At 61.9% G+C, this 56049-nt stretch carries 60 protein-coding genes (2 of these 60 only partly in view); 18 read left to right on the forward strand and 42 right to left on the reverse strand.

The window, feature by feature from the left end:
• The 4 genes in view from DV707_RS10440 to DV707_RS10455 are tightly spaced (at most 7 nt apart) and all read left to right on the forward strand, a layout consistent with a single transcriptional unit that may run on beyond the window.
• Positions 1-627, forward strand: partial view of an AAA family ATPase gene (locus tag DV707_RS10440; protein ID WP_103991759.1) — the 3' portion only. It extends 363 nt beyond the left edge of the window; only the last 627 of its 990 coding nucleotides appear in the window; the start codon falls outside the window, past its left edge; its stop codon occupies positions 625-627.
• A gap of 3 nt (positions 628-630) precedes the next feature.
• Positions 631-2166, forward strand: a complete 1536-nt coding sequence (locus DV707_RS10445) for a VWA domain-containing protein (protein WP_103991758.1) — start codon at positions 631-633, stop codon at positions 2164-2166.
• Positions 2163-2996, forward strand: coding sequence for a Rossmann-like domain-containing protein (locus DV707_RS10450; RefSeq protein ID WP_103991757.1), 834 nt, complete (start codon positions 2163-2165; stop codon positions 2994-2996). The genes DV707_RS10445 and DV707_RS10450 overlap by 4 nt, the downstream gene beginning before the upstream one ends.
• A gap of 7 nt (positions 2997-3003) precedes the next feature.
• The gene (locus DV707_RS10455) at positions 3004-4176 is read left to right on the forward strand and encodes an XdhC family protein (protein ID WP_103991756.1); all 1173 of its coding nucleotides are present in this window, start codon (positions 3004-3006) and stop codon (positions 4174-4176) included.
• Between the two features lie 57 nt (positions 4177-4233).
• On the opposite strand, the gene DV707_RS10460 is transcribed toward DV707_RS10455, so the two are convergent.
• A complete protein-coding gene (locus DV707_RS10460; protein WP_103991755.1) occupies positions 4234-5205 on the reverse strand; it encodes a phosphoadenosine phosphosulfate reductase family protein in 972 nt (323 codons plus the stop codon).
• 601 nt (positions 5206-5806) lie between these two features.
• Between DV707_RS10460 and DV707_RS10465 the strand changes: the two genes are divergently transcribed.
• Positions 5807-6703: an NAD-dependent epimerase/dehydratase family protein gene (locus DV707_RS10465; RefSeq protein WP_103991754.1), complete on the forward strand. Its 897-nt coding sequence runs from the start codon at positions 5807-5809 to the stop codon at positions 6701-6703.
• A 45-nt stretch (positions 6704-6748) separates the two neighbouring features.
• Here DV707_RS10465 and DV707_RS10470 read toward each other — a convergent pair whose 3' ends face one another.
• Both DV707_RS10470 and DV707_RS10475 read right to left on the reverse strand, forming a co-directional pair.
• A complete protein-coding gene (locus tag DV707_RS10470; protein WP_103991753.1) occupies positions 6749-7525 on the reverse strand; it encodes an IclR family transcriptional regulator in 777 nt (258 codons plus the stop codon).
• Between the two features lie 209 nt (positions 7526-7734).
• On the reverse strand, positions 7735-8424 hold the full coding sequence (locus tag DV707_RS10475) for a 4-carboxy-4-hydroxy-2-oxoadipate aldolase/oxaloacetate decarboxylase (protein ID WP_103991752.1): 690 nt from the start codon (positions 8422-8424) through the stop codon (positions 7735-7737).
• Positions 8425-8736: 312 nt separating this feature from the next.
• Here DV707_RS10475 and DV707_RS10480 point away from each other — a divergent pair, with 312 nt between their 5' ends.
• Entirely contained in the window at positions 8737-9747 is a 1011-nt protein-coding gene (locus tag DV707_RS10480) for a 2-hydroxyacid dehydrogenase (RefSeq protein WP_103991751.1), read from the forward strand.
• Positions 9748-9833: 86 nt separating this feature from the next.
• On the opposite strand, the gene DV707_RS10485 is transcribed toward DV707_RS10480, so the two are convergent.
• On the reverse strand, positions 9834-11153 hold the full coding sequence (locus DV707_RS10485; protein ID WP_103991750.1) for a glycerate kinase type-2 family protein: 1320 nt from the start codon (positions 11151-11153) through the stop codon (positions 9834-9836).
• A gap of 270 nt (positions 11154-11423) precedes the next feature.
• On the opposite strand from DV707_RS10485, the gene DV707_RS10490 reads away from it, so the two are divergent.
• Positions 11424-12542: a TRAP transporter substrate-binding protein gene (locus tag DV707_RS10490; RefSeq protein WP_103991749.1), complete on the forward strand. Its 1119-nt coding sequence runs from the start codon at positions 11424-11426 to the stop codon at positions 12540-12542.
• A 157-nt stretch (positions 12543-12699) separates the two neighbouring features.
• Here DV707_RS10490 and DV707_RS10495 read toward each other — a convergent pair whose 3' ends face one another.
• The gene (locus tag DV707_RS10495) at positions 12700-13143 is read right to left on the reverse strand and encodes a universal stress protein (RefSeq protein ID WP_103991748.1); all 444 of its coding nucleotides are present in this window, start codon (positions 13141-13143) and stop codon (positions 12700-12702) included.
• A gap of 217 nt (positions 13144-13360) precedes the next feature.
• Between DV707_RS10495 and DV707_RS10500 the strand changes: the two genes are divergently transcribed.
• Entirely contained in the window at positions 13361-14320 is a 960-nt protein-coding gene (locus DV707_RS10500) for an AEC family transporter (RefSeq protein ID WP_103991747.1), read from the forward strand.
• Positions 14321-14392: 72 nt separating this feature from the next.
• Here DV707_RS10500 and DV707_RS10505 read toward each other — a convergent pair whose 3' ends face one another.
• The 3 genes from DV707_RS10505 to DV707_RS10515 form a co-directional block, all read right to left on the reverse strand.
• Complete coding sequence (locus DV707_RS10505; RefSeq protein WP_103991746.1) at positions 14393-15691, reverse strand: TRAP transporter large permease; 1299 nt, start codon at positions 15689-15691, stop codon at positions 14393-14395.
• Positions 15684-16163, reverse strand: coding sequence for a TRAP transporter small permease (locus DV707_RS10510; RefSeq protein WP_103991745.1), 480 nt, complete (start codon positions 16161-16163; stop codon positions 15684-15686). Before DV707_RS10510 ends, DV707_RS10505 begins: the two co-directional genes overlap by 8 nt.
• A gap of 150 nt (positions 16164-16313) precedes the next feature.
• Positions 16314-17072 carry an SDR family NAD(P)-dependent oxidoreductase gene (locus DV707_RS10515; RefSeq protein WP_103991744.1) on the reverse strand — a complete coding sequence of 253 codons (759 nt, stop codon included), beginning with the start codon at positions 17070-17072 and terminating at the stop codon, positions 16314-16316.
• Between the two features lie 150 nt (positions 17073-17222).
• Between DV707_RS10515 and DV707_RS10520 the strand changes: the two genes are divergently transcribed.
• Positions 17223-18266, forward strand: coding sequence for a zinc-dependent alcohol dehydrogenase (locus tag DV707_RS10520; protein WP_103991743.1), 1044 nt, complete (start codon positions 17223-17225; stop codon positions 18264-18266).
• A gap of 114 nt (positions 18267-18380) precedes the next feature.
• On the opposite strand, the gene DV707_RS10525 is transcribed toward DV707_RS10520, so the two are convergent.
• Positions 18381-19055, reverse strand: a complete 675-nt coding sequence (locus tag DV707_RS10525; RefSeq protein WP_103991742.1) for an MBL fold metallo-hydrolase — start codon at positions 19053-19055, stop codon at positions 18381-18383.
• Between the two features lie 459 nt (positions 19056-19514).
• Between DV707_RS10525 and DV707_RS10530 the strand changes: the two genes are divergently transcribed.
• Positions 19515-20165: an MBL fold metallo-hydrolase gene (locus tag DV707_RS10530; protein ID WP_170216839.1), complete on the forward strand. Its 651-nt coding sequence runs from the start codon at positions 19515-19517 to the stop codon at positions 20163-20165.
• Positions 20166-20523: 358 nt separating this feature from the next.
• On the forward strand, positions 20524-21174 hold the full coding sequence (locus tag DV707_RS10535; RefSeq protein WP_338072192.1) for a type I 3-dehydroquinate dehydratase: 651 nt from the start codon (positions 20524-20526) through the stop codon (positions 21172-21174).
• Positions 21175-21204: 30 nt separating this feature from the next.
• Here DV707_RS10535 and DV707_RS10540 read toward each other — a convergent pair whose 3' ends face one another.
• Complete coding sequence (locus tag DV707_RS10540) at positions 21205-21738, reverse strand: amino acid-binding protein (protein ID WP_103991740.1); 534 nt, start codon at positions 21736-21738, stop codon at positions 21205-21207.
• 142 nt (positions 21739-21880) lie between these two features.
• On the opposite strand from DV707_RS10540, the gene DV707_RS10545 reads away from it, so the two are divergent.
• Entirely contained in the window at positions 21881-23218 is a 1338-nt protein-coding gene (locus DV707_RS10545; protein WP_200820886.1) for an aminomethyltransferase family protein, read from the forward strand.
• Between the two features lie 33 nt (positions 23219-23251).
• Here DV707_RS10545 and DV707_RS10550 read toward each other — a convergent pair whose 3' ends face one another.
• The 7 genes from DV707_RS10550 to purB all read right to left on the reverse strand — a co-directional run bounded on the left by DV707_RS10550 (position 23252) and on the right by purB (position 30198).
• Entirely contained in the window at positions 23252-24451 is a 1200-nt protein-coding gene (locus tag DV707_RS10550; protein ID WP_103991739.1) for a Mur ligase, read from the reverse strand.
• Positions 24451-25623 carry a poly-gamma-glutamate biosynthesis protein PgsC/CapC gene (locus tag DV707_RS10555; protein WP_160113929.1) on the reverse strand — a complete coding sequence of 391 codons (1173 nt, stop codon included), beginning with the start codon at positions 25621-25623 and terminating at the stop codon, positions 24451-24453. Before DV707_RS10555 ends, DV707_RS10550 begins: the two co-directional genes overlap by 1 nt.
• Positions 25624-25799: 176 nt before the next feature.
• On the reverse strand, positions 25800-26366 hold the full coding sequence (locus DV707_RS10560) for a DUF7110 family protein (RefSeq protein WP_103991737.1): 567 nt from the start codon (positions 26364-26366) through the stop codon (positions 25800-25802).
• 204 nt (positions 26367-26570) lie between these two features.
• Complete coding sequence (locus tag DV707_RS10565) at positions 26571-26912, reverse strand: glutaredoxin family protein (protein WP_103991736.1); 342 nt, start codon at positions 26910-26912, stop codon at positions 26571-26573.
• 119 nt (positions 26913-27031) lie between these two features.
• Positions 27032-27679, reverse strand: a complete 648-nt coding sequence (gene gfcR / locus DV707_RS10570) for a transcriptional regulator GfcR (RefSeq protein ID WP_103991735.1) — start codon at positions 27677-27679, stop codon at positions 27032-27034.
• Positions 27663-28742: a glucose 1-dehydrogenase gene (locus DV707_RS10575; protein ID WP_103991734.1), complete on the reverse strand. Its 1080-nt coding sequence runs from the start codon at positions 28740-28742 to the stop codon at positions 27663-27665. Before DV707_RS10575 ends, gfcR begins: the two co-directional genes overlap by 17 nt.
• Before the next feature lie 64 nt (positions 28743-28806).
• On the reverse strand, positions 28807-30198 hold the full coding sequence (gene purB, locus DV707_RS10580) for an adenylosuccinate lyase (protein WP_103991733.1): 1392 nt from the start codon (positions 30196-30198) through the stop codon (positions 28807-28809).
• 178 nt (positions 30199-30376) lie between these two features.
• On the opposite strand from purB, the gene purH reads away from it, so the two are divergent.
• Entirely contained in the window at positions 30377-31978 is a 1602-nt protein-coding gene (purH, locus tag DV707_RS10585; protein ID WP_103991732.1) for a bifunctional phosphoribosylaminoimidazolecarboxamide formyltransferase/IMP cyclohydrolase, read from the forward strand.
• A 384-nt stretch (positions 31979-32362) separates the two neighbouring features.
• Here purH and DV707_RS10590 read toward each other — a convergent pair whose 3' ends face one another.
• Positions 32363-32800, reverse strand: coding sequence for a universal stress protein (locus tag DV707_RS10590; protein WP_103991731.1), 438 nt, complete (start codon positions 32798-32800; stop codon positions 32363-32365).
• A gap of 129 nt (positions 32801-32929) precedes the next feature.
• On the opposite strand from DV707_RS10590, the gene DV707_RS10595 reads away from it, so the two are divergent.
• A complete protein-coding gene (locus DV707_RS10595; RefSeq protein WP_103991730.1) occupies positions 32930-33697 on the forward strand; it encodes an NRDE family protein in 768 nt (255 codons plus the stop codon).
• Between the two features lie 25 nt (positions 33698-33722).
• Entirely contained in the window at positions 33723-34076 is a 354-nt protein-coding gene (locus DV707_RS10600) for a helix-turn-helix transcriptional regulator (RefSeq protein ID WP_103991729.1), read from the forward strand.
• Between the two features lie 216 nt (positions 34077-34292).
• Here DV707_RS10600 and psmA read toward each other — a convergent pair whose 3' ends face one another.
• The 3 genes from psmA to DV707_RS10620 form a co-directional block, all read right to left on the reverse strand.
• Entirely contained in the window at positions 34293-35057 is a 765-nt protein-coding gene (psmA, locus tag DV707_RS10605) for an archaeal proteasome endopeptidase complex subunit alpha (protein ID WP_103991728.1), read from the reverse strand.
• 402 nt (positions 35058-35459) lie between these two features.
• A complete protein-coding gene (locus DV707_RS10615) occupies positions 35460-35870 on the reverse strand; it encodes a DUF5518 domain-containing protein (RefSeq protein WP_136361852.1) in 411 nt (136 codons plus the stop codon).
• A gap of 57 nt (positions 35871-35927) precedes the next feature.
• A complete protein-coding gene (locus DV707_RS10620; protein WP_136361853.1) occupies positions 35928-36122 on the reverse strand; it encodes a hypothetical protein in 195 nt (64 codons plus the stop codon).
• Between the two features lie 106 nt (positions 36123-36228).
• Here DV707_RS10620 and DV707_RS10625 point away from each other — a divergent pair, with 106 nt between their 5' ends.
• The 3 genes from DV707_RS10625 (at position 36229) to DV707_RS10635 (ending at position 40540) form a co-directional block, all read left to right on the forward strand.
• Positions 36229-36471, forward strand: coding sequence for a hypothetical protein (locus DV707_RS10625; RefSeq protein WP_136361854.1), 243 nt, complete (start codon positions 36229-36231; stop codon positions 36469-36471).
• The gene (locus DV707_RS10630) at positions 36471-36950 is read left to right on the forward strand and encodes a hypothetical protein (protein WP_136361855.1); all 480 of its coding nucleotides are present in this window, start codon (positions 36471-36473) and stop codon (positions 36948-36950) included. Before DV707_RS10625 ends, DV707_RS10630 begins: the two co-directional genes overlap by 1 nt.
• 146 nt (positions 36951-37096) lie before the next feature.
• Entirely contained in the window at positions 37097-40540 is a 3444-nt protein-coding gene (locus tag DV707_RS10635; RefSeq protein WP_103991726.1) for an Eco57I restriction-modification methylase domain-containing protein, read from the forward strand.
• A gap of 577 nt (positions 40541-41117) precedes the next feature.
• Here the strand turns inward: DV707_RS10635 and DV707_RS18460 are convergent.
• From DV707_RS18460 to DV707_RS10745, 21 genes are all read right to left on the reverse strand, one after another.
• Positions 41118-42098 (reverse strand): hypothetical protein, encoded by a 981-nt coding sequence (locus tag DV707_RS18460; RefSeq protein ID WP_160113928.1) that lies wholly within the window; start codon positions 42096-42098, stop codon positions 41118-41120.
• On the reverse strand, positions 42098-42817 hold the full coding sequence (locus DV707_RS10650) for a hypothetical protein (protein WP_103991723.1): 720 nt from the start codon (positions 42815-42817) through the stop codon (positions 42098-42100). Before DV707_RS10650 ends, DV707_RS18460 begins: the two co-directional genes overlap by 1 nt.
• A complete protein-coding gene (locus tag DV707_RS10655) occupies positions 42817-43443 on the reverse strand; it encodes a hypothetical protein (protein WP_103991722.1) in 627 nt (208 codons plus the stop codon). Before DV707_RS10655 ends, DV707_RS10650 begins: the two co-directional genes overlap by 1 nt.
• Entirely contained in the window at positions 43440-44693 is a 1254-nt protein-coding gene (locus DV707_RS10660) for a baseplate J/gp47 family protein (RefSeq protein ID WP_103991721.1), read from the reverse strand. Before DV707_RS10660 ends, DV707_RS10655 begins: the two co-directional genes overlap by 4 nt.
• The gene (locus tag DV707_RS10665; RefSeq protein ID WP_103991720.1) at positions 44694-45020 is read right to left on the reverse strand and encodes a hypothetical protein; all 327 of its coding nucleotides are present in this window, start codon (positions 45018-45020) and stop codon (positions 44694-44696) included.
• Positions 45021-45023: 3 nt separating this feature from the next.
• The gene (locus tag DV707_RS10670) at positions 45024-45482 is read right to left on the reverse strand and encodes a hypothetical protein (RefSeq protein WP_103991719.1); all 459 of its coding nucleotides are present in this window, start codon (positions 45480-45482) and stop codon (positions 45024-45026) included.
• A complete protein-coding gene (locus tag DV707_RS10675) occupies positions 45483-46868 on the reverse strand; it encodes a hypothetical protein (protein ID WP_103991718.1) in 1386 nt (461 codons plus the stop codon).
• A gap of 2 nt (positions 46869-46870) precedes the next feature.
• Positions 46871-47332: a hypothetical protein gene (locus DV707_RS10680; protein ID WP_103991717.1), complete on the reverse strand. Its 462-nt coding sequence runs from the start codon at positions 47330-47332 to the stop codon at positions 46871-46873.
• A complete protein-coding gene (locus DV707_RS10685; protein WP_136361856.1) occupies positions 47332-48840 on the reverse strand; it encodes a hypothetical protein in 1509 nt (502 codons plus the stop codon). Before DV707_RS10685 ends, DV707_RS10680 begins: the two co-directional genes overlap by 1 nt.
• On the reverse strand, positions 48833-49054 hold the full coding sequence (locus DV707_RS10690) for a hypothetical protein (protein WP_136361857.1): 222 nt from the start codon (positions 49052-49054) through the stop codon (positions 48833-48835). The genes DV707_RS10685 and DV707_RS10690 overlap by 8 nt, the downstream gene beginning before the upstream one ends.
• 76 nt (positions 49055-49130) lie before the next feature.
• A complete protein-coding gene (locus DV707_RS10695) occupies positions 49131-49613 on the reverse strand; it encodes a hypothetical protein (RefSeq protein WP_103991714.1) in 483 nt (160 codons plus the stop codon).
• Positions 49614-49694: 81 nt separating this feature from the next.
• A complete protein-coding gene (locus DV707_RS10700) occupies positions 49695-50120 on the reverse strand; it encodes a hypothetical protein (RefSeq protein WP_103991713.1) in 426 nt (141 codons plus the stop codon).
• Positions 50121-50147: 27 nt separating this feature from the next.
• Entirely contained in the window at positions 50148-51446 is a 1299-nt protein-coding gene (locus DV707_RS10705; RefSeq protein ID WP_103991712.1) for a hypothetical protein, read from the reverse strand.
• 25 nt (positions 51447-51471) lie between these two features.
• The gene (locus DV707_RS10710; protein WP_103991711.1) at positions 51472-51996 is read right to left on the reverse strand and encodes a hypothetical protein; all 525 of its coding nucleotides are present in this window, start codon (positions 51994-51996) and stop codon (positions 51472-51474) included.
• 154 nt (positions 51997-52150) lie between these two features.
• A complete protein-coding gene (locus DV707_RS10715; RefSeq protein ID WP_103991710.1) occupies positions 52151-52570 on the reverse strand; it encodes an HK97 gp10 family phage protein in 420 nt (139 codons plus the stop codon).
• Between the two features lie 4 nt (positions 52571-52574).
• Positions 52575-52901: a hypothetical protein gene (locus DV707_RS10720; RefSeq protein ID WP_136361858.1), complete on the reverse strand. Its 327-nt coding sequence runs from the start codon at positions 52899-52901 to the stop codon at positions 52575-52577.
• 26 nt (positions 52902-52927) lie between these two features.
• The gene (locus DV707_RS10725; protein WP_103991708.1) at positions 52928-53350 is read right to left on the reverse strand and encodes a hypothetical protein; all 423 of its coding nucleotides are present in this window, start codon (positions 53348-53350) and stop codon (positions 52928-52930) included.
• 27 nt (positions 53351-53377) lie between these two features.
• A complete protein-coding gene (locus DV707_RS10730; RefSeq protein ID WP_200820885.1) occupies positions 53378-54301 on the reverse strand; it encodes a phage major capsid protein in 924 nt (307 codons plus the stop codon).
• Positions 54302-54390: 89 nt separating this feature from the next.
• Positions 54391-54864, reverse strand: coding sequence for a hypothetical protein (locus DV707_RS10735; protein ID WP_103991706.1), 474 nt, complete (start codon positions 54862-54864; stop codon positions 54391-54393).
• A gap of 21 nt (positions 54865-54885) precedes the next feature.
• The gene (locus DV707_RS10740; RefSeq protein WP_103991705.1) at positions 54886-55392 is read right to left on the reverse strand and encodes a hypothetical protein; all 507 of its coding nucleotides are present in this window, start codon (positions 55390-55392) and stop codon (positions 54886-54888) included.
• Between the two features lie 3 nt (positions 55393-55395).
• Positions 55396-56049 carry the 3' portion of a hypothetical protein gene (locus tag DV707_RS10745; protein ID WP_103991704.1) on the reverse strand. It continues 15 nt past the right edge of the window, so only the last 654 of its 669 coding nucleotides appear in the window; its start codon lies beyond the right edge, outside the window; the stop codon is at positions 55396-55398.

Below are 56049 nucleotides of genomic sequence, written 5' to 3' on the forward strand. Positions count from 1 at the left end.
GACGGGACGACGCGGAACCGCTCGGTCTTCGACGAGGAGTACCTCCTCGAACGGCCGCTCCTTCGGGCCCTCACTGCCGGCGGCGACACGCCGCCGGTGCTGCTGGTCGACGAGATCGACCGCGCGGACGAGGAGTTCGAGGCCTTTCTCCTGGAGCTGCTCTCGGACTTTCAGGTGTCGATTCCGGAGTTCGGCACCGTCAGCGCCGACCGGCCCCCGATCGTCGTGCTCACGTCGAACCGCACGCGGGGGCTGTCGGACGCGCTGAAGCGACGGTGTCTGTACCTGCACGTCGAGCCCCCCGACTTCGAGGACGAGTACGAGATCGTCCGCCGGAAGGTGCCGGAGCTCGACGCGGCCGTCGCCGCCGAGGTGTGCGCCGTCGTCGGCCGCCTCCGCGAGGAGGCGTTTCTCAAACAGCCGGGCGTCGCCGAGACGCTCGATTGGGCCCGAGCCGTGGCACAACTGCGACACGACGACGCGGACCGACCGCTCTCCGCCGAGGAGATCGAGCGGACGCTCGGGTGTCTGCTCAAGGAGGCCGAGGACTTCGACCGGATCGACACGGAGCTGCTCGAACAGCTACGAACGGCCGCAGAGAAAGCCGAAGAACGTGTCGAAGCCTGACCGATGAACGCGAACGCGGGGTGTGACACGGAGTCGGACGCGGGGTGTGACACGGAGTCGGACGCGGGGTGTGACACGGAGTCGGACGCGGGGTGTGACACGGAGGCGAGCGCGACGAACGACTCCGTAGCGCCAGACGGGGCAGGCGGCGTCGGCGCCGGTGACTCGATCCCTCCCAGCGACTCGACTCCCGACGGCGTTCCGGACTTCCCGGCGGCGCGGCGGCACGTCCTGATCGAACTGCTCAGGCTCGTCGCGAACCTCCGGAGCGAGAACGTCACCGTCCCCCCCAGCGACACGATGGCGGCCGCGCGGGCGCTCTCGGTGGTCGGCCTCGACGACCGCGACCGCGTCGAGGACGCGCTGCGGGCGACACTGCTCTCCGATCCGGTCGACGCGGACGCCTTCGAGTCCGCGTTCCCGACGTTCTGGCACCGGCTCCGGTCGGGACTGAGCGCCGTCGCGACCGATCACGACGGGCCGACGGCCGGCGAGGACGGAGAGGGGGACGAACGGGCGGCGACGGAGGCAAACGGCTCCGAGACCGACGGCACAGAATCCGGAACGCTGGCGGACGCGGAACCCCCCGACGTCGACGGATCAGCCGACGAGGACGGACGCGTGGACGTCCGGATTCCGACGGAGCGCCGTCACGCGACGGGCGACAGGCCGGAGTCGACAGGCGAGAGCGACGCGCGGCGGTACAGCGCCGTCGGCGGACGCGAACGCGTCGACGTCGACACGGCGCCGTTGACGCGGGGCGAGGTTGCCGCCATCGACCGCTTCGTCGACGCGCTGGCGACGGTTCCCGGTCGTCGCCGGGAGCGATCGGCCGCCGGCGATCAGGTCGAGGCCAGGCGGGCGCTGCGGGCGAGTCTGGCGACCGGCGGCGCGCCGATGGAGCTCCCGCTTTCGCGACCGACGCCGAGCGAGCTGCGGTGCTGTCTGCTCGTCGACGTGAGCGGGTCCGTCCTCGATACGATCGACCGGAGCGTCCTCCTGGCCTTCGCAGACCGGTTGCACGACAGCGCCCGCGACGCCGGCGTGTTCCTCTTCGATACGGACCTCGTCGACGTCACCGAGCAGTTCGATCGGGGCGACGGCGACCCGGCGGCGGCGCTGCGAGAGGCTGAGGTCGAGTGGGGCGGCGGGACGAAGATCGGCGGGGCGTTCGCGACGCTCCGGCGGGAGCACCCCTACGCGGTCGACCGGCGGACGGTCGTCGTGGTCGTCAGCGACGGTCTCGACGTCGGCGACCCGGACGTGCTAGCCGACGGCGTCACGTGGCTGGCCGACCGCGCCGGTGCGGTCGTCTGGCTCAACCCGCTGGCGGTCTCGCCGGCGTTCGAACCGCGGTCCCGCGGGATGTCGACGGCCGTCCCGTACGTCGACGCCCTGTTCGGGTTCGCCGAGCCGGCCGACCTCGCGGAGGCGGCCCGGCAGCTCGAACAGCGCGGACTGGGAGGGACCGTCGGCTACGAGCACGATTCGCGCCGGTCCCCGCGCTCGGCCGACGGGGACGGAGGTGATCGGTCGTGAACGGGCTCCTCGACGCGGTTCGAGAACGTCTGGAACCCCACGTCACCGACGAGACGAGCGTCGAGCGGGTCACCGTGGGCGACGCGGCGATCCTCGTGGAACTGACTGACGGCGAGTCGACGGCGGCCGGCCTGGCACACCGCCCGCCCGGCGATCGACCGGCGGCGACCGACTGGACCGTCGAAACGCTGCTCGACGGCGTGGCAGCGGACGGCACGGGGAGAGACTCGGAGGTCCGGGAGGCCCGAACCGCGCGGGCGATCGGCATCGCGGCGATGAACGCGCTCTCGACCCCGCTCGTCGACTGGCGAGCCGGCGACTCGATGGCGCTTCTGGCGGACGACGTCGGCCGAATCGTGACCGTGGGACTGTTCGGTCCCGCGTTCCGGAAGTTCGACGACGTGGCGGTGAACGTGATCGAACGCGAGGCGATCGAGGACGTTCCCGATCCCGACGGCGTGAAAGTCGAGGCGTTCACCCCCGAGGAAACCGACGCCGCGATGGCCGGCGCGGAGGTCGTCTTCGTGACCGGCTCGGCGTTCGTCTACGGGGGCGTCGAGTCGTACCTCGACGCCGCACCGACGTCTGCGACCGTCGTCGTCATCGGTGCCACGGCGTCGTTCCTCCCCGGTCCCCTGTTCGAGGCGGGCGCGGACGTCGTCGCCGGGGCGACGGTTTCCGACGCTGTAGGGGTCAGAGCGGCGCTGCGGCGGGGCGACTGCGGGACCGACCTGCACGACGCGGGACTGACGAAGGTGTACGTCGCCCGGGCGACGCCTTCTGGGATTCGACTCGACGCGAGCGGCGGGACCGGGAGTTCCAACGGATGACACATCTATGACACAGAGCAACTGGAGCGTGCCCGAGACGGAAGTCGTACAGCAGATACGTGACCGACTCGACGGCGATGGGATCGACGTCCTGGCGACGATCGTCGACGTCGAGGGGAACGCCTACCGCCGACCGGGGGCGAAGATGCTCCTCGACGAGGGCGGGGCCGGCGTCGGCAGCATCACCGCCGGCTGTCTCGAAGACGAACTGCTCTCGGTCGGCGACCGAGTCCGGGAAACGGGCGAGCCGGAACTGGTCACCTACGACCTGATGAACGACGACGGCGAGGACGTCTGGGGCCTCGGCGTCGGCTGCAACGGCGTCATCGAGGTCCTGCTCGAACCCCTGACCGAGACCTACCGCTCCGCGGTCGAGGCGTTCTTCGGCGGGCGCGACGTGGCCGTCGTCACCGTCCTCGATTCGGGCGGACGGTTCGAGCAGGGCGACCGCGTCTACTACTACCCCGACACGGGATCGCTGGTCTCGCCCGACGGCACCGACGCGAGCGGGTGGCCGGTCGAGTCGCTGGCGGACCCCGCGGGCGAACTCGCCGCGCGGGGGAAGGCGGGGACCGTTTCGCTGCCGGACGGGGGCGACGAACTGACGGTCTTCGTCGACGGACTCGCCGCGCCGGACGAGTTGGTGGTCTTCGGAACCGGACACGACGTGCGGCCGGTCACGGAGTTCGCGACGAAGAACGACTTCCGCGTGACCGTCGTGGGCTTCCGCGGCGCGGTCGACCTCGCCGAGCGCTTCCCCGAGGCGGATCGGATCGTCACCACGTCGCCGGCGGCCGTGGGCGAGGACCTCGAACTCGACGACCGGACGTACGCGGTCGTGATGACGCACAACTTCGTCGACGACCAGTTGACCGTCGAGTCGCTGCTGGACGCCGGCGTCCCGTACGTCGGCGTGATGGGTCCCCGCGAACGCTTCGAGCGGATGCTGGAGGCGTTCGAAGCGGACGGACGGAAGTTCGGGGAAGCGGAGCTATCGACGGTGTACACCCCCGTCGGACTCGACCTCGGCGGCGGGTCGCCGTTCCAGATCGCCCACAGCATCGTCGCGGAGGTGCTCGCGGTCTCGAACGGGCGAACGCCGCGTCACCTCAAGAGCCGCGAGGAGCCGATCCACGAGCGCGTCGACGTCGAGTCCGACGCGGACCCACCCGCGCAGTAGCCGCGGGCGTCGCGTCCGCAGAATCAGTGATTCACGGGGCGTCGCGGCCGCGGGCGTTTACATATAGCCGAGGTCGCGCAGGCGCTCCATCAGGTCCTCTTTGTCCTGGGCGCGGCCCGCGCGCTCGGTCGTGTTGGCCATATCCTGCAGCCAGGCGGGTTCCTCGGTCGTCTTGTCCGTCGACACTTCGCTGCCGAGCGAGCGGAAGCCCGCGAAGTACTTCGGCGAGACCGGGATGTCCGCCATCGTGAGGCCGTTCGGCAGGTCTTCGGCGCTCTCGGGGACGTAGCCGTCCTCGGGGTAGCCCTCGACGGTGTCCGGAACCACGAAGTTCCAGAACGCCTCCCAGACGGAGGCCTCGTCGAACTGGAGGATGGGCTGAATGCGGTCGTGCGGCGGGTAGATGTCGGGGTCGTGCCGGGGGGAGAAGAACGTCTCGTCGGCGCGGGCCTCCTGCTCGTCCCAGCGCACGCCCGAGATGACGCCGTCGACGTCGTACGTCTCGAGCGCGTCGTTGAGCGCCACCGTCTTCAGCAGGTGGTTGCCGACGTAGGTGTCCAGCAGGAACGGGAAGGTGTCGTCCTCGTACTCCAGCAGGTCGCGGACGTGGTGCTGGTTGTGCTCGGAGAGCTCCGAGACCGGGATGTCGTCGCCGGGTTCGAGGTCGTGCTCTTCGACGTACGCGCCGACGTCCTCGTTGCGGGCGTAGATAACTTCGAGGTCCCACTCCTCGGCCCAGTGGTCGACGAAGTCGTGGATCTCGTCGAAGTGCTGGTAGTGGTCGATGAAGACCGCGGGCGGAGTTTCGAGGTCGTACTTCTCGGCGACCTCCTTGATGAAATAGAGGGTAAGCGTCGAGTCCTTGCCCCCGGTCCACATCACGGCGGGGTTCTCGTACTGTTCGAGGCCGCGCTTCGTGACCTCGATCGCCTTCTCGATCTTGTCCTGAATCGTCGGATAGTCCTCGGGCGTCTCGCCCTCGCCGTCGGTGTAGTCGACGTCGAGGTAGTCGGGGAACTCGTCTGACATCGTGTAATTACATCTAATTACAAGAGATTAAATGCTTTTTGTCATCGATCGGGGGAGGGGCTGATAGTACACGAGAGATCTTAGTAAAAATGACCTTTATTATATATTTATACACTATATACTAAATTTCTTATATTTCTTTCGTGATTTGGATCACCAGCTATTCGATAAACACTACAAAACGGCATTATATTTCTTCTATTGACTCTACAAGGGAACCAAAATCGAAGAAGTATATTTAAATTATTTTGATAGTTTTAATGAATACTATTTTTATTGAATAGAGTATGACGGGACACTCATCCTGCATCGATCGCGTGAGTGGTCCGCCCGTCACGGCATCGAACGGTTCGGTGCGGTCGGGTACGGCCGGCTTTTCCATCATATTGGATCCGGCCGTTAATACCGGTCAGTCCCGCCGTGGGTACGGATACGGAGAGAGATAACATATGTACGGATGTGATGGTAGAGGAGCAGGGTGGTAGAAGGTTTTCAATGATGCTGAAAACCAATCTACTCATCCCCGCTGTGAGAGATCATTCCCCCGCTGGGCAGATCCGGGAAAAATATAAATAGGAGTATTCTCGATTACCACTCATAGATGGCAGCTCAAAACGTTCTTGTGACGGGTCCGTACGGCGAGGCAGGCGAGGCGATCCTCAACCACCTGGCCGAGAAGGATCGGTACGAGTTCACGTATCTCAACCGAAGCGATCACCCCGACTACGAGACGCACGTCGCGGACATCGCCGATTACGAGGCGATCCGACCGGCGTTCGACGGGCAGGACGCGGTCATCCACCTGGCCGCACAGTCCGACGCGGGCGCGGACTTCGAGGACATCATCGAGCCGAACATCGTCGGGACGTACAACGTCCTGAAGGCGATAGAAGACGCCGGCGTGGAGACGCTGATCTACGCGTCCTCACAGCGCGTGATGGGACTCTACGAGGAGGACCACGCCCCGGAGCTCTACGAGGAGGACTACCCCTCAGAGTACGACCCGCTTCGGCTCACCCACGAGACGCTCCCGAAACCGGACGGCTACTACGGCGCCTCGAAGGTGTTCGGCGAGCACATCTGTCGAACGCACGCCCGTCGCGACGGCGCGCCGGAGCAGGTGTACTCCCTCCGGATTTCGAGCGTCAGAACCGAGGAATACGACCACCCCTACGGCGACGCCGAGCGCGGGGTCGACCGGGGAGAGGAACACCGAGTGGACGAGGACGAGGTGTGGGACCAGTCACAGACCGGCTCCTGGGAACGCGGCAGCGAGGAGTACGAGGAGATGGTCAAGCGCCTGAAGGCGTCGTGGACCTCCCAGCGCGACTTCGCGCACCTGCTCGAGTGCTGTCTGGAAGACGACGACGTCACCTACGACACGTTCTACGCGGTCAGCGGGAACGACGCGCGGTGGTTCGACATCGAGCACGCGCAGGCCGTCCTCGGCTACGAACCGCGTGACAACGCCGCCGAGTGGGACAGCCCGCCGGAGTAGCGTCGGCGGGGCCGGCGGGAACGACCCTCCCGACTCGCTCTCACGCTACTCGAACTGGCGTATCTTCAGCTCGATGATGTTCTTCTTGTTGAGCAGCGCGGGGGCGAGTTCCTCCTCGATGCGCTCTCTGGTGATGCGGCTCCGCGGACCGCTGATGGAGATCGCCCCGATCGCCCCGTCGGGTTCGGAGGCGATGGCGGTCCCGATGGCGCACACCCCCGGGAAGTGCTCGCCGTTGTTGATCGAGTACCCCCGCTCCCGAATCGTCTCCAGTTCGTCGTAGAGGACGTCCTCGTCGGTGATCGTGTCGTCGGTCAGCGCCGGCATCCCGCGCCGATCGAGGAGTTCCGCGACCCGCTCGTCGGACAGCTCCGCGAGGATCGCCTTGCCGGTCGCCGTCAGGTGGAGGTAGAAGTGATCGCCGAGCGAGGCATCGTCGTCGATGGAGTGGGGACTCTCGGATTTGTACAGCTGAACCGAGTACCCCCGCTCCTCGACGGTGACGTTGGTGTGTTCGCCGGTCTCGGCCTGCAGTTCGTCGAGTTCGGGCTTGGCCGCCTGATAGAGCGCCAGGCCGTCGCGACGTTCCCCGCCCGTCCCCAGGAACTCGAAGCTGCAGCGGTAGACATCGTCGTCTTTCACCACGTAGCCCGTCTCGACGAGGGTCGTGAGGTGGATGTGTGCCGTGCTCACCGCCAGTCCCAGGTCGTCGGCCGCCTCCGAGAGCGTCGCGCCGTCCTCCTGTCCTAAATATTCAATAATGTCAAAAGATCTCTCGACGCTCTGCAGCCCGCGTGCGCCCGATTCGTCCGGTTCGGTCATACGTACTGGTTCGGCCGTATCTCCTTAAGCCCTGCGAGGAGTTACAACGATGTTGAATCCGATCCGGGGAACCGTCCAGTCCCGGCCGACTGGCCGGACCCGCCGGATCACCTAGTGAGTGTCGACGAGGCGAGCAGGGCGAACTGGCGCCAAAAAAACGCGATCGGAGCCGGTGCAACCGCGATTTCCGGCGAGCGCTCGTCCGTGTACTACTGAATCGAGTCCTCGGGGCCGACGACCTCCAGGTTCTCGAACAGTTCGTCGTAGCCGTTGAGCTCGAAGAGGTACGTGCCGTCCCGGATCGCCTCGCGGGTCTCGTCCTCGGATTCGAGTTTCTCGTGTGCGAGATCGAGGACTCTCTCAGCACCGTCGCCGGGAATGACAGCGAGACCGTCGTCGTCGCCGACGACGATGTCGCCGGGATCGACGCTCACGCCCCCACAGGAGACGGTGACGTTCACCGATCCGGGGTCCTGCTTGAGCGGGCCCTGGGGGTTCACGCCGCGGCCGTAGACGGGGAACTCCATCTCGGCGATCTCGCGGCTGTCGCGGTACCCGCCGTCGATGACGAGGCCCGCGAGGTCGTTGGCCTTGCAGGACTCACACATCAGCTCTCCGATGTGTCCGGTGTCGGTGTAGCCGTTGCAGTCGACGACGAGCACGTCGCCGGGTTCGGCCATCGTGATCGCCTTGTGGATGATGAGGTTGTCGCCGGGGGCGGCCTTGACCGTGATCGCGGTCCCGGCCATCTCGACGCCCTCGTAGGCGGGTCGCATCCCGGCGTCCATCGTGAGGCCGACGTTCCCGGTCACGTCGGAGACGATGGTGCTCGGAATCCCCTCGAAGGCCTCGACGGTCTCGCGGTCCGGTCGCTCCACGTCGTGCTCGATCGTGTGCATACGTCCGAGGAGACGGATCTACCTCATTAAGCTACTGATCGGCGGACCGGTCGTGTTTAGTTAAGCGATTGCAGCCGTAAAACCGCTCTCGGGTGGGAATGGAAGGGGCCGCGCTCTCGGCGAAGACGGGCGATGCAAGGACCGCAGGCACGAGCCCCGCGAGTGCCGAGGACCACAGCGAGCCCATCGAGTCGAGAGCGCGGGGGCTTCCGAAGTCTTCACCACAGCGATCTCGCCGGTTTCACTTCTAACTAAACAGTACCGGCGGACCGACGCCAAAAGATATGCCGACGCGACGTGCACGTATGGCTAATGACCGACACGCCGACCGTCTACGTGACCCGCGAGATACCCGAAGCGGGGCTGGAACGACTCCGGGAGCGATACGAGGTGGCCGTCTGGGAGGAGAAACTCCCGCCGACGAAAGCGCACGTCGTCTCGCGCCTCGCGGAACTGGACGCGGAGGGGCTCGTCTGTCTGCTCTCCGACACGGTCGACGCGGAGGTGCTGGACGCCTCTCCCGACCTCTCGGTCGTCAGCACCTTCTCGGTCGGATACGACCACGTCGACCTGGAGGCGGCCGCCGAGCGCGACGTCGCCGTCGGCCACACGCCCGGCGTGCTGACCGAGACGACCGCCGACCTCGCCTGGGCGCTGCTGACCGCCTGTGCGCGTCGGACCGTCGAGGGTCACGCGTACGTCGAGGCCGACGAGTGGGAGACCTGGGGACCGACCCTCCTGACGGGGCCGGACATTCACGGCGCGACGCTCGGAATCGTCGGTCTCGGAAACATCGGCACGGCCACCGCCCGACGCGCTGCGGGATTCGAGATGGACGTGCGCTACAGCGGCCGATCGCGAAAGCCCGACCGGGAGGCCGAACTCGCGGCGGCCGGCGTCGAAGCGACGTACGTCGAGCGCGACGAACTGCTCGCCGAGAGCGACTTCCTCTCCCTGCACGTGCCTCTCGTCGAGGCGACCGAGGGCCTCATCGGCGAAGAAGAACTGCGGCGGATGTCCGAGGACGCGGTGCTCGTCAACACGAGTCGGGGCGGCGTCGTCGACACCGACGCGCTCGACACGGCGCTCGAAGAGGGGTGGATCACCCGCGCCGGAGTGGACGTCACCGATCCGGAGCCGCTCCCCGGCGATCATCCGCTCCTCCGACACGCGCCCGAGCGGCTCGTCGTGACGCCGCACATCGGGAGCGCGAGCATCGGGACTCGCGACCGGATGGCCGAGATGGCCGCCGCGTGCATCGAGGCCGGGATCGAGGGCGAACCCCTGCCGCACTCGGCGCTGGAAGACGCCGGAGTGGAGTGACGGCCGACCGAGACGGCGTGTGATCACTCCGTGAGGAGGAGAGATCACTCCGCGACGAGAGGCGGTCGCCCGGCGACGGGGGACGGTCACTCCGCGACGAGCAACACGCGGAGGTCGTTGACGTTGGTGCCGGTCTGACCGGTGCGCACGAGCGCGCCGCGTTCGTCGAGGTAGTCGTAGACGTCGTTGTCGGCCAGGAGCGACCGGGCGCGGCGCGGGTCCTCGACGGTCCGCTCGTCGACCACGGCCCCGGCGGCGTCGGTGGGCCCGTCGAGACCGTCCGTGTCGACGGCGCACAAGACGGCCGGCTCCCCCAGTTCGAGCGCCGCGCTGAGCGCGAACTCCTGGTTCGGCCCGCCGGTCCCGTCGCCCCGGATCGTGACGGTCGTCTCCCCGCCCGAGAGGACGGCCGCGGGCGGTTCGAGCGGATTGCCGCTCCGGCGGATCTCCTCGGCGACGGCGGCGTGCGTCTTCGCCGCCTCGCGCGCCTCGCCCCTGACCGACGAGGAGAGCACGAGCGTCTCGAAGCCCGCCTCCCGACAGACCTCGCGCGCGGCCGAAACCGCGGTGCGGTTGTCGGCGACGACGTGGACCGACGCGGACTCGAACGCGGCGTCGTCGCTCCCGGGGGTCTCGGGCACGTCGCCGTCCGCACCGGCGCGGAGGTGATCGAGGACGGACGCGGGCGCGTCGACGCCGTACTCCGCGAGGACGTCCAGCGCGTCGTCGTAGGTGGTCGGGTCGGGCGAGAGCGGCCCGCTGGCGACGACCGAGGGGTCGTCGGAGGCGACGTCGCTGAAGACGAGTCCGACCGTCGTCGCCGGGGCGGCCGTGCGGGCCAATTGACCGCCCTTCACGGCCGAGACGTGCTTTCTGACCGCGTTGATCCGGTCGATCGGCGCGCCCGAGCGGAGGAGTGCCTCGGTGAGTTCTCGGAGGTCCGCGAGCGACACGCCGTCGACGGGAGCCGCCAGGAGCGCGCTGCCGCCGCCGGTCACCGGGGCCAGGACGAGCGTGTGCTCGTCTGCCGCGGCAGCGCGCTCGACGAGGCGACGCGCCCCCTCGACGTTCGCCTCGCTCGGAACGGGATGGGTCCCGGTTACGGTCTCGACCGGGCCCGCGGGGGACGGGTCGTCGGTGACGACGAGACCGCCGGTGAGGGCGGAACCCAACCGGTCCGCGAGGTGGCTCGCGACCGTCCCGGCGGCGTTGCCGCCGCCGAGCACGAGGACCTCGTCGTAGTCGGCGAGGTCGTAGCGCCGACCGCCGATCCGAAGCCGATTCCCGTCGACGGCGAGCGCCTCCTGCAGCACGGCTTCCGGGTGTGCCGCCTCGATGCCGGCGCGCGCGGCGGCCCGTGCGATGTCGGTGGGGGTCGAACCGGATCGATCGCCTGTTTCGGTCATACCCGTTGATGCGCGGGTACCTAAATTAATTCTGTGGGTGGACGAATCGGGTCCTGTGGACGGACGAATCCGGTTCGTGTCGTGTTCGTGTCCTCGGCCGTCGGTCGCCGCTCTCTCCCGGTGTCGATCCGTTCGCGCCCTGCCGTGCTCGTTCCATCCGGCCGTTCCGTACGGTCAGGGGGAAACACGGCGGGCGCGGACCGAACTCACCCCAGGTAATCCGGGTAATTAACACAATCTTTATTACGTATTAGCGGATCGCATTACAGTATGGCTCGTGATTCGAAGCCAACCACACGGCGGAGTGTACTGAAAAGGGGCGGCCTCGCCCTCGGCGTCGGGACGGGGCTCGCCGGTTGTTCCGGGAACGGCGGTGGCGGCGACAGCGGCGACAGCGGCGACGGCGGTGACAGCGGTGACGGCGGCGACAGCGACGGGGGCGCTACCACGACTTCGGGCAGCGGTGCCGAGGAGTTCGAGATCACCTTCGCGACCACGCAGCCGCCGGAGAACGTCTCCGTGCAGGCGGCCCAGGAGCACTTCATCGACGTGATCGAAGAGGAGACCGACGGCCGCATCACGGTGAACCTGGAGGCCGCGACGCTGGGCGGTACGGAGGACAACCTCGGCGCTCTGGAGGCGGGTACCGTCGACATCCTCCACGAGAGCCCGACGGCTCTGTCACAGCGCTTCGCGTCCGAGTACTCCTTCGCGGGCGATCCGTTCGTCATCGAGGACATGGAGCACTACCGCGCCGTGACCGAGGAGTTCCTCGAGCCCGAGGATGGGCTGAACGGCATCCTCCTGGACAACGGGATTCGGCTCGGCGACGCCTTCTACGTCGGCAACCGCTGTTACACCAGCAACACGACGGTCACGAGCCCCGAAGACGTCCAGGGGATGAAGCTGCGCCTCCCGCAGTACGAGACGTGGACCACGGTGTGGGACGAGATCGGTGCCGACGTCACGCCGGTCGCCTACGACGAACTGTACTCGGCGCTACAGACCGGCGTGGTCGACGCCTCTGAAGGGCCGATCTCGCAGTTCCTGGCCGTGAGCCTCTACGAGGTCCAGTCGCACTTCAACGTCACGAACCACCTGCTGGACACGAAGCACTTCCTGTACAACGAGGAGTTCTATCAGGGCCTCAGCGACGACGACCTCGAACTCATCACGTCGACCGCCGCCGACGCGGTCGAGGGAATGACCGAGGACATCAAGTCCCGCGAGGAGGACCTCTACGACCAGGCGCGCGAGGAGGGAACGACCGTCGTCACCGCCGAGGAGGTCGATCGCCAGGCCTTCGTCGAGGCCGGACAGCCGGCGCTCGAAGAGCTCTCCGAATCCAGCTGGGCGGTCGATATCGGCGACGTCCAGGACCTGGCGTAAGCTCCCCTCTCGTCGCCTCTTTTTTCGTTCCTTCGCCGCCTCCTTTCTCGATCTCTTCGTCTTCCGGGCGCCACCACGGCGCGTTCGATCCGCAAAACCGGGCTCTCGAACGGCGAAGGCGGGACCGAACGGCTACCGAGGTGACGTCGAGCGCGGCCTATTCGAGCGCCCGCGCCCGCAGCGAGACCACGGGACAGTCCGCCTGCAGGAGGACCGACTGTGCGACGCTCCCGAAGAGGATCTTACCGGTCTGGCTCCGCTGCTGCGGGCTAACGACGATGTACCGCGCGTCCTGTTCTCCGGCGTAGGAGACGATCTCGCCCGCCGGGTCGCCGATACGTCCGACGGCGACCGCCTCGGCGTCCGGGGGATGCGCCTCCATCAACTCCGCTGCGACGGCCGCGGCCCGGTCGCGGAGGTCGTCGACGGGAACGGCCTCGTCGGTGTGAGTGAGGCTGTCCTCTTCGACCTGGATCGCCTCGGATCGGTTCATCACGTGGAGCACGTGGATCGGTTCGTCGAACCGCCGTGCCAACGTGTCCGCTTCGTCGAGGACGGCCTGGGCCTGGTCCGATCGGTCCACTGCTGCTACGATAACCATACCCGACGTTCATTCTCATCCATCTTATAATTTTATCGTAGTCTCATCGGGTCGTGTTTAGTTAAGCGATGGCCGGGCAGAGAACCGCCGACGGGCGGGAATGGAAGGGGAGCTTTCGAGGTATTCTCTCTCCCGTTTTCGTCGATCTCATTCCTCACTAAACAGTACCCTCGTCGCAACGACAGCACTTTTGTTTGCGCTTCCGGAAGTCGCCCCTATGGCATCCGCACTGGAGATCATCGTGTCCTCCATCCTCCCGATCTTTCTGATACTCGCCGCCGGGTTCCTGCTGGACCGCGCCCGGGGAGTCGACCCGGGCCCGCTCAACACCCTCTCGCTGTTCGTGTTGACCCCGGCGCTCGTGATCCACAGCATCGCGCTCACCGACCTCGGATCCGGCGCGCTGCTGCGGATCTCCGTCGGCGTCGGCGTGTTCGTCGTCGGCCTGCTCGCGGTGAGCTGGCTCTACGGGAGGTCCACCGGCAAGGAGGACGCGGTGCTGAACACCTTCCTGCTCGTTTCGGTTTTCGGGAACACCGGCGCGCTCGGGATCCCGCTCGCCGACTTCGCATACGGGGACATCGGTCGGCAGACCGCGGTGCTCTTCGCCGCCGTCCACGGCGCGCTGGTGTTTACGCTGGGGCTTTTCATCGCGCTGAACTCGGGCGACGAGGCCGGATCGGTCGTCGCGAAGCGCGTGCTTCGGTACCCGCTGGTCTACGCGGTCGTCCTCGCGGTCCTCGCGCGTACCGCCGGCGCCGTGCCGGCCGCCGAATCGCCGCTGATGGAGACGCTCGGACTCGTCGGGGAGGCGTCGATACCGATCATGCTCTTGATCCTGGGGGTGCAACTCTCCGGGACGGAGTACCGCGGAGCGCTCTCGATGACGGCGACGCCGACGCTGTTCCGGTTCGTCGTCTCTCCCCTCGTCGGAGTCGCTGTCGCGACGGGACTGGGGTTTCAGAACCCCGCAGTCGCGCAGGTGTTCGTCCTGCTCACCGCGATGCCGGTGGCCGTGGCTCCGGTCATCTTCGTGGTCGAGTTCGCGAGCGACACCACGGTCGGCGGCGTGACCCTGCCGGAGTTCGTCTCCACGAACGTTTTCGTGACGACCCTCGTTTCGATCCCGATTCTCACGGTCGTCATCACGGTCCTCAAGTCCGGACTCGTCGTCTGACCGATTCGACCGGAGACGACGCCGTCGACCGAAACGAGCGAGAGCGACGGCGAGGGACGGTCGATCTCCCCCTCAGAGCAGCCCGAACGCCTCGGGGAGCGCCAGGGAGAGCTCGGGGAAAAGGATGATGAGAAGCAGCACCACGAGCAGCGGGAGGTAGTACGGCAGCATCGAGCGCATCACCTGATCGAGCGACTCGTTCGTCACCCGTTCGAGGACGAACAGGATGAGCCCGAACGGCGGCGTGACGAGACCGTACATCAGCGTGACGACCATCACGATGCCGAAGTGGATCGGATCGATGCCCAGTTCCGGATACAGCGGGACCAGCATCGGGACCATGATGAGAAGCACCGCCATTCCCTCCATAAACGTCCCCAGAACCAGCAGCACGAGGGCCAAGAGCAGCATCGTGACCACGGTGCTCGCGCCGAGTCCGGTCACGATGTCGCCGATCAGGTCGGGGATGCCCGCGAGCGTCAGCCAGTACGCGTAGAGGTTCGCGAACCCGAAGATGACCACGATACTGGCGGTGTCCTCGAACGTCTCCTTGCTCACCTCATAGAGGTCTCTCAGGGTGATCGAGCGGTAGTAGAAGAACCCCAGCAGTATCGCGTACACCACCGCGACGAGCGCGGCCTCGGTGGCGGTGAACACGCCGAAGAGGATCCCGCCGATGATGATGAGCGGCGCGACCAGCCCCGGGAGCGCCTTGAGGAACGACTCGAACAGGGCTGAGAGGTCGTAGGAGCCCGAACTCGGCCAGTCGTGCTTTCGAGCCAGGTAGAACACCGTCCCCGCCATCGCGAGCGCCATAAGCAGTCCGGGGACGACCCCGGCGATGAACAGCGTCCCGATGGACTCCTGTGCGAGGACCGCGTAGACGACGATCGGGATGCTGGGCGGGATGATCGGGCCGATGATCGAGGAGGCCCCCGTGATCCCGACCGCGTCTTCGCCCTCGTAGCCGTTCGTCGTCATCGCCTCGTACTCGACGCTCCCGATGCCCGCGGCGTCGGCGACGGCCGACCCGCTCATTCCGGAGAAGATCAGGCTCACGACGACGTTCACCTGCGCCAGTCCGCCCCGGACGGGGCCGACGAGTTCTGTGGCGAAGTTGAACATGTCGTCGGTGATCCCGGTGATGTTCATAATCCGACCCGCCATAAGGAAGAACGGGACCGCCAACAGCACCCAGGAGTTCATCCCCGACCAGAACCGCTGGGTGACGACGATGAAGTTCAACTCGGGCCCGATCGGGAGGAACATGATCACGAGCACCGTCATCGCCAGCGAGTAGGCGGCGGGCACGCCGATCCCGTACAGCAGGAAGAGAATGCCGATGAACGCCGCGAGGAGTATTTCAGACATCGGATCCCCCGCGGATCTGCTCGACGCGGCGCTTCGTGTCGCCGATCACGACGACGAGGAGGATCGCGGCGGCCACGCCGAAGAGGAGGTACCCCCAGCCCACCTTGAACCAACTGATCGTCGGGAGGCCGGTGTCCCCGGCCGTCCCGTACGCGACGTACGCGGACCAGACGAAGATGACGGACAGCAGGGCCATCAGGACGTTTCTGACGAGCAAGAACCGGTCGGTCCGCGAGGTGACCCGCCGGAGCACGGGGAGAAACGAGATGTCCGCGTCGTTCCTGAAGAGATACGGAATGGCGACGATCGTCATCAGTGCGAGGGTCGTTCTCGCGACCTCGTAGGTCCAGTAGAGTTCGAACGGAACCTCGACGTATCGGTTCAGTACCTGGACGACGCCCACCACCAACATAGCGTTCAACATAATCACGCCGATTGCGACGGTGACCTTGTCGAACCAGTCGCTTCCCATACCGAGCAAACTTTCACCAACGAATATAAATCCTTGTGGTATCCTTCCCGAGAGTGCTTAGAGCCCGCGATCAGGGGGGAGCGGGGGACCGCAGCACGACGGCCGCTGACCGTCCGGGAGCGAAGCGTCGGTGAATCGCGGCGGGGCGGGTCACGGTTGTACCAGGAAGCCCCCCTCGACGGGGAGCGTGACGCCCGTGATGCGCGAGGACAGGTCGGACCCCAGAAAGAGGACCGCGTTCGCGAGTTCCTCGGGACTCGCCCGTCCGGGCATCGCCTCCGAGATCTCGTAGCGATCGGTCGAGTCCGGTCGCTGGACGGCGACGCGGTCCTGCATCGACGTGTTCACGATGCCCGGCAGAACCGCGTTCACTCTGATGCCCTCGGCCGCGTACTCCATCGCCGCCGCCCTCGTCATCCCGTTGATGCCCGCCTTCGAGGCGCTGTAGCCCGCTCGTCCCATAATCCCCGTCACGCTCGCGACCGAGGAGGTGTTGACGATCGACCCGCCGCCGTCGGCCAGCATCGCCTGGATGCCGTACTTCATTCCGTAGAACGTCCCACGGAGGTTGACCGCGACGACCCGATCGAAGTCGGCCGAGTCGTAGTCGGCGAAGTCGGCCAGTCCTCCCTCGGTCCCCGCGTTGTTGAACACGACGTCGAGGCCGCCGTACGTGTCGACGGCTGTCTCGACGAGTCGCTTCACGTCGTCCTCCTCGGCGACGTCCGTCGGCACGAACGTCGCCTCTCCGCCGTCGGCAGCGATCGACGCGACGGTCTCTTCGCCGCCCTCCTCGTCGACGTCACCCACGACGACGCTGGCTCCGTGCTCGCAGTACTGTCTGGCCGTCGCCTCGCCGATGCCGGAGGCACCGCCGGTGACGACAGCCACTTTGCCGTTTACGACCATTGCACCTACCGATGCGACGACCGGCGAGTAAAGTGTTCGTGAACGGCAACCGCTCCGTGACGGGGGTGCGAGCGCCCCGGCGACGATACCGACCGCGAAACGGACGGTTACTTCCAAAAGGTTATAATACGATAATCTCCACTGTCACGTATGCGCGGCCTGGCCAAGACCACCCGAGCGTCCGGTGGGATGGAGCTTCTCGACCTCGACCGACCGACGCCCGCGGCCGACGAGGCGCTCGTGGAAGTCGATTACGCCGGACTCTGTGGCAGCGACGCGGGAATCTACGAGTACAAACCGGCGTTCGAACGGATGGATCCGCCGACGGTGATCGGACACGAGTACACCGGTCGAGTCGTCGAACTCGGCGAGGAAGTCACGTCGTTCTCCGTCGGGGAGCGCGTCGTCGAGCGACCCATCCGCGGGTGCGGCGAGTGCTATCAGTGTCAGAGCGGGATGGAGAATATCTGTCAGAGGATCGAACTGACCGGCATCGATCACGACGGCGCGTACGCCGGCTACGTCGCCGTGCCCGCCGATTCGCTCCAGTCCGTACCCGACGGCGTCGATCCGCGCCACGCCGCGCTGGCGGAGCCGACCGCCGTCTGCACCCGCGCCGTCATCGAGAACTCGCGGGTCGGCGCCGGCGACCGCGTGCTCGTCGCCGGACCGGGTCCCATCGGACTGCTGACCGCCCAGGTCGCCGACGCGCAGGGCGCGAACGTCGTCGTCGCCGGCGTCGGCCCCGACACCGCCTATCGGCTCCCGCTCGCGGAGGACCTCGGGTTCCCGGCGATCAACATCGAGGAGACGGACCTGGCGGCCTACCGCGAGGAGTTCACCGACGGGATCGGCTACGACGTGGTCTTCGATACGACGGGCCATCCCTCCGGGCTCCCGATGGCCGCCGAGGAGGTCCGGAAGGGCGGACAGATCGTCCTCGTCGGGCAGGCCGGCGAGACGTCGATGCCCACGACCCCCATCGTCCGCGCGGAGGTCGACATCCAGTGTTCCTACAGCGCGATGTTCCGCGACTTCGACCGGGCGTTCAGGCTGATGGCTACCGGCGACCTCGACCACGAGACGTTCCTCGACGACCGGTTCAGCCTCCTCGACGCCGAGGCGGCCTTCGAGGCGTTCCTGAACGGCGAGACGTGCAAGCCGGTCTTCGACGTCTCCGTCCTGCGGGAGTGACGCGCCGGTCCACTGCCAGACGGAAAGTCGGCCGGCCGCCGCTCCGACTCGCGCGGTGAATCAATGTTGCGTCCGGCGCGCCCACCGAGCGCGAGCCGCGGCCATCCCCGGCGATCAGTCGTTCCGGGGGTCCCACTCGTTCCACTCGCGCTCGACGAGGAAGTCGTCGAGTTTCCCCTTCGGATCCTCGAAGACGTGCGAGCCGTGGAAGACGAGAAGCGTGTCGAAGTCGTACCCCAGGAGGTCGTACAGGTTGAGTTCGGCGTCCTCGTGATCGGCGTTGAAGAGCGCCGGCGGCGGGAGGAGATAGCCCGCCGGCAGCCCGCCCCGGTCGGAGCCGTCCAGCACGTCCCCGGAGATGAGGATGTCCCGGTCCTCTAAGAGGAGCGCGGAGGTCGCCTCGGTGTGGCCCGGAACCTGGATCACGCGGATGTTCCCGTCGAGGACGTCGCCGTCCTCGTAGGCGACGTCGGGTTCGACGTCGAGGCCCGCCTCCTCGAGGTGCTCGTACAGCTTCGATTCGTCGGCCGGCATCGCGAGGTCGGGATCGAACGCCTCGACCACGTGCGCGAGGCCGCCGTGGTGGCCGTGGTCGCCGTGGGTCAGGACGACGCGGTCGACGCGGCCGTACCTCGACCGGAGGACGTCGACGAGCTCCGCCCCGTTCTCGTCGAAGGCGGTGTCGACGAGCGTGATCTCTCCCTCGTTCGGCGTGTCTTCGAGGACGAACACGCGGACGTGCTCGAACTGGATCTGGTCGATACCCTCGACGACGTTGCTGACGCTCATACGTATCGTCGAATCCGTGGTTCTCATACATATTTCTGTTGGTGCCGACGCCGCAGTCGACACAGCGCACCGAGTGGACCGGCCCGCTTCGATGCCGCGAATCGGTTTCGGCCGATTCGATTCGATTTCAACGATGTCGGAATTTCTCTGGTCGTTTGCGACCGTGTCCGATCGAGATAACATACGTACTTCTGTTACGACCTCGAACGAACGGCTGATTCTTTCAATGATAGTGAAACAGATTCAGTCGGGTCGACTGGTTCGCCGACCGACGGGGAACCGCTCGGAAGTCGGGTTCCGGACGGAAGGAGGGATTCGAGAGGCGGTCGGACGGTGACGGAATCGAGGACTTCCGACCGGCGTGAAATCCATACGTCGGGGCGTCGACCAACGTGCGTCCGACAGAACGAGAACCGGGTGGTGGATTTATTCGACGAGGGCGGCGACTTCGCGGTGGCGATGTCAGTCAGCACTCCCGTCGATAGCATCGACACCGTCCAGCTGGACCACGTCCGGGCGTTCGTCCTGGAGGATCGGCCGGCCGGCGAAGTCACCGTCATCGACGCGGGGTTCCCCGACGACGGGGCGGAGTTGGCGTCGCTCCTCGAATCGGAGTACGGCGGCGTCGACCGTCTCGTCGTCTCCCACGGTGACGAGGGGCACTTCGGGGGCGTCCCCGCGCTGATGGAAGCGTTCGATCCGGAGTTACTCGTCCCCGGCGGGTCGCGGGGCTTCTACGACGCGCTCGATTACGACGCGGACGATCACTTCGGCGACGGTGACCGGCTTCCTGGCGGCATTCGCGTCGTCCAGATACCCGGTCACACGGTCGCAAACAGCAGTTTCCTCCTCGAAGAGGAGTCGGTCCTCATCGCCTGCGACAGCCTCGAAGGCTCCGACAGGCGGGGACTCCCGCCGGGTTATCTCGTCCCGCCCGCCGAACAGTTCAACGATTACAGCCACGCCGCGGCCGAGCGGAACCTGGGCAAACTGTTCGACCACGAGATCTCGACCGTGCTGGTGAGCCACGGCAGCCACGTCACCGACGACCCCCTGGCGAAACTCGACGACTGGCTCCTCAATCGAGAGTGGACGCTCACCTACGAGTGACGCAGACGCTGATCCGATCTGCCCAGTAGTATCGAAAACAAATGAATATAAGAAATATTTTGAAAACTAGCATATCTATATTTGAAAGCGTTTATTGACTGTTTTGAAGCTTATTTCGTGTATATCTTCACTCTGTTTTTATTATCTTAAGATCTAAAAGTCATTAATAACGTATTATCGTATCGCTATTAGTTCGACGGGTACCCCGGAGCGGCCGTGGTGCCGATGGGCAAATTTATATGCCAAAGGATGCTACCGAGTGTCAATGAATATCGACGGCTTCACTCTCGCGGCTACGACAAACGATCTCACACGGGAGGAGAAGGCACGGGGGAAAGCGGACGTCATCGAGTTTCGGATGGACAAAGCGGAAGATCCGATCGGACAGCTCGAAGCGTACGACGGCGAACTGCCGATCGTCGCGACGAACCGCAACCAGTGGTTCGGCGGAAAGGCACGCGACACCGGGCGCCTCGACACGCTCTTCGCGGCGTCCCGATTCGACTCGGTCGCGTACGTGGACATCGAACTGGAGACGGCGCGGGCGAAAGAGTGGATCTTAGAGGAGTTCCGCGACAACGACGTGGGGCTCATCATCTCGCATCACGACTTCGATACGACGCCGGAGAAGGAGGTACTCACGGCGATCATCGATCAGTGTGCGGGCTACGGCGACGTCGCGAAGGTCGCGGTCTACCCCGAGGATCTCTCGGACACGCTGACGCTTCTGACGGCCCTGCACGAGGCTACCCAGGCGGGCATCGACGCGGCCGGAATCGCGATGGGCGAAACCGGCAGTCACACGCGCGTGGTCGGTCACATCTACGGTTCCAAACTCGGATACGCGCCGCTTCTCGACGACGATAGCGAGTACGCCCCCGGCCAGATCCCCCTCGGTAAGCTCAGGGCGCTCGTCGAGGCGACCAGGATCGACGGCACGCAACTGGAGCGCATCGAGGCCATCGAGGGCGACGTCGCCGTCCCCTCGGAACTGACGCTGCCGAACTGACTCGCGAAACGAGACCGGCGGTGAGGCCGGTCAGGCCCCCGCTCCACCCGTGAGTGGCTCTACGAGGCGAAGGTCTTTCTCCGCGGCGACGTCTCTGATCTTCCCGAGCACTTTCTCGGTCGCCCCCCGTTCGGCGGCGATGTCGATGCGCGCGCTCGATACGTTCGAGGTCCCCTCCGGTGCCGCGACCGACAGGTCCGTCACGGTCGCGTTCGCGGACTCCTGAATCCGCGAGAGCGTGTCCGAGAGGTCGGTGTCGATGACGTGCCCCGAGAGGATGACCGTCAGCCCCTCGCTGTAGCGTTCGGTGCCGGCCTGGATGACGTTGATCCCGGCGTCCCGGAGGCCGTCGATGATCTTCTCGAAGCGGTCCGGCGTGGCCTCGACGTCGACCTCGACGGGGATGTGCCCGCGGGGCGTGACGTTGCCCCGCTCGTGAAAGATCGATAACAGGTTCCCGCCGTTGTCCGCGATCGGGCGGAGCGACCGGAGGAGTTCGCCCGGTTCGTCGACCAACTCGAGGCGGAGCGTGTACGCGCGGACGTCCGTCTGGACGTCACTCATCGATCGATCGACCTCGGTTCGTCCGGTGCATACCCGACCCATCCCCCGGAAGCGAAGTGAATGTTTCCCCGGCGCGGTGCACGGGGGCGCCGTCCTCATAATAAAAGATTATGTCGTTCTCCGCCGACTACCGGACGTACATATGCCAGATAGAACGCTGCAGGACGCGCTCGATTCGGCGGAGAGCCCCGTGGAACTCCTCCGCGACCTCGGACTCGCGCGGTTCACCGACCTCCCGGACGAGTTCACCCACTGGATCGAGGAACAGCGGGCGTGGGCCGAAAGCGTCGCGTTCGCGGATCAGTCGTATCACATGACCGACCTGCGGATCGACGGCGTCGAGGCGATCGACCTGTACTCGAAATACGCCGTCAACGACTTCCAGCAGTTCGACGTCGGACAGGCGAAACAACTCGTCGTCGCCAACCCCGACGGCTACCTCGTCGGCGACGCCATCCTCTTCCGTGAGGCCGAGGACTCGTTCCTGAGCGTCGGCGCCGCGGCGGCCCACAACTGGCTGCTCTACCAGGCAGAGACGGGAGCGTACGACGTCGAGACCGACTACCAGCCCCGCCCGGTCGGAACGGGGAACGACCCCAACAACTTCCGCTATCAGGTACAGGGCCCCGACGCGGTCGACGTGATGGAGGAGGCGATCGACGGATCGATCCCGGACCTGGGCTTCTTCCGCTTCGAGGAGGTCTCGATCGACGGCAGCGACGCCTACCTCCTCCGACACGGGATGGCCGGCGAGGCCGGCTTCGAGTTCTGGGGCGACTGGGACGACGCCGACGCGGTCAGGGAGTCGATCCTCGACGCCGGCGAGGCGTACGACATCCGTCGGCTCGGCTCGAAGAGCTACCAGAGCGCGAACACCGTCCTCGGGTGGCTTCCGCTGCCCGTCCCGGCGATCTACACCGGCGAGGAGATGAGAGACTTCAGGGAGTGGCTCTCGCTGCGGCGCGGGCTCATCTCCATCGGCGGCAGCTACGACTCCGACGACATCGAGGACTACTACGTCACGCCGATCGAGGTCGGCTACGACCACATCGTCGACTTCGATCACGACTTCGTCGGCAGGGAGGCCCTGGAGGCGGAGATCGACGATCCCGACCGGAAGAAGGTCACGCTCGTCTGGGACGACGAGGACGTCGTCGACGTCTACGCGTCGCTGTTCCGCGAGGGCGAGACGAGCAAATTCATGAATATGCCCGCTCCCCGCTCGTCGGCGTGTCACTACGACGAGGTGAAGAAGGACGGCGAAGTCGTCGGCGTCTCGAAGTGGATGAGCTACGTCTACAACCACCGGGAGATGCTGTCGCTCGCCCTGGTCGACACCGAGTACGCCGAACCCGGAACGGAGGTCACACTCACGTGGGGCGAGGCCGACGGCAGCGAAAACAAGAGCGTCGAGCGCCACGAGAGGACCGAAATCCGAGCGACCGTCGCGCCCGCGCCGTACAAGCGGGACAACCGGTAGCGACGGACTCGACCGCCACCTCGTCCCCGTCGTCTAATACTCCGGCAACGGCGCCGGCCCGCCGCGCTCCCGCTCTGTGACCTCGTCGGCCAGGTCGCGCATGAACGGGTGGACGGTGTTGGCCATAAACATCACCGGCTGTTCCGTTCCGAGGAGTCGATCCAGCACGTCGCCCGCTGCCGCCTCGTCCGTGTCGTGTTCCGTCGCCGGGACGTCGACGCGACGGGCGAACACGCCGGTGTAGGCCCCGCCGAGGTGCACGCGATCGATGAGCCCCCGCTCGGCGAGGATGTCGACGTACTGGACGAAGGAGGCGGTCCGCCCGCGTCGGTCGCGACGGAGGAAGACGAACGGACAGACCGGTTCCGCGTCGTCGCCCGTCCCGACCAGCTGTCGGCGAAAGAGCTCCGTGCTCTCGATCTCGTTGACCTTCGCCGCGTTGAACACGCGGCCGCCGGGGAGTTCCGTCCACTCCGGCTGGATCGCGTCGAGCATCGACTGGAGTTCGGAGTCCGGAAGCGGCGGCTCGTCGAGATATCCGAGCACGTGGTTCAGGGCGTGTATCGTCTCCGAGCCGATGAGGTCGCGGTGGCGATCCGGCACGTCGACCTGTTCGATCGTCCCGCCCCGTGCGGTGATCTCCGATTCGAGGTACTCGTGAATGACTCCGTGTTGTTCGCCGCTGATGACGTGACACCCCTCCGGGACCGATCGAGCGAACGAGCGGGCGATCGTCTGGCGGCGCTTGCCCAAGGTGTCGTTGTGGTCCTGCCGGACGTTGCAGAACACCAGCAGGTCCGGTCTGAGGAACTGCTCGTTGACCATCCGCATCGTGTACTCGGTGATCGCCTGGTTCTCCATCACGACGGCGTCGTCGTGGCTCGTGATCGCCAGTTGCGGGAGGAACTCGCGAACGAGGTTGAGGTTCTCATACAGCGTCACCCGCGGACCGCGACGCTGGATCGGGATCTTCCGCCCGTTGTGATAGGAGGTCGGGTGGTCGCCCGTGATCTTCGTGTACGTGTCGTATCCGCGGTCGGCGAGGATCCCACCCAGTTGCTTCGCCGTCGACGACTTCCCGCGGATGCCCGACACGCCGATCCGGACGTCCGCCTCTTCGAGGAGCTCACGGTGTTCCGATCCACGGCCAAAGAACGATCGCAGGCGGTCTCGAAGCGTCGAGCCGCGAAGCAGCCGTCCGCCGTACGAGAGGGATCGGTCGAACAGCCCCATCAGCCCTCACCCCCGGAGAGGACCGACGCCGAGAGGACGTCTTCGTCGTCCGGTTTCGGGATCCGGAGCCGATAGGCGATCGCGAGACACGCGACGATAGTGAGACCTGCGACCGCGACGTGGATCGCGGTGAACTCCTGAAGCAGCCCCCGTCTGAAGGGGTCGACGACTGCGCGGATGAGGAGCAACATCCCGAGGAACGTCCCGACCGCGAGGAACGGTTGCTGGCGTCGTTCCCGCGGTGGAGTCGTGTGTATTGCGTACGCCATCACGCCGGCGATGACGCCGACGAAGAGCGCGGAGAACCCGCGGATGATCGGCAGTTCCAGCGCGAGGAGCAGCGCCGCGACGGATCCGACCCCACAGCCGAGACTCAACAGCACGCGCCCGTACAGCAGGGTACTGAGGTGTATGAGCCAGACGGCGGCGAGGGAGACGGCGAACGACAGGAGAAACAGGACCAACAGCCAGCGGCTGACCAGCGAGAACAGCGCGAGCAGCGCCATCGAGATGATCCCGATCCGGATCCCGAACTCCCGGCGGACGAGTTCCGAGAGCGCCATCCCGACGAGGAAGAACAGCACGATGGTCGATCGGACGTCGATGTTCGGAGCCAGGTATCCCGCCACGACGGCGTCCCTGAGGGTGGCGACGTCGGACGTCTCCGCAAAGAGGATGAGCGGCGTCAGATCACCGACGGCGCGGGCGGTCGGCGGAGCGATCAGGACGCCGCCCAGTAGCACGAGGCCGACGATGAGCCCCGCCGTGTACAGCAGGTCCTGGCGCCGGTACTCCGGTTTCGTCTGGGCGACGTTGTAAGCGGCCAGCCCCGGGAGGATGCTCCCCACGAAGACGAGCGGATTGACTTCGAGAACGGCGGGCCAGAACGTCACGAGCGCGAAGTACCCGATCATCGGGACGAGGGCCCCGCCGGCGAGCGCGACGAGGAACTCGTCGCGGCCGTAGACGAGGGTCCGCTCTTTCGCCTGCCACAGGATGAAGTACGCGACGGCGGTGCTCAGGACGAATACCGGCAGCGTGGTGAAGTCCTTGAGCGCGTAAACCACGAGGGTCGGAACGAGGATGGCGCCGCCGAGTCGAAGTCCCTTGGTCTGTGTCACCGCGGCGGTCAGAACGAATCCGATGATGGAGAGAATGCTCGCAACGATCACAGATCGGTCTCCCTGTTCCGCCAGGAGAACATAAAAACTGCTGGTGGGACGCGTTCCGGCGGCCCGTCTCGATCACCGACGGTCGGTACGACTGCCCTCGATGCTCGCCGGGCGCTCCGCGTCGTCGACCGAATCCAAGATCCGTCGGACCGTGGGACCACTTCAGGAGGGCGCGATCAGTCCGAGATGAACTTGTTGTCGCGCCAGTTCACGCCGCCGGAGCCGTTGTCGTTCTTCGAGGGGTTCTCGACGACCTCGATGCTCGCGGGGCGCTCTTCGCCCTCGACGATCCGGTGGGCGGTGAGTTCGCCGTCGACCTCGGTGATCGCGGTGAGCGTCCCCTTCTCCGCGAGCAGCGCGATCTCGCGCAGGACCAGGAACATCGGGTACTGCAGCGCGGTGTTCTGTAAGACGGTCTCGCGGTCGCCCTTGAAGCAGGCGAACTCGACGAGTTCGGAGGGGATCTCCTCTTCTTCTTCCTCCCAGCGGGGCGCGCCCGCTCGGGGCGGTTCCTCTTCGTAGACGCGGTTCTCCGTGATGCTGGCTTTCAGCTGCGCCGTCGGGGTGTACTTGCTCAGGTTGTCCTCGGCCGCGACGGCCTTCAGGATGAGCGTGTTGTTCCGACGGGTCACCTCGACGTCCGTGACCTCGGGCGGCAGTTCCGGGTCACCGTTCAGGTACTCTTCGACCTCTTCGAGGGGCAATTCCAGTGTCGAGTGAAGTCGGTATACGCGGCCTGACATAGTTACTTTTGAATGGTACCCGTACGAGACGGACGCGACGCGACGCCGGTACCTGCGTCATGGTAGGCACCGGGGCCTTATAGGGTCTACTCTTTGACTCGTGGAGTCGACCCCACGCGCGGACCGGGCGATCGCACGGCCGGTCGCGACGGGGCCACCGGTCGCGGTCCGCGGCTCGTTCCGGGCGGTCGTCGTTCGCTCCGCTTACGCCCGCAGCGTCTCCTCCAGTTCGTCTCGCTCGTCGAGTTCCGCTAAGATGTCGCTGCCGCCGACGAACTCGCCGTCGACGAACGTCTGCGGGATCGTCTCCCACCCGCTGTGAGATTCGAGCGCGCTCCGGTACCCGTCGAGCGCGGGCAGGACGTCGACCGTCTCGAACTCCTCGACGTACTGGGAGATGAGGTTCACCGCGCGCTGGGAGTAGCCGCACTGGGGCATCAGCCGGTTCCCCTTCATGAACAGGACGACGTCGTTCGACTCGATCGCCTCGTCGACGCGCGCCTGTACCTCCTCTTCGCTCAGATCCGTACCGGGCTGGAACGTCATATCGACTCGTAGGCGGCCGTCGGTGAAAGGGATTGCGTCGAGCCGCGTGGGAGCGCGTCGGCGCGCGCGGCCGCTGGCGCGGTTCGGAGTCCCCCGCCGCTGTTCGGAGTCGGCGCCGGTCAGTCGCTGCCGACGCGGACGACGTCGATGAGCGAGTACACCGGCACGCCCTCGATCTCGTCGACGCCCTGTTTGTCGACGATGACGACGCAGGCGACGGGGTCACCGCCCTCCTCACGAATCGACTCGATCGTCTCCCGCATCGTCGTCCCCGAGGTGATGGTGTCGTCGACGACGTAGCACTCTCGGTCTCTGATCTGCGCGAAGTTCCGCGAGAACGACCCGCCGAGCTCGTCGATGTCGCCCTCCTCCCACTGGTGCTTCGCGGGCGCATAGGAGCCGAGATCCGTGTCCAGTTCCATCGAGACGGTCGTCGCGAGCGGTGCGCCGGCCTTCTCGATGCCGATCGTCAAATCGACCTCCTCGCCCTCTTTCACCAGGAGGTCGGCCATCGCCCGCCCGATGTGCGTGAGACGACTCGAATCGCGACCGACGGCGCTCCAGTCGACGTGGATGTCGTGCGGTCCGCTGCTGTCGCCGGTTGGACTGACCGGTTCGGGCTCGCTCTCGTAACTGGAGCCGCTGCGCTCAACGAGCCAACTCGCGGTCTCTCGGGAGACGTTCAGTTCGTCCGCGATCTCGCCTTTCGACAGGCCGCGTTCGGCGAGTTCGGAGGCGCTCGCGATGAGGTCATCGACGTTCTTCATACGCGCTGAATTGGACGGCGGTTTTTATAGTGGTGTCGTCGTCGTCGAACGCCGCCTCGAATCCGTCGAGATCGTACACGCCGGTGACCAGCGCGTCGAGGAACGGCTCCGGGAGCGAACCGAGCGTCTCCGCGGCCGCCTCGAAGTGCCGCACGTTCGAGTTGACGCTCCCGACGAGCGCCTTGTTGTGCAACACGAACTCCTCGTGGAGCGCGCCGCCGTCGATCTCGAACTCCCAGGGTCCGGGAACGCCGAGGAGCGCCCCGACGCCGTTCGGCGCGAGCGCCTCGATCGTCTCGAAGGCGTGCTTCGCGTAGCCCGTCGCCTCGAAGACGAAGTCCATCGGTTCGTGCTCGTCTGCGACCTCCGAGACCGGCGTCTCTCGGGAGTCGACGTACGTCGCGCCCAGGTCCTCGATGATGTCTATCGTCGGGTCCGGACGGTCGCGGCGGCCGAGACAGTAGAGGCGGTCGAAGTCCGAACGCTCCCGGAGCATCGCGAGCGTCAGGAGGCCGAGGCTCCCGTTTCCGAGGACGATCGCGGATTCGGGCTCCCACGTGAACGACGACCGGGAGGCGGTCGCGAGTTCGAGCGCCTTCTCGGCGACCGAGAGGGGTTCGACGAGGAACCCCCGCTCTGCGACCGAGGGAGAGACCGACACCAGATGCTCCTCGGGACTGGTGAAGTACTCGGCCATGAACCCGTGCTTGCCGACGATGCCCCGCTCGTGGTACTCGCCCTCGGGAGCCATATCGGGCTCGCCGCGCACGAAGTACTCGTTGGGGCCGTTCGGGGGGCGTCGGACCGTCGGAACGACGACGTCGCCTTCGGCGAACCGCGTGTCGCCGGGGTCTTCGACGACGCCGACGGCCTCGTGACCGAGGACGAGGTGGTCGTCGCCCGCCGGCGGGCCGCCGTGGCTCCCGGCGATGACCTCGTGGTCGGTCCCGTCGACGCCCACGCGGAGCGTTCGGACGAGCGCTTCGCCGGGGGCGGGGTCGGGCCGCTCGACTTCGACGACGACCGGCCGGTCGTCCCCGTTCTCGACTGCGATGGCTTGCATACGCTCCCGTAGCCGCCGCGTCGATAAAAGATTTATTTTACTCCGAGTTAATACTGGCTCGCTCTCACTCGCCGATCTCGTCGACGAGTTCGTCGCCGACGCCGACGTACGTCGCGGGCGAGAGCGAGCGGAGTTCCTCTCTCACGGGCTCGTCGACGTCGAGATCGTCGAAGAGGTCGTAGAAATCGTCGAGCGTCACGTCGCGACCGCGCGTGAGCGCCTTGACTCGCTCGTAGGCCTCGGTGTCGCCCTCGCGGCGGAGAATCGTCTGGACGGCCTCGCCGATGAGTTCCGGGCGGGCCTCCAGTTCCTCGCGCATCACGACCTCGTTGGGGACGACCTTCCCCAACCCGGTCTCGGTCTTGCCGTATCCGATCAGGCAGTGAGCGAACGCGGCGCCGACGTTCCGCTTCACCGTCGAGTCCGAGAGGTCCCGCTGGAGCCGCGAGGTGGTGACGTAGTCCGCGAGGAACGTCAGGTCCGAGTTGGCCTTCGAGAGGTTTCCCTCGCTGTTCTCGAAGTCGATCGGGTTCACCTTGTGCGGCATCGTCGAAGAGCCCGTCTCGCCCTCTTCGGCCTCCTGGCCGAGGTAGCGATCGGAGACGTAGAGCCAGACGTCGCGATCGAGGTCGAGGAGAACGTTGTTGACGCCGCGGAGCGCGTCGAACAGCGTCGCGAGGTCGTCGCAGGGGTTCACCTGCGTCGAGAGGGCGGTGTGTTCCAGTCCCAGGTCGGAGACGAACGAGCGGGAGAACGCGCGCCAGTCGACGTCGGGATAGGCCGCGACGTGGGCCGCATACGTCCCGGACGCGCCGGCGAGTTTCCCCGAGAGGCCGTCGGCGGCGTCGACGACGCGGCCTATCGCGGTCCCGAGACGCGCCGCGTAGACGGCCATCTCCTTGCCGAACGTCGTCGGCGTCGCGGGCTGGCCGTGCGTCCGCGCGAGCATCGGCGTGTCCCGGTACTCGTGGGCGAGATCGACGAGTTCGTCGCGGACGTCGCCGAGCGCGGGCACCAGGACGTCCTCGACGGCCGGCTTCGCGAGGAGCCGGTGCGCGAGGTTGTTCACGTCCTCCGAAGTGAGTCCGAAGTGGATCCACGGGTGGACCCGTTCGTCTGTCTCGGTCCGCAGGAAGTACTCGACGGCCTTCACGTCGTGGTTGGTCGCGTTGAAGCCCGCCGCGCCCTCGGTCTCCAGGCGTTTGACGAGCCGGGCGTCGTCGCCGTCGAAGTCCCCGACGACCGCGCGGAGGTCGTCGCGTTCGGTCTCCGAGAGCGACAGCGCGACCGCATCGAGGTCGGCCAGCGCGAGCAGGTATTCCACCTCGACGCGGAGTCGCGCCCGCATCAGCGCCGCCTCGCTGGCGTACGGGACGAGGGGTTCGGTGCGACCGGCGTACCGGCCGTCCAGCGGCGAGACCGCCGCGAGCGGATCGGAACGGGAGAGGTCGTCCATACGCGGACTCTCCGCTGTGCGCTAAAAAAGCGTGTCGATGGTCGGAGCCGACGTATCACACTCCCGTGCATATTTCGAGGGCATCCGAGGGTGGATATCCACGGAGATATCCGCAATAGTGCATACCACCGTCGGTGAGACCGCAACTGACTTACTGTCTGCGCGAGGGCCCACGAGTATGACCAAGGTTGCCGGCCTGGCGAGCAATCGCGGACGGAATCTCCGACACATCGACGACAGGCGCCCCGGCGGTGCGGAACTCGCGGTCGTCCTCGCGAACCACGAGGGAGCCCCGATCCTCGACGCCGCGACGGAGCGCGGCATCCCGACGGAGGTCGTCCCGCGAGCGGACGGCGAGTCGCGGGAGTCCCACGAGCGGCGAATCCTCGACGCCCTGTCCAGTTACGACTTCGACCTCGTCTGTCTGGACGGCTATATGCGCGTCCTCACGGAGACGTTTCTGGACGCGACGCCGACGACGCTCAACGTCCACCCCTCCTTGCTCCCCGCGTTCCCCGGCGACGACGCCCACGAGCAGGTCCTCGACGCCGGCGTCAGCGTCACGGGCTGTACCGTCCACGTCGTCACCGAGGAGGTCGACGCGGGGCCGATCGTGACCCAGGAGTCGGTGCCCGTCTACGCCGACGACGACGCCGACTCGCTGAAGACCCGCGTGCTCCACGACGCGGAGTTCACCGCGTATCCGCGCGCCGTGCGGTGGTTCGCTCAGGGTCGACTCCGCGTCGACGAGCGCGAGACCGACGAGGGCTCGGAACTCACGGTGTCCGTCGACGGCGACGACGGCGGCGACTTCCCGGAGCGGCGCGTCATCTCCGACGACCGATCCGCGGAACTCCGCTACGGCGAGAACCCCCATCAGGACGCCGCGGTCTACGCCGACGCGGCCACCGACGAGGCGAGCGTCGTCGACGCGCCGCAGTTGAACGAGGGCGCGAAGGGGCTGTCGTACAACAACTACAACGACGCCGACGCCGCGTTGAACCTCATCAAGGAGTTCGACGAGCCGGCCGCGGCGGTGATCAAACACACGAACCCCGCGGGCTGTGCGACGGCCGATACCCTGTCTCAGGCCTACGTCGACGCGCTCGCGACCGACCCGATGAGCGCCTTCGGGGGCATCGTCGCGCTGAACCGCGCGTGCGACGCCGCGACGGCCGAAGAGATCGTCGACTCGTTCAAGGAGGTCGTCGTCGCGCCGGGCTACACGGACGCCGCGCTCGACGTCCTCTGTGAGAAGGACGACCTGCGCGTCCTCGACGTCGGCGACCTGGACGATCGGACGGACCGACTGACGGAGAAGCCGCTCGTCGGCGGCCGACTCGTCCAGGAGCGCGACCTCTGGGCGCCGACCCGCGACGACGTCGAGGTCGTCACCGAGACCGAGCCGACAGAGGAACAGTTAGAGACGATGCTGTTCGCCTGGAAGGTGCTGAAACACGTCAAGTCGAACGGCATCGTGTTCGCCGAGGGAACCGAGACCGTCGGCGTCGGGATGGGCCAGGTCTCCAGGGTCGACGCCGTCAAACTGGCCGCGATGAAGGCCGAATCGGACGCCGAGGGCAAGAGCGCGGAGGGCGCGGTGATGGCCTCCGACGCCTTCTTCCCGTTCCCCGACGCCGTCGAGGAGGCCGCCGAGTCCGGCGTCGAGGCCGTCATCCAGCCCGGTGGCTCGGTGAACGACGAGGACGTCGTCGCCGCCTGCGACGAGCGCGGGATTCCGATGGTGTTCACCGGGCGGCGGTGTTTCCGTCACGACTGAGCGAAGCGAGGGCGTGCCGGAAGCTCGCGGCAGCGTGACGCGGTGTTTCCGTCACGACTGACGGGAGTGCCGAAAGTTAGTGAGACGAGCAGCGCGAGTCTCACGCGACTTCAGAGACGACCGAGTGAGGGGAGGCAATCGGCACCAGGTTCGTCGCGGCCGCGAGGCTACTGACTGGCGAAAGGCGAACAGTCGGCGCCCGCTCGGACGACGGCGACGTCGCAATCGACCCCCACGGGGCCAATCGCGTCGCGGCCGACTCCCCCGCGTCGACGCGCCGAACGACCGCGGCCCGACGCGGGGCGACTCTCAGATCACGCCGGGTGTGGTCCCGTAATCGTATATAAATCCACGTCGGGAGGGGGGCAAAGCGTGCGGGACCGGCTACTCGTCGGTCATCCGGACGACCATGATCGGCGTGTCGGTGTTCTCGACGACGCGCTCTGTGACGCTGCCGAGGTTCGCGAGTTTGTCACGGCCGGAGCGACCGTGCGTTCCCATCACGATCAGGTCCATCCCGTTCTCGTCGGCGTACTCGAGGATCGCCCGATAGGGGATCCCGTCGCGAACCGTCGTCGTGCACTCGACGCCGGCCTCGGCCGCCGCGTCGGCGACGCGGTCGACCGCCGTCTGCGCGTCCGCCTGCATCGTCTCTTTGAGTTCCTCCTTCTGGTCCTCGCCCGCGGCCAGGTAGAGTCGCCTGTCGACGACCGAGAGCGCGTGGATCGTCGCCTCCCGCGTCGACGCGATGTCGAGTGCGTGTTCGAGCGCCTGCATCGTGCCGTCGCTGCCGTCGGTGGGAACGAGTACGTGCTCGTACATCTCGACTCGCCTTTCGTTCGGCACCCTCTTGAACGGTCCCCCGATTCTCGGCGGTCGAAGCCCCCCGATCGAGGGTTCGCGATCGCCGCCGGCCGAGAGTATATTTCGTCGCCGACCCAAAGACGGCCCGTGTGCACACTGACACTCGCCTGGCGGATCTTCGAGGACGCGCCGGTCGTCGTCGCGGCCAACCGCGACGAGCTGCTGGACCGTGAGTCGGAACCCCCCGCCGTCCGGGGGGGCGACCCGTCGTTCGTCGCGCCGCGCGACGCCGCGGCCGGGGGCACGTGGATCGGCTACAACGAGGCGGGCGTCTTCGCCGGGATCACGAACCGCTGGGTGGACGTCCCCGACGGCGGCGAGCGCTCACGGGGACTGCTGGTTCGGGACGTCCTGCAGACCGAGAGTTCCGTCGAGGCCCGCGAACTGATCGAAGACGCCGTCGCGACGGACACCTACGACGGGTTCAACCTCGTCGTCGCCGAGCGGGCGGTCAGCGGTCGAGACGAACCGGCCGCGTACCTCTTCGAGTGGGACGGCGACCTCCGCGTTCGCGAACTCGAACCGGGCGTCCACGTCGTCGTGAACGTCGGCGTGAACGGCGAGTCTCTCGACTCGGCGCGTCCGGAACGGGCGGGCGAACAGGCCGAAAACGCCGAACGCGTCCGCGAGGAGCTGATCCCGCGTCCCGGCGAATCCGCGTCGGACTGGCGCGATCGCGCCGCCGACGTCCTCGGAGACCACGAGTACGGCGTCTGTATTCACAACCCCGAGCGGGGGTTCGGCACGCGGTCGTCCTCGCTTCTCACGCTCTACGACGACGGCGACGCCGACTTCCGGTTCGCCGACGGCCCGCCGTGTGAGACCGCGTTCCGGCCGGTCGAAAGCCAAATTTAAACGACTCGCGAGCCTCGTGGGGTGTATGAGCGCAGGCGCTGCCGAAGCAGACCTCTCGGGGGACGAACTCGAAGCACTGGAACTCATCCGAGAGACGGGTGGCATCCACCAGAGCGACTTCTGGAAGGAACTCGACATCTCCTCGCGAAAGGGGAGTCGAATCGCCGAGAAGCTCGCGGACCTCGGCCTCATCGAACGTGAGAAGACGGTCTACGACGGTCACAACACCTACCACCTCGAACCCGCGCCGCGCGATCTGGACTTCTCGCTTCTGATGGCGGGCGATATGCTGTCGCCGTTCATCGGCGAGGAGGAGGTCAACCACAACAGCGACGCGTTCTCCCAGTGGCTGATGAACCTCGCCTACGAGGAGTACTGATACCGAGTAGACACGTCCGACTCACGCGCGGATCGGGATCGGCCGCGGGGTCACGACGGCGCGGGTCGCCCGTAGCGTGCTCACTGTTCCCCACAGCCGACGTCCTGCCTCGGACGGACCCGAGAGCCGTAAATTCAGGGTGATGACCCGAAACGGCGGGTGTGATCGAAACGGTCGGGCCGTCGGTACGATACCGTAAAAATAGCGGGGAGTCGATTATTCGTCGTCGCCGTCCTCGTCGTCCTCCTCGGACGGTTCGAGGTCGTTGTCGGCGATGTAGGTCGATATCTCGTCGTTCGTGAGTTCGACGAACGCCTCCGATTCGGTGGTGATCGTCGCGACGTCGACGCCGTCGGCGGCGAGTTCGTCGTCGTTCGCCGAAGCGATGGTCCGGAGCGCCAGTCCGACGCCCTCATCGAGCGTCAGGTCGTCCTCGTAGTTCTCTTCGAGGTGTTCCTGGAGGTCGCTCCGGTCCGCGCCGATCGAGACGGCCTTCCACTCGTAGGGCGTCCCCGAGGGGTCGGTCTCGTAGAGGCGCGGTTCGCCGTTCTCGACGCCGCCGATGAGCAGCGCGACGCCGAACGGGCGCGCGCCGCCGACCTGGGTGTACTGCTGGATGTGGTCGGTGACGTTCTTCGTCAGCGTCTCGATGCCGACCGCCTCGCCGTAGCGGAGCCGGTTGACCTGCGCCTGTCGCCGCGCGAAGTCGATGAGCTGTCGGGCGTCGGCGACGTGGCCCGCCGAGGCGATCCCGGCGTGGTCGTCGGCCTTGTGGATCTTCTCGACGCTCGTCGGCTCCATGAGCGGAGAGCGCGAGCGCTTGTCGGCCGCGAGGACGACTCCCTCGGCTGTTCGGACCCCGACGCTCGCGGTCCCTCGCTTCACCGCCTCCCGGGCGTACTCCACCTGGTAGAGGCGACCGTCGGGCGAGAAGATCGTGATTCCACGGTCGTATGCCTGCTGTTGGGCTTGTCCCTGCATAGTATCACTCGAAATCGAGCCGCGTCGCGCCCGCGAATCCGTCTGCGCCCTCGACGTCGACCCGTTCGTCGCGGACGACGGCGGGGCGGGATTCGTTCTCGAACACGACGTCTCTCTGTTCTCCACGTCCGGTCCGACCGTTCAAATACCTTTCTTTCCCTCCCTTCAGTGCCCGGTAAACCCCCAAAAACTAAGCCCTCAGAACTTCTACCCTCAATATAGCTCTCGCCACAAATGAATCTTCCCCTTATAGACGCTAAATACCAATGCAGTTGTTGGCTCGGCGCGACCGAAATTGACGAGTTGCCCGACACCTGTCCCGAGCATAACGAGCCAATCGAAAAGCAAGTCGAGCGCGCTAAATGATCACTCGGGGTTGAAATGTGAGTACAGTTGGCACGTCTATATTTCAGGCTCAGCCCTATTTGAGAACTCAGCACCGATATACCCGCCTATTGTCCCACAGCCGTAGAAATAGATCATAGAGATCACGACCGCAAACATCCAACCAATGAACGAGCCAATAGTCCCTTCTAAAACCTGCGCGAAGACTCCGAATATAGCGAATAGAATGAATGGGATAGAAGCGATCACCGTAGCGAAAAACCCTGTAAGTGAACTTTCCCTGTTGTTCTTACCTCGTAGGTAGCCCGAGATCCCCCCACCTATGACTGGTCCTAAGAACGGAAGCCACCCGAGGAAAAATGCCGCGATAGAACCGATAAATGCAGAGATTAATCGACCGGAAGGTTCCCGGTTTCCCGTTTCTGTTGATTGTTGGGTGGCTTCAGCCTGTGTATCTTCAGTACCCATACGGGGGCTATTCTTGTCTATCAAATAATAGTTCTGGTACTGTTTATCTGCTGACGGCTATGTAGGAAAAGTAGTCCCGCCCCCCTGAATTTGTTCCTGTTCAACAGAATAAACCCGTTCTCTCGGAATCAGAGTCTCCATCTCTGAATTATCTTCTTGGATGGTGTAGTGTTGTTCTTCTTCGTCGTAGCTGACCGAAACATCTTCTTTCGTTTCGATTCCATCAGGCGTTTCGTAAGTGATTGACGCCATACACAGTCCGATGTGCAGATGTAGTTAAGCCTTCGGCCGATACTACATAACAGACCGGTAACGTCAGTCCGACAATTTTTATATATTAAAAGATAAACAGAAGTATATGGCAACAATCAGTGATGAACGTGATATCAACAGAATATCGTTAAAAAATGTACAGAATGTTGGATTTTCCGCTGAGCACAGTTGGCTGTATATAAAAACATCTGAATCTGATTACTACTTCGTCACATCAAATAATAATAGGATCAAAAAAGGAAAACAACCGATCGAAAAGGCGTTAGACTCCTCGGAAGCTAACGACAAACTGGATCAGCTCATCTCAGACGCTTCAGACGGGAACTGATGTCGTTCGATTTCGTTGGTACTGTTGGTCAATATTGGGAAGCTATTGTAGCCACTTCGGCGTTGATAATCTCCACTCTTTCACTCCTCCGAGATAAGCGGTCTCGCCAAATGGATATGCTACATAGCGTCTTTCAGGATATTGGTAATCTGAATATAGAAATAGCTAATTACAACAGTAGCGAGAGAGATGAAGAACAGATCGAACAGGACTTGGAGATTATAAAGAAAGAGAAGTTGAAAGAGTTCGATTATCTCTGTTACCTCCTCAATCGGAAGAAGGCGAGGGAGAAAGAAGTGTACGATTTAGGAGGTGAAGACGTCAAGGATTTCTACGAACGATACAAAGATGATATGGATGATAGCAGGTACTCAGATATAGAACGAGTCGTCAAGCGTTGGGAAACCTATCCTCCGACTTCTAAGATGAATCGCCTGATTTTGTGGTTGAAAAAAACGTGGTACAATCTATTTGCGTGACTAACCTGAATTGAATAAGTATTTCAAGTAAATCCAATTTTAACCTGTCCAAATTTCCAAGATATGCGCTCTGTATCTCGAACACTATAGGGGTCTCATTTCAGAGGAAGCCGTTAAGTCCCGGCCAGTCAACAAGTGAAATATCAATGTCGCGTTCAGATAAAATATGTTCTATCCTAGAAGATTTCGTCGACGATCTCAACGAGAAGCTTGAACCTCAGAAACTAGAACAAACTCTGAGGGGAGATTACAGACCAGTTACAGCAGAGCTCGGAAGTCAGCCAGAACCGTGGATTCGACACCACCTGATCCGCCCACTTATCGACGCAGTAGACCTAGAATGGGAGCCAGAGATCCACGGTGGAGGACAAGGCTATCCCGACTTCGGTATAACCAATCTCGACGTAAAGGTAATAGGTGAGGACAAGTCGCTAAACGGGTCAGATGAAGCAGAAGACGACATCGAACAGTACCTGAACAACCGGGCGGCGTCACAAGGAGCGGAGTACGGTATTGCCACAGACGGCATTATCTGGACCGTGCTCCGGATCGAACTCGGAGGTGACTACTTGGACTACACAGCTGTTGATCCAACACCAATCAATTTCCGTCAGGAACTCCTTCATATTGCCAATGAGAAAAATTACATAGCTCAATCTGGAGTTTCCGAAGTTGACATAGAAGCAAAAGCGGAGTTATTCTACGAGACATTCAACCGGGAAGATTTCAACACACTTCTGACACAGGAAGCGCCGAGAATCATCCGGTCGAAAAAGAAAGCCGGAATTGAGGAGTTCTATGATCTCTACGTTGAACTTCTGTTCGGTGAAGGTTCCGGTAGCTACAGTTATGATACAACGCTTCTTGACGACATCCAAGCTCCTGAAGGTGCAACTGAAACGGACAAAAGAAAATTCGCTATCAAACTAGTGAACAGACTACTCTTTGTCAAGTTCCTAGAAGGAGATGTCATACCTGATAGCTTTCTCAACAAACGTGTGAACAACTTCCAAGACGCTCAAGAGAAGGTAGACCGGTTTGGAGGGGGCTTATACAAATCACAGCTAGAACCACTGTTCTTCAGTCTGTTCAATACCGAAGAAGACGACCGAATCTCCAAGCATCGTGGTGGCTGGTTTGACGAAGTTCCATATTTGAATGGAAGCCTGTTCGCACCTGAAAAGGAAGAACGAGGATATGATGTTGATGACCGGATGCTGGAAACTGTTGTTCAAGACTTAGTGGAAGGTCACGAGCTAAGCGAAAATAACGGGAACCACACTTTAGATCCGTCCGTCCTCGGGAACGTCTTCGAGATGACGATTAACCATATTAGCGGTGGACAATCGCAAAAAAAAGAGGGCGCATATTACACCCCAAGCGATGTTATCAGGTTGATCACCGAGCAATCGGTTGATCCAAAAATCTACGAAATTCTCGTCGATACGTACAGCAGCCGTGTTGCTTCAGCCTCAAATATGGATGAGGGTCAGGCCCGAGAGCTTGTCGGTGACTACGATCTCGGAGAGATGCTTCGGGAAATTGAGCAACGTCAAGGATACTTTACAGATCCAGAAGCACTTGAAGAGGCGTACGATCGGTTGGGTAAACTGAAAATCGTTGACCCTGCCTGCGGATCAGGTCACTTCCTCACTGCTGTCTTGGACGAAATCCACCGTGTCAGGATGTCGTTGCTAAGAGGTATGAAAGGCGACAATTTGGATGAAAAAGACGTGTATTCAGCGAAGAAAGACCTAGTTTTGAACACGATCTACGGAGTGGACGTGAATCCAATCGCGATTGAAATTGCGAAGCTCCGTGTCTGGCTTAAAATGGTAGAGGAAGGTTGGAGAGAGGAGTTCGGTCGATTACCAAATATCGACGTGAACATCGTGCCGGGGAACTCCCTAGTTGGCCTTCCGGCTATTAGCAGCGGTCAGTCGATGTTACAGGCTTTCGATGTTGATTTAAGCGGAATTCAAAATGTCCGTGATAAGTATAGAGAGGGACAAATCAATCGACGAGAATTGGACACGCGAATTGATGATCTCCGACCTGAAATCCGTCAGTTCTACGCTGAGAACCTTAACCACTATTTTGAGGATGAAGTGGAAACCACCGGAAAATTCGATAACTTGACTGCGAATTTGGATTCTCTTTATCCGGTTGTAGACGCTGCCCGAGCTCGACGTAAAGATGGTGAAAATCTTTCAGATAGAGACGGTGACAAATTGGAGAGTATTGGTTTCACAGCGTACAAAAAAAGCGGAAGATTGGATGGAGAAGATCTCCGGGGGAAAATGGGTGAGCTCCGGTCTTTGATTGAGGACGGATTCAAATTGGAGTTGGAACGTCGGCCGACAGCGTATGACTTGGAAGAGTTGCAGGAGTATGGTGAACTTTCTCACGAAGCTTTCCACTGGATTGTGGAATTCCCTGAAGCAGTCGTTAAGGACGGTACAGAGTACTCTGTTGATTTCGATATCGTTGTCGGCAACCCACCGTACGGAGACCTTGTTACCGGGATCGAACGACGGTTCACTGCCGGTTACCGGACGGGAAATATTCGGGATATAGCCGCTCAATTCTTGGAACGGCAGTTGCAGTTACTCGGTGATGGTGGCGTCTTCGGGAACGTAATCACGCTTCGGCTTATTTACGACAGCAAGGCGTACGTTAGCCGCGATGTCTTGAATAAGAAGTTGACAGATACGCGGATAGCCTGCTTCGGCTGGCGGCCGTCGTACATATTTGCAGGTTCAGAGGCTCTTGCAGCGGTCATCACAGGTCAGAAATCTGAAGAGCCGGATGATGACATTCAGACTAGTCGGTTTATTCTGTTCAGTGATGAGGACCGAAAGCAGAGACTGGAGAACATCGATTACTACCGGACTGATGACCTTGTTCTCGGTGAGACCATTGGCGGCGGTTCAATCGGTGAAAGCAGTGATAAGTCGATGCCCAAAGTAGGGACGGAGATTGCTCGAAACATATTAGAGAAGTTATCCGACGCCTCTGGTACCACGATCCGTGATAAGGAAGTGGATGAAAAGACGGAGCACAAAGTTTGGAGGAAAGAAGGTGCTCGGTACTGGATTAACCCACTGTTGGAGAGTCTTTGGAGTGAGGAAGACAGGTCGAGAGAGACCAAGCCGATGCATTTCAATTCTGAACTGGAACGGTATACGACGTTCTTGTTGATGCAGTCATCCCTGTTTTATAATCACTGGATGACCTATGGTGATCAGCAGCACGTTTCTTGGAAGCTTGTTCGCTCATTCCCGTTCCCGAATATGGAAGCTCTGAGGGAGAATGAAGAAAAGATTGAGAAATTAGCTGGTGAGCTTTGGACAGGTATCGAGGAACGTTTCCACCCGGAGATCAACGTCAGTGGAGAGATCCAAGGTGTGGCTGAGTTGAAGCCCCTAGTGGATCAGGTCGATGAATTATTCGGCCCGATGTTCGATTTGAGTGAAGAGGAAATTGAGTACGTGAAGCAACTTGATACGGAATACGGCCGATCGCTGAGGGAAGAGGGCCAAAACCAACTGCCTAATGGGGCTGTGAGCCGTGTAGAACTGAATGATTGATCCAAGCTTGACTGTAAACTAAACAATATTTTTACTGGTTGATTCACCCGTGGACCTACGAAGCAACCTCTCCTCCTCATCGGTTTGGCTTGTCGCATCTACCTCCCAAATCGTACTGACCCACAGCTTCGACACACCCACCCGCGACTCGTCACCGTCACTTGACTCCCACAATTCGGACACCGACTATTTCGTTTCATAATCAAAGATTAGGAGCCTCAATTCCCCAAAATACGCCATTTCTCATATCCAAACCTCGCGCCTCTCAGAGCTTTCTGATGGCAAACCAAGGTACGACCAAAACCATTCGGACCCGACCAAAGCGCCAACACGACGCAATCTGAGGCGTGGCAATTCGTGAACAATGGTGCTATTTGCGCTGCTCATCCGACTTCACAGATTCCCCGCCACCCACACCGTATTTTCGCGCCACAATCTTCCGAGCCGCCTTCGGCATCCCCGCGCCGAGCGCAAGTCCGACAAACAGCAGCTCAAAATCACCGATTACAATTATCTCAGGTAGATTCATTTTCGCACCAAGTAGAGTGTTCGTCGATCAATTCAGTTAGCAAAAAAATCACAGACCAGCGATCGAGAGGTCGATGTACGTACCGTCTTCCCCATCGGGACCATCTTGGCCGTCTCCTCCTCCTCGACCACCTGTACCTTTCACACCGCCTACCCCACCGAAGCCGCCGGAAAGGTTCACAGACAAGTTAGCAGTAGACAATCCGGCAAGTGTCACAACCATTCCGCCAGCACCGCCACCGCCGCCACCCCCGCCCCCACCGTTTCCGGAGTAGTCGTTCCACCCACTTCTGTACCGACCGTTTCCACCGTCAGAACCATCCGTTCCATCTGTTCCTTGAGAAATGATAGATCCATTTCCGGTCAACTTGGTAGCGATAATAATGATACCTTCACCGCCATCTCCACCATCACCGCCGTCTCCTCCCCTACCCCCTTCGTATCCGGTATTTCCGCTCGCGTGGTCGCCACCACCACCACCCCCGCCGCCACCGCCACCGGCACCTGTTATGAAACTCGCAATGAGAGTGCGGAAGTTGTCAAATTCGGTGCTTGGGAAAAGACGGAAATCGTCTACAGCAGCGGCCTCTGTTGCGGTAGCTGTTCCCCCACTTCCACCGCTGCCACCACCTTCGCCACCCCCGCCTCCGTTTCCACCGGGACCACCGGGAATGTATCGAGCAGTTTGACCGTCAGTTCCGGGATCTCCACCTTCCGGGTCTGTACTGTAGTGACCTGCTCGACCACCGGAACCACCAAATCCACCGGAACCTCCTTGAGACGTACCATTAATCGTGCCATCGATGTTTGCTGTGCGCTGGCAATAGATCATCGTCGGCCCGGTGAGCGTGACCGTTACGCCCGCGTCAACGTTGAAGGATTTGACAAAGTGTAGGCCCGAGAGGGTACCGTCAGCCGTGAAATTGAGATCACCGTCAGATCCGTCTCCATAGATAGGAGAAGAAATAATCGCGTTTGCGTTCACCCAATCCTTTACCTCCTGAAACGTCGAAATTTTATTCAAAACCATCAGTTTCCATCCTCAAGGTACAGCCCATCGCCGTCGATATACACCAATTCACCAGCGGTAATTCCCGAAGGAACGTCTCCTGTGGACGCGTAGCTCGGAATACTCGCACCGTCCAATTTTCTAACAAACCGAGAATCAGACGCTGACTGCGTGTAGTACCGCGAGTCGTGATTGTGACCAGCAGAAGCAAAATTTGAATCAGTCTGTGCGGTCGTGTACGAGCCGACTTGCGCGGCAGTCACTCCGTGGGGGTTCGACGTGTTACCCGTATGCGAATCAAGTTCGGCCTGAGTCGCCGGGTCAAAATCAAGGTGAGAAACGGAAACCGTCCCCGCAGCATCCTCAATCGCGCCGACCTGCGTGAACGTCACATTGTGCGGATTCGTCATATCGGACGTGTGAGCCGTAAGCTCCGCCTCCGTCCCAACACGTCTCCACGCGTCAAAGTCCGCGTCATAGACTTCAAGAATTGACTCCGAGCCACCAGTATTCCAAAGCAACTCACCATTCGTGGGGTTGTTCGGCCGTAAACCTGCGACAGACGAATCAAGCCGCCCGTTCGTGAGATCGACGAGGTGTAGCACATCGTCAATCAGATTCGACATTCCGAAGTTGTCGTACGCATCAACCGGCGGCACATCCTTCTGATAGCTGTACCCCGTCGGCCAAACTTGACCTGCATCTCCCCACTCAATCAACTGCGAATTGTACGTCGTCATTATCGTAGAATACCAGAATACGTTCCGCCAGATCCGATCGGATCATCGTTTATATCAAGACCGTCATACCCCGCCGATGTATTGTACGTCCCGCTGTCGTACTCTGCCGGAGAGATATATTCAAGCGTGCCGAGCGTCGTCGATTCGAGCCGGTACCCCGCCGAAATCAGATCCGAGAGAATATTCACAAACTCCGAGACAGAAATACTCAGATCATTAACCGCCTGTCCCGGAACCGAGAGCACAATCACGCCTGCCTCAGCAGAATCAGCGTACGAGATCGACTCCGGTGACACATCGAGCAACGTAGCCGCCCGAACAATCAGATCGTTCGCCGTCCCCTCAGACGTGAGTGCCTGATACGCCGCAATAATTCGCGTCCGGAACGTCTCGATCGGCTCGTTCTCTCGGTGCGTTACTCCGACCGGCGTTGCCAACTCCGCAAGCTGCTCAATCGTATCTGCATCCTGAACCCGAACAGCGTCCTGAACGTCAGCGATTTCAGCAACACGATCTGCCGCCGAGTTGCCCACCGCGACGAGTACCTTGTAGTTGTTCGTCTGTGGACTCTTCGGGAACCACCCCGGAAGGCCAGCGGCTAACTGCGAAATCTCTTCAGAACTCACGGCGTCACCACCGTCGTCGTAATCGCAATCGAGCCGTCAGTCGCATCCGCCGTCGCCTTTTCGCCCAACGACACCGGAATGTTCGAGGTATCAGTCCCGGTCGGTACTGCGTCCCCATTGATCGTCAGCGAAGTAACGTCGTACACACCCGGCGTGTCACGAATCGCGTATTCAACCGACCCGAAGATAACATCGTCACCAACGGAAAGGCGGCCGTCGTCATTGTTCCCCGATGACAGCACCCCGCCAATGTACTGAACCACGTTGTCACGGACTGCATCGTCGCCAGCGTATTCCTCAGTCACCTGAAGATCGAGATCCACGTAGATTTGCACCGACACCGGCTCAGAAAACCCAATCGTGAACGTCTGGCCGTTGATCAGCGTTGCCACGCCAGACGCAGCGGTCCCATAGACACCACTCGAAGAGGTGTCGCCAGCGGCCTTCGTATCCATAATCGCCTGTGCAATCCTGTCGTCGAGGTCCGTACCGTCCTCCGTCTCAACGACCAACTCAAACGAGTGTGCGGGTTGCCCGTCCCCATTCGGGTCGTTCTGATCGTTGAGGAAAATGCTCACAGACTTCACCGCCGGAATCGCACGGAGCGCAGAGATTAGCCCTGATGCCGACGCCCGAGAACCCGTAGTCAGATTTTCCTTCGCGCGCTCGCGCAACTCTTCGTCGGACTCACGGTCGCGCCCACCGTCAGTCGCCGCCGCGTTGGTTGCCTCCTCAACGCCGCTCACGTCGTCAACGAACACCGTGATCTTACCAGCGCCAACGTTCCCGTCGACGCCGCCTACCTCAGCCTCGATCTTCGCGTCGACCGAACTATTCCCGGACGTAAGCGTGACTTTCTCCGTCGTCCGGTAGACAATCGGATTCGACCCGCTGGTCTGTAGCCGCACGCCTTTCCGCACCTGATAGTCCTGAGTCGCCGCATTAGACCGTGAGAATGTTACTACCCCCGTAGCGCGCACAGACTGTCGGCGCGGAACACCAATCAGCGCCGTCAGAAAGTCGAGTGCCTCAGCGGTCGCATTATCGATCTGTGCCGAGTCGAGAACAAGCCCGAGATCGTTCTGAAGTTCAACAATTCGCTCGGCCCACGGAAGGTACAGTGTCCGGGCAATCGAAGAAATGTCGTCCGGTACGTCGTCACCGATCTGTGCTTCCAAATCGGCAACCATCGTGTCAAGGACGGCCTCAACGCTGTCGCTAACGAATCTGCCGTCTACAATCGCTCCCATTTATCCTTCTAATTCAACCGCTTCCGTCTCGCCGGTCGTGTAGACCAACTCAACGATATACTTGTTCTCCTGCTCAAAATCAGGGTACGCCGTCACCTCCGATACCTCATCAACAAACTCAAGCTCACGAGAAATCCGATTCGCTTTCAAATCGAGTTGCTGAAGGAGCGAGTCTCGGTCAATCGTCCCGATCAGTGAATCAAACACCGCCGTTACCGCTACCCGAAATCGCTGATTCTGAAGGTCAACTCCGGTTGTCGTCCCCACGTCGCCCGTATCCTCAGAGAATACAAGATCGAGATATTCGTCTACTTGAAAATCAATCATAACTTACTGCGGTGTCCCCGTCACGTTCTGTGCACCATCGTCCGTGTACGCGTGCGCGTGTTGCTCGAAATCGATCCCATTGATCAGCACCGACTCGCCTGAGATATTCACGTCGCCCGACGCCGCAACCGACACATCGAACTTCCCATCTCCTCGTCGCTTAACCCGAACAAGCGTGTCCGCGTCAAACGAAAACGCAAGCTCGCCGGGTCCTACGTCTGTCGGCGCGTACTGACTCCCATTCAGGGGAAACATAGCCACGTAGGACTGATCGTTGAGCCGATAGACCTGAACGTGATCGCCCTCGTTCGGGGTAATGATCCCACCTGCGAAGGGCTGAAAGAACGGGATCGACGATTTGGACGCGCCCGGTCGGTCAAACATAACGTCAACAACGACCCGGCCGCCCTCGATTCGAGAGCTTGAAACAATCCCCACCCTCGGGGCATTACGCTGCTTCATTCACTCTCCGGCGTATCTTCCATTCGTAGCCTCGTAGAACTCTTCAGCGTCAACCCATCCGTCAATCTCCGGCGACGTGATCAGCGATGTTGTCTCGATCAACGACGGGTCGACGAGCTTGCCGACATTGATCCGAAGACTCCACCCTACCGTGGGATTGATTTCGTGAGTTAGTCCTTGCACAGCGAAAACGCCCGCCGGAACATCAGGCCCGCACTCGCTCTCATTCGGGATCACGTAGATGTGGTCGCCAAGCGAAACGTCGTGTGCGGTCAGATCCGACCACGGTGCTGTCTGCGTCCCGTTTATCGCAATCGTCCCCTGCTTCGATCTGATAAGCCGTTGTAGTAGCGCCGACTGTGCAATCATCTCAACCTCGCCGATGGATTTGACGTTCTTCGGGGAGAGGAACAGTGACTTCCCGTTGCCCTTTCCGTTCCATACGGAGTGAGATCGAACACGGAAATAGTCGCTCCCGATGCCCGTAAACGGTATCTCGAAGATTCGATAGCGGCCCTCAACCTTGACCTGCGTGACCGGTGATTTCTCCGTGATAACCGAATAATCGCTCATCACCAAATCACCACCCTGCTCGCCTACAATGATCGGTTGAGCCGAAAACTGCGAGTGCCCGAACCACAGGTAGCCGTCGTCGTCCACCCACGTCTCGATCTCAAAGGTATCCGCGACCGCCTGAATCGCCTCAGCCGGAGTCGCGCCCTCCACGTCGAAGCCACCCTTTCGATTCCGAAGGCCAAGCGCCCACTCAGCCGCGCCGAGACTCCACCGGAAAATCTCCTCGGCCGCGTTGACCTGTGCCTCCTTAATCTCCTTCGTCGCTGTCGGAGTCGCAAGTAGCTCCCACCACTCCGGCAGTGCAAATTCAGACTGGCGGGGGAGAACCCGCCGAGCAATCTTCTTCGCCCACGAGTCGTAGGCGACGGTCATTGTGTCGTCGACCTCCGAATCCGTGTACTTGACGCCCTGAATGACGCCCTCCGTATCCACCGTCCGAATCGTTGGCAGGATGTATAGTTCGACGACTTCCCGAAGCGTGATCTCTTCAATCAGTAGATCGATCGTCCCTCGCTCAAGGACAACCCGAGGATCACGAAGCCCGATCGTCGCCCGCTTCGAGGTATTGGGCCCAAGTGAGACAGACTCCGCGTCGGCTGCCATTCTGAACAGCCGCTTTCCGTCCATCCACACCTCAACTGGTTCGACCGCACTCAGCAAGGAATCAACAAACTCGCCTGCCTCTCGGTGTACACGAACCTGCGCGAACTTGTACTGTCCTGAGGTTTCGCGGTACTGAATGTCATAGACGCGAATACGAACCCCCGTATTGGTGAAGCGTAGTTCCGCGTCAGAGAATGTACAGGCCATTTTTACAAGTCAGTTGAGTTGAAGTAGCGCCAATCGATCGTTTCCGCAGTCGGAGCCGCAGAGCCACGAGAGAGAATCCCGTTGCCCGTGTAGCCGCCCTCGTCGCGGCCAGTCGAAATCAGATTGAGCTTGAATCTATACATATCAAGCCCGGCTCCGCGATATTCGCCGTCGAGAACCTCAACCTCGCCGACCCACTCGTCAGCGAGCATATCAAATTCAGTTCCATCATCGAGGAGATCGTCGAACGCCTGAAGCTCCGAGCGCAGGATCTTCCCCGTCACGAGGATCTCGCGGTTCTTCGACCCCGTATCATCGACCGTCTCACCTTCGCAGAGATTCTCATTCCGCGCCTTCGTCCGCTCCTTCGAGACAACAATCTCAGTCGGATAGATCGACGGGGCGAAGATGTGAGATTCACCGCGTAGGCTGAACCGACCCATCTTGATCTGCGGGACCGGCATTAGAAGCTCGTCCCCGACATACCGGACTCAAACGACTGCTCCTCGCCGTACTTATCGTCCCACATCATCTCCCATTCGCGGATGTGCTTTTGCGACACGTCGCCCTGAACGACAACCGTATTGTTCACCGTGGTTCCACTCCCGGACAGCCCGGTCGGACCTACCGCGTCGTTGTACTGCGGAGAAGTCGGAGCGGTCGTCGCAAAGAACGCCGCCGCACCAGTCGCCGCACCGAACGCCAGCGCAAGTCCACTGATGTTACCGACCAAACCACTCAGGAACGCAGCGGCCGTAGACAACCCGATTAAGACACCCTGAAGCGAGAGTGCCGCAATCGCCGCCGCCGTGAACGCCGCGCCCCACCGAGAATTGAGCAGATCGATGATGTACGCAATGACCTGAATCACCGGGTTGAACGCTGTCACCAATCGGGCGATCAACGCCGACGCGTTGTAGATAATCCCGAGGATCATCACGAACGCACTACCGAGTCGCATCAGCAGGTCTTGGTTTTCGTACGCTTCCGTCGTAATGAAGCGGAAGAAGTCGATAATCGCGTTACCGACAGGCCCACCGAACGTACTCGCCAGACGCTCAATCATCGGTTCGTACTCGGCCATCGCGACCAGTGCCGCAGCCGCCCACTCGATCAGGCCACGGAACGCAGACGCCGCAGAATCCTCAAAGACGATGAGATTACGTGACGCATCCGCGAGCGGTTGGAAGAACGTCGCCCCACTTGCGAGCGCGGATTCACTGATTGGAGCGAAAAGGGTCGCGGCAGGGCGGAAGGTCGCATACAACTCGTCCCGAAACTCACCTAAGAGCTGTCGGGATCGAGCAAGCGAGCCTTCGAGCGTATCAGCCTGTCCAAGCAGACCAAGCCCGAACATCCCCGCGCCAGCGACACCGACTGCAGCGAAGGCAGCAGCAACACCGAATGCCTGTACCGCCAGCGCAATCAGCATCGGAACGAGCGCCGCGATAATCGTGACGAGTTGGTGGTACGATGGAATCAGAGACTTCGCAAAGATCCTGTCCATCTCACCGTCAACGCGAGCCATTCGGAAGATCGACTGAACGAACGACCGAGACTGCCCACGCATTTGCCCAACGTACCACCGAGTCGCCGCCACGCGCTCTCGGAAGCTAAGCGGGGCCGTATCGCCCATCAGCGCAGGTATCTCAGGCGCAGGCGGGAGCGCAGGAACACTCCGACCCGGTAATGCAGGAGGACCGCTCCCGCCACCGCCCCCACCCAAATCACCGAAGTCGGGGACGTTTCCGCCCATATACATTGCATAGATCGGAGCGACCCGTCCACGAGCCAAGTGATTCAGACGGTGATTGGTCCGCGCAATAGACCCGCCATCGTTAATGTCGAGATTAAAGTCGAGATTGCTGTGCTTCGCCTTCAACTCCTGAAATTTCCGATCAATCTTATCAAGCTCATCGTCAGCCCGATTGATGATCTCGACAACAATCTCAACCGCGTCAAAATCAGCCATTTCGCTCTTTGTGTTCCTCTATCAGTTGCTCCGGGGACTTCCCGGTCTTCTCGCTCGCGTTCGTGAAATGCCGGTGTTCAGTTACGGTCCCACCACCCCTCGCAAGCGCACCCGCGTTCGGTCGACCACCAACATCGGGGGCCGCCTCTCGCTCCTTTTCGACCTGCTCGCGTTCCTTCTCACTCCGAACCCGCGCTGCCTCATACAGCGACATACGCTGAAACGCGGTCAAATCGCCCTGATCGGACACACCGGGGAGGGGAATCCCTAACTCGATCAGAAACAGGTGTTCAAGAGCGGTTCCGTCCTCCGCGAAACTGCTTCGCATCACGGAGGTTGCCCGTCACGTCCATAATCTCGAATCCCCACTCAAGGACGTACCCACCGAACGTCGGGGGTCGCTCCTCGTCGAGACACGCAGGAGCGCCGAACATCTCGTCTAACATTTCCTCGTCACCGTCCATCCCCTCCGGGTCGATCCCGAGCCGACAGAGTCGCTTCAAGAGTCCAATAAACTCCCCATCGAATTGCGAGAGATCCACCTTTGCGGCATCTCCATCAACCTCGTCAAGTGCCGTCTCGATCTCCTCCATAGCCTCATCTTCTGAGAGGCCGAGCTTCGCATCGAGCACCCCGAGAACAGGAAAGTAGTTCTCGTCCGGAACCGGCTTGAACACCAGCGTCATTTCGGTGCCGAACACCTCAGTCTCGTGCTCAGATCGGAAGTCGCCGCCGCGCAGCATCATCTCTTTTAGGGTCGCAAGGTCTTTCATAGAATTTGTATCAGTGTAATAATAAGTCGCTGTGGGGGAATCGAAAAACGTCAGTCGGAATAATCAGAAAGCGGGACGCGCTCAGAGGGGTTCGGGATCGCCGTCCATCCGCATAATGATGAACTCATAGCGGGTTTCGGCCGACTCACCCTCGGAGAATTGGAAGCCGCGCGTGATCACGAACAGATCGTACCCCGAAGTGGTCGACCCATCCATATGCGTGATTGTCAGCACACCCGGCTTGGGAGTGCCGACCTGTGCGCCCTCCGGAATGTTATCTCCGGGCTGGTAGAACATTACCTCATTCAGCGAGAGCTTGTTCCCCTTCAGCGTGATCGAGCCGCCGTGTTCGATCTTCTTCAGCGAAACCGACTCCGGGACAACATAGCCCGAGCCGTAATTACGCTCCATATCGTATTCGGACTGAAGGTCGAGGTCCGTGACGACAAGGCGCTCACCCTCGTACTCAACAATAATCTGTGCCGCAGTTTCAGAATAATCAACCATAATTTAGAACCTCAGAAAGCCGCGTACCTATGCCGAAGCCGTGTCAACGTCACCGCTGACGATGATTGCCTCAATATTCCGGAGCGGGTCAGCGGTCTGAATACCGACCTCAACACGCGCGGTCACGCTGTCGATCTCCTCAACGGCGACCGTGTACGCGACAATCGAATTGGTCCGCAGAAGCGACGACAACTCGTTGTTCAGAATGTCACCGAGATTGTTCCGAGCCGACTGCGTGTGGAGCTTCCCGATAAAGCGGTCAGCATTGTCGTGCACGATCAGCGTCACGTAGTCGCCCACCAAGCGGGCCAGCCCGTGATTGTACTCCGCCTCTTCGAGATTGTCAGCGGCAACGCACGTCGGATCGTTGACCATCCGGACACCGTTACGGTCAGTCTCAAGGACGACGATGTTGAGGACATCAAGGTCGGCCTTCTGCGTCGACGAGAGATCCTCGAACAGACTCGACTGGCCAGCGAGACGCTTTCGCATCCCCGACTGGTTAATCCCGATCGAGCCACGCACACCGACATAGGCCCCGATGAGCGACTCGCCCGCCCGGTTTCTGTTGGGGAAGACCAATTGCATCCGCGAGGTATCAAGCGGGTTCGTGAACGCCGACGTATCCGGAATGTACGCCGCAGCACCCGCAATCCCGAGCGCGAAATTGTAGGTGTTCGCCATACCGTTGATCGTCGTGTTCAGTTCGTTGATCACGTCGCCATTCTCTGCGAGCACACCGACGAAATCGAGAACGTGCTTCTTGTCGTCGGCAAGGGCGGAAAGCGCACCCGAGTAATCGGCGTACGTGTAATCAGCCGTCCCCGAAGTCGACGGCGCAGCATCAAGCTCGATTTCGCCGACGACCGTGTTCACAACCGCCGCATCCGAACCGGGGGACTCGTCGGCGGGGTTTCCGAACGTCCCCGTAACCGACTTACTCGTTCCGTCAACCTCGATCGAGATCATCGAAACATCCTCTGAAAGAGGCGCGTTGCTAAGGGTGACAGACGTGGACCCGGACCCCGAAATGTCCTCGCCCGTCACATCGATCAGCTCACACGCGACAGAATAGATAGGATACCCACCGTTCTGAAGCGCGTCAGCGATAGCCCCCGCCAGCGGGGAGTCACCGAACAGGCGGTAAGCCTGCGGAGAAGTCGTTACAGCATACACCGTGTTCGCTTCAGCCGTACCCGCAGTCAGATCCGCTTCACCGACAAGGCCCACATCCGCCGGGGCGGACACGTTTGCGGCGACAGAACTGTTGCTCTCCTGCCGGGTGTAGACACCCGGAAGGGTAGAATTGCCAATATTGATAGTCATTTGATAAACCGAGCAGAATAACGGCCTACTCAACCGTTTCAGAAATCGTGAGCGTCGGATCGACCGCCTCAGTGACCGCAGTAAGCGTATTCCCGCTCTTCGTCACTTCTTGGACATACTCAAACGTGAGCGTCCGACCGCCAGAAAACAGATCAGGCTCTTGGAACGGCAACGATCGAGGAGACTCCGCGCCCACCTCAATCAGCCGAACATCCGGGTGCCACTCGTGGGGCAGATCCTCGTGAATAGCGAACGCAGATCCGATCAAATCGAGAACATCGTCTCGCTCCACCTCGTCCGGAGTAACCACCACCGTATCCACGGTAGCACGCCACACAAGGTGGTGTACTGTTCCCGTCTCGCGTCCGCTGCCATCCGTTTCGACTCCCACATAATTCTGGTGCCCATCCGGAACCCGTCGAACCGACACACTCCCGAGCGTCACCCGAGGAATCTCCCGAGGGCCGTCAATCCCCTCGGTATCAACCGGAATCGACACCTGCGGACGTAACTCCGCGAGAATTTCAACTAATACCTCACTCTTATTCACTTCAACCTCCGCGAAATCGCATCCGCAACCACATCCGACGCCTCAGACTTCGCCCACCGCTCAGCCCGTCGCATAAACCAGATCGGCTCAAGACCCTCCCGATAGATTTTGTCCTGAAGCCAAAAGGCGAGATCGCGTGAATTGTCGTCCATAATCAGTCGTCAGCCGGAGCCGGGATGATCCGCGCCCCTGAGGAGTCAAGCGTCATTCCACCGAGCTTCGCCTGAACCCACGGCAACAATTCGTCAATCGGGGGCTTCCGACTCGTGTACTGATACTCACCGACACCGCGCTCAACACCTCGGACACCACGCTCCTGATACGGTGCCTGAGGCGCAGTGTTCACAACGCGGATCGTCGTTTTCTTAGAGCCGGTTTTGATCGTGTAACTAAACGAATTGAGCAATTGGCTTGTGTAGACAGCCTGCTTCGCCCGAATCCGGTTTTGTGCCGTATCAACGATCTCATCAGCAATCTCAGCCGCAGAGTCCCGAATCCCGCGATTGATCTTTTTTTTCACCTTCCGCATTACCCGCTCGTTATTGAACGAAACGCGAGCGTCAAAATTCGACATTACGTCACTCTTCGACCCGGCGGATCACCGACTCGTAATGCGTCGGGAACCGCTTTCGAGTATCCACGCGATACGTGTCCCCATAGAAGATCACCCGATCATCCGACTGAATATCAGCCGACAATGAGAAGGCAACCAGAAACTCGTCGTCACGGTACCGACCCATCTCCGTCGACGACAATGACGAGTCCCGACCGTCGCCGAGATCCGCAATCGTCACCGACCCAACGGGCTGCCACGAGGTGACAGGCTTCCCGTAGCGATCAGTTCCCGAGGATACTTCGCGGTGGATCTCACAGGAGACTCCCGCCCGCGAGATGAGCTGATCCACCCGATTCGAGAACCGAGCGAAGAAACTCATATATCGTCAAGCGGAGTGTAGGTGTACTCGTACGACCGATCATCCCGCGCAACCGACGTACTCCCGACAAAGTTTCGCTGTGCACCGATCACACCAGCAATATATCGGCGGTACCGATCATCCCACGATTGGGGATACGCGTCACCATTGCCCGGTCGATATTCAATTGATCCAAGCGAAAACGCGTCCCCGCCACCAGCACCCTCGCCGACCGCGAAGATACACGATAGCCAGAACAACGCCCCCTCAAGATCAGAAGTCGCATAGAAGTCTGTAACTGACTGCCGAACCTCATCTTCAATCTCAAACTTGGCGCGACCGATCAGCGTCAGCAGGTCTTCATCAGACAGTGCCGACTCATCGGTAAGGCCCGTCTGAACCCGTACCTCTTCACTCAACGTAAAATCGTCAGTAGCCATAATGTCGCACCAAGAGCGTTAGTCCGTCTATGCGAGGTTGTCCGCAGCGACGATCTTTGCACCCGCGAGCGGGTCGGGAACGATCGCACCGTAGCGAGCCGAGCCGTACGCACCGAGGAGAGTCGCGGGGTCCGAGACAGGTCCGCCGTACTCACCGGAGCTAAGCTGAACCGGGCGGCGCTCGTGGAAGTACAGTGGGCGCTCGTCCGCAGCGATAACGTGAGCCTCAGTCGCGTCAACCCACATCGACTTGTAGACGCGCAGGCCGTCGACCTCAAGGCCGTTCTCCGGGAAGCTCGTCGTCCGAAGGCTCTCGAACGTTGGAATGTTGTACGACGCAGCCCACGTAAGCTCGCTCTTCAGCGCACGGGCAAAGTCAGAGCCGACAATCGCAATCGAAGCGACCTTGCCGTGCTCTTCAACATCCTCCGCCAGAATCTCAAGGTGCTCGCGCGCTGTGTGAGCGTCCGCGTCACCAAAGAGATCATTCGTGTCAGCATACGTGTGGTCGTGGGTCGCCGAGAACGAGCGGTTGCCGTAGTCCTCCGGGGTAAACCAGAGTCCCGACCCGTCCGCCCACGCACCACGAATAGTGTTGAAGACAACATCGTGCTCCTTCTTCAGCGCACCCTCAGCGAGCGCGTCGATCCGGCGGAGAACGTAGTCCGCAGAGTGGTCCTCGATAAGCTCCTGCGTCATTCCGAGCGAGCGGCCGAAGGTGCTGACCGAGAAGGCCATCTCCTTCGACGCAAGCTCGCCGGTTCGCGGGTGCTCGCCCTCAGCGAGTTCTTCCCACTCCATATCACCCGTGTAGACCTTGAAAACCTGCTCGTCGACATTCTGCCCGAGCATTTCGCGGATAACGCGAGGGGCCTGATTGAACAGGTTAAGCTCGGCCTCAGCGCGAGCCAGAAGTTCAGAGAGCGGAACGCCGTCCTTAGTGTGCAGCATACGGTTTGCCATTTGTAGAAAATTTGATAGATAGAGTCGCAACTGGAAGGGGGCAACTCAACCCCGAAGTAGAAGTGTCAGCCCGACGCTCAGGCTACAACGTCGCTCGGAACAACGTGGACCGCAATGCGCTCAGCCGTAAGCGCCGTTCCGAGAATCTGAACGAGATCACCAGACGCGTCGGTCGGGCGAGTCTGCGTGAAGCCCCCACCGGGAGCCAAATAGACAACCTCGCCGGGCGAAAAGCCCGAGTCGGCGTCGTTGTTCTCAAGCTCGATCCCGTACTTCACCGCAGCAATGCGGTCGCGGTCGACGAGAACACGGTTCGCCTCAACAGCCGACTGAACGGCGTCAGGCATACCAGAGTAGTCCGCAAGGTCGTCAACAGGCCCGAAGGCAACGCCGACGGCCATAATGGTCGAAGCAGAGTCAGCGTCCGCAGGGACCATCTTACCGGCCGAGTTGATACCCACCGGGATACCCTGCTCGAACTTCGCCCCCGCAAGGGCAGCGGACGTGTTGATAGGCTGTTCAGCACCAGTCGCAATCTTGAAATCAGTCATTTAGAATCAGAATCAGAAGTGTTAGTCGAAGGTCAGACCGGGAATCCGAGAGAGGCGAGAACGAGCCTCATCCGTAAACGCCGCCTGCTCCTCATCGGTAATCGGCGCGCGGTCACGGCGCTCAGCGAAGATCGTCACGTCTTCGTCAGCGTCGTCACCGCCGTCAACGTCAGCCTCCTCGCCATCGTCAAACTCTGATTCCGATTCCGAAGCCGACGCAGCGGCCGCAGCAGCCTCCTCGTCAGCGCGAGCCGCCATCCCCATAAGCTCCTCAAGAGAGAACCGGTCGACGAGAAGATCAGTGTCGAGGCTCGTCACTGCCGTCGCCTTCTCAGCGAAATACGCAGAAACTTCAGCAGTCTTCTCACGTTCGGCTTCAAGCTCGGATTCAAGCTCCGAGAACTTCGTCGTCTCAGTCTCAAACTCCGTCACATTCTCCTCGTGAGCCGCCAGCACGTCCGTAAAGGTCGCGCGAAGGCTCTCCTCATCCATATCCTCGACAGGGGTGTCAATAGAAATCTTCTTCATATCTTATAGATCCTCGATAGTCGCGTGCGAAACTCTCGCGTGTGAGCGTGGCCCCGCTCTCTTCTCCTCCGACACATCGGAATCATCGACGAGAGTGGAAACCGCCTCAGAGAACGCCGCCGACAGACCACCAGTATCGTAGCCTGCCGGGAATGGAGTTAGCGAAAACTCCCGAATTGTGGCGTCAACAAATTCGTACTCCTCATTTTCCTCGTTAAACGTGATCTCATAATCACGCCCGAACCCCACCGAGCCATCCGTAATCGCCGGGGGTGCGTGTAGGAAATCAGAGATCGTATCCGATCTGATGGACGACCCCGTATTCGGGATGTTGTTCATCAGATACAGCGCGTTCGAGCCAAACCACGCACGGGTAATCCGCCCCACGTTGGCCCGCTGGCTTTTCGAGTGATCAAACTGAGTTGGCGCACCGATCGCTTCAGAGAAGTTTGACGCGACCGACTGAAGGAAATCCGGGGTCACTCGAATGTTCTTGCGAAGCCCCGGCTCCATAGCCCGGTACACCACATCAATACTCTCAAGCTCGCCCGACTCACCCCGGTTCTCCCGGACGCCATACTCGTTGAATCCATCAACGGAAAATTCCGCACCAACAGGAGCCGACGTAGCCGCACTAAACTCAAGATCCGCGTCAAT

The sequence above is a fragment of the Halobellus limi genome (genome assembly GCF_004799685.1).
In the GTDB taxonomy this organism is placed as follows: domain Archaea; phylum Halobacteriota; class Halobacteria; order Halobacteriales; family Haloferacaceae; genus Haloquadratum; species Haloquadratum limi.

Coding starts and splice junctions, on each gene's coding strand:
- DV707_RS10625 (WP_136361854.1), top strand. CDS start 36,229: ATGGCAACAATCAGTGATGAACGTGATATCAACAGAATATCGTTAAAA.
- DV707_RS10535 (WP_338072192.1), top strand. CDS start 20,524: ATGGACAAAGCGGAAGATCCGATCGGACAGCTCGAAGCGTACGACGGC.
- DV707_RS10660 (WP_103991721.1), bottom strand. CDS start 44,693: ATGGGAGCGATTGTAGACGGCAGATTCGTTAGCGACAGCGTTGAGGCC.
- DV707_RS10525 (WP_103991742.1), bottom strand. CDS start 19,055: ATGAGCGTCAGCAACGTCGTCGAGGGTATCGACCAGATCCAGTTCGAG.
- DV707_RS10725 (WP_103991708.1), bottom strand. CDS start 53,350: ATGGCTACTGACGATTTTACGTTGAGTGAAGAGGTACGGGTTCAGACG.
- DV707_RS10675 (WP_103991718.1), bottom strand. CDS start 46,868: ATGGCCTGTACATTCTCTGACGCGGAACTACGCTTCACCAATACGGGG.
- DV707_RS10495 (WP_103991748.1), bottom strand. CDS start 13,143: ATGGTTATCGTAGCAGCAGTGGACCGATCGGACCAGGCCCAGGCCGTC.
- DV707_RS10685 (WP_136361856.1), bottom strand. CDS start 48,840: ATGGCTGATTTTGACGCGGTTGAGATTGTTGTCGAGATCATCAATCGG.
- DV707_RS10560 (WP_103991737.1), bottom strand. CDS start 26,366: ATGTCAGGCCGCGTATACCGACTTCACTCGACACTGGAATTGCCCCTC.
- DV707_RS10565 (WP_103991736.1), bottom strand. CDS start 26,912: ATGACGTTCCAGCCCGGTACGGATCTGAGCGAAGAGGAGGTACAGGCG.
- DV707_RS10665 (WP_103991720.1), bottom strand. CDS start 45,020: ATGATTGATTTTCAAGTAGACGAATATCTCGATCTTGTATTCTCTGAG.
- DV707_RS10575 (WP_103991734.1), bottom strand. CDS start 28,742: ATGCAAGCCATCGCAGTCGAGAACGGGGACGACCGGCCGGTCGTCGTC.
- DV707_RS10730 (WP_200820885.1), bottom strand. CDS start 54,301: ATGCTGCACACTAAGGACGGCGTTCCGCTCTCTGAACTTCTGGCTCGC.
- DV707_RS10465 (WP_103991754.1), top strand. CDS start 5,807: ATGGCAGCTCAAAACGTTCTTGTGACGGGTCCGTACGGCGAGGCAGGC.
- DV707_RS10530 (WP_170216839.1), top strand. CDS start 19,515: ATGTCAGTCAGCACTCCCGTCGATAGCATCGACACCGTCCAGCTGGAC.
- psmA (WP_103991728.1), bottom strand. CDS start 35,057: ATGCAGGGACAAGCCCAACAGCAGGCATACGACCGTGGAATCACGATC.
- DV707_RS10455 (WP_103991756.1), top strand. CDS start 3,004: ATGACACAGAGCAACTGGAGCGTGCCCGAGACGGAAGTCGTACAGCAG.
- DV707_RS10630 (WP_136361855.1), top strand. CDS start 36,471: ATGTCGTTCGATTTCGTTGGTACTGTTGGTCAATATTGGGAAGCTATT.
- DV707_RS10650 (WP_103991723.1), bottom strand. CDS start 42,817: ATGACGACGTACAATTCGCAGTTGATTGAGTGGGGAGATGCAGGTCAA.
- DV707_RS10600 (WP_103991729.1), top strand. CDS start 33,723: ATGAGCGCAGGCGCTGCCGAAGCAGACCTCTCGGGGGACGAACTCGAA.
- DV707_RS10715 (WP_103991710.1), bottom strand. CDS start 52,570: ATGTCGAATTTTGACGCTCGCGTTTCGTTCAATAACGAGCGGGTAATG.
- DV707_RS10590 (WP_103991731.1), bottom strand. CDS start 32,800: ATGTACGAGCACGTACTCGTTCCCACCGACGGCAGCGACGGCACGATG.
- DV707_RS10470 (WP_103991753.1), bottom strand. CDS start 7,525: ATGACCGAACCGGACGAATCGGGCGCACGCGGGCTGCAGAGCGTCGAG.
- DV707_RS10680 (WP_103991717.1), bottom strand. CDS start 47,332: ATGCCGGTCCCGCAGATCAAGATGGGTCGGTTCAGCCTACGCGGTGAA.
- DV707_RS10620 (WP_136361853.1), bottom strand. CDS start 36,122: ATGGCGTCAATCACTTACGAAACGCCTGATGGAATCGAAACGAAAGAA.
- DV707_RS10485 (WP_103991750.1), bottom strand. CDS start 11,153: ATGACCGAAACAGGCGATCGATCCGGTTCGACCCCCACCGACATCGCA.
- DV707_RS10515 (WP_103991744.1), bottom strand. CDS start 17,072: ATGGTCGTAAACGGCAAAGTGGCTGTCGTCACCGGCGGTGCCTCCGGC.
- DV707_RS10735 (WP_103991706.1), bottom strand. CDS start 54,864: ATGACTGATTTCAAGATTGCGACTGGTGCTGAACAGCCTATCAACACG.
- DV707_RS10635 (WP_103991726.1), top strand. CDS start 37,097: ATGTCGCGTTCAGATAAAATATGTTCTATCCTAGAAGATTTCGTCGAC.
- gfcR (WP_103991735.1), bottom strand. CDS start 27,679: ATGAAGAACGTCGATGACCTCATCGCGAGCGCCTCCGAACTCGCCGAA.
- DV707_RS10460 (WP_103991755.1), bottom strand. CDS start 5,205: ATGTCAGACGAGTTCCCCGACTACCTCGACGTCGACTACACCGACGGC.
- DV707_RS18460 (WP_160113928.1), bottom strand. CDS start 42,098: ATGGTTTTGAATAAAATTTCGACGTTTCAGGAGGTAAAGGATTGGGTG.
- DV707_RS10505 (WP_103991746.1), bottom strand. CDS start 15,691: ATGTCTGAAATACTCCTCGCGGCGTTCATCGGCATTCTCTTCCTGCTG.
- DV707_RS10480 (WP_103991751.1), top strand. CDS start 8,737: ATGACCGACACGCCGACCGTCTACGTGACCCGCGAGATACCCGAAGCG.
- DV707_RS10740 (WP_103991705.1), bottom strand. CDS start 55,392: ATGAAGAAGATTTCTATTGACACCCCTGTCGAGGATATGGATGAGGAG.
- DV707_RS10670 (WP_103991719.1), bottom strand. CDS start 45,482: ATGAAGCAGCGTAATGCCCCGAGGGTGGGGATTGTTTCAAGCTCTCGA.
- DV707_RS10545 (WP_200820886.1), top strand. CDS start 21,881: ATGCCAGATAGAACGCTGCAGGACGCGCTCGATTCGGCGGAGAGCCCC.
- DV707_RS10540 (WP_103991740.1), bottom strand. CDS start 21,738: ATGAGTGACGTCCAGACGGACGTCCGCGCGTACACGCTCCGCCTCGAG.
- DV707_RS10695 (WP_103991714.1), bottom strand. CDS start 49,613: ATGAAAGACCTTGCGACCCTAAAAGAGATGATGCTGCGCGGCGGCGAC.
- DV707_RS10690 (WP_136361857.1), bottom strand. CDS start 49,054: ATGTCGCTGTATGAGGCAGCGCGGGTTCGGAGTGAGAAGGAACGCGAG.
- DV707_RS10490 (WP_103991749.1), top strand. CDS start 11,424: ATGGCTCGTGATTCGAAGCCAACCACACGGCGGAGTGTACTGAAAAGG.
- DV707_RS10475 (WP_103991752.1), bottom strand. CDS start 8,424: ATGCACACGATCGAGCACGACGTGGAGCGACCGGACCGCGAGACCGTC.
- DV707_RS10550 (WP_103991739.1), bottom strand. CDS start 24,451: ATGGGGCTGTTCGACCGATCCCTCTCGTACGGCGGACGGCTGCTTCGC.
- DV707_RS10700 (WP_103991713.1), bottom strand. CDS start 50,120: ATGGTTGATTATTCTGAAACTGCGGCACAGATTATTGTTGAGTACGAG.
- DV707_RS10510 (WP_103991745.1), bottom strand. CDS start 16,163: ATGGGAAGCGACTGGTTCGACAAGGTCACCGTCGCAATCGGCGTGATT.
- DV707_RS10520 (WP_103991743.1), top strand. CDS start 17,223: ATGCGCGGCCTGGCCAAGACCACCCGAGCGTCCGGTGGGATGGAGCTT.
- purH (WP_103991732.1), top strand. CDS start 30,377: ATGACCAAGGTTGCCGGCCTGGCGAGCAATCGCGGACGGAATCTCCGA.
- DV707_RS10445 (WP_103991758.1), top strand. CDS start 631: ATGAACGCGAACGCGGGGTGTGACACGGAGTCGGACGCGGGGTGTGAC.
- DV707_RS10500 (WP_103991747.1), top strand. CDS start 13,361: ATGGCATCCGCACTGGAGATCATCGTGTCCTCCATCCTCCCGATCTTT.
- purB (WP_103991733.1), bottom strand. CDS start 30,198: ATGGACGACCTCTCCCGTTCCGATCCGCTCGCGGCGGTCTCGCCGCTG.
- DV707_RS10705 (WP_103991712.1), bottom strand. CDS start 51,446: ATGACTATCAATATTGGCAATTCTACCCTTCCGGGTGTCTACACCCGG.
- DV707_RS10615 (WP_136361852.1), bottom strand. CDS start 35,870: ATGGGTACTGAAGATACACAGGCTGAAGCCACCCAACAATCAACAGAA.